At 51.2% G+C, this 57,671-nt stretch carries 50 protein-coding genes (1 of these 50 only partly in view); 24 read left to right on the forward strand and 26 right to left on the reverse strand.

What is annotated here, in order from left to right:
* The first annotated feature begins 205 nt into the window (after nt 1-205).
* From BUE76_RS05800 to BUE76_RS05810, 3 genes are all read left to right on the forward strand, one after another.
* Nucleotides 206-1,297 carry an anhydro-N-acetylmuramic acid kinase gene (locus BUE76_RS05800; RefSeq protein WP_073040942.1) on the forward strand — a complete coding sequence of 364 codons (1,092 nt, stop codon included), beginning with the start codon at nt 206-208 and terminating at the stop codon, nt 1,295-1,297.
* 68 nt (nt 1,298-1,365) lie between these two features.
* Nucleotides 1,366-4,638 (forward strand): amidohydrolase family protein, encoded by a 3,273-nt coding sequence (locus BUE76_RS05805; RefSeq protein WP_073040940.1) that lies wholly within the window; start codon nt 1,366-1,368, stop codon nt 4,636-4,638.
* A gap of 396 nt (nt 4,639-5,034) precedes the next feature.
* On the forward strand, nt 5,035-5,583 hold the full coding sequence (locus BUE76_RS05810; protein ID WP_073040938.1) for a YceI family protein: 549 nt from the start codon (nt 5,035-5,037) through the stop codon (nt 5,581-5,583).
* A 329-nt stretch (nt 5,584-5,912) separates the two neighbouring features.
* Here BUE76_RS05810 and ade read toward each other — a convergent pair whose 3' ends face one another.
* Entirely contained in the window at nt 5,913-7,556 is a 1,644-nt protein-coding gene (gene ade, locus BUE76_RS05815; RefSeq protein ID WP_073040937.1) for an adenine deaminase, read from the reverse strand.
* A 204-nt stretch (nt 7,557-7,760) separates the two neighbouring features.
* Here ade and BUE76_RS05820 point away from each other — a divergent pair, with 204 nt between their 5' ends.
* From BUE76_RS05820 to BUE76_RS05845, 6 genes are all read left to right on the forward strand, one after another.
* Entirely contained in the window at nt 7,761-10,877 is a 3,117-nt protein-coding gene (locus BUE76_RS05820; RefSeq protein ID WP_073040935.1) for a WD40/YVTN/BNR-like repeat-containing protein, read from the forward strand.
* A gap of 281 nt (nt 10,878-11,158) precedes the next feature.
* On the forward strand, nt 11,159-11,857 hold the full coding sequence (locus BUE76_RS05825; protein ID WP_073040933.1) for a LytR/AlgR family response regulator transcription factor: 699 nt from the start codon (nt 11,159-11,161) through the stop codon (nt 11,855-11,857).
* A gap of 279 nt (nt 11,858-12,136) precedes the next feature.
* A complete protein-coding gene (locus tag BUE76_RS05830) occupies nt 12,137-12,325 on the forward strand; it encodes a hypothetical protein (protein ID WP_073040932.1) in 189 nt (62 codons plus the stop codon).
* Between the two features lie 158 nt (nt 12,326-12,483).
* Nucleotides 12,484-14,691 (forward strand): ATP-binding protein, encoded by a 2,208-nt coding sequence (locus BUE76_RS05835; protein ID WP_073040929.1) that lies wholly within the window; start codon nt 12,484-12,486, stop codon nt 14,689-14,691.
* Between the two features lie 577 nt (nt 14,692-15,268).
* The gene (gene trmD / locus BUE76_RS05840) at nt 15,269-15,952 is read left to right on the forward strand and encodes a tRNA (guanosine(37)-N1)-methyltransferase TrmD (protein WP_073040927.1); all 684 of its coding nucleotides are present in this window, start codon (nt 15,269-15,271) and stop codon (nt 15,950-15,952) included.
* Between the two features lie 182 nt (nt 15,953-16,134).
* Nucleotides 16,135-18,798 carry an ATP-binding protein gene (locus BUE76_RS05845; RefSeq protein WP_073040925.1) on the forward strand — a complete coding sequence of 888 codons (2,664 nt, stop codon included), beginning with the start codon at nt 16,135-16,137 and terminating at the stop codon, nt 18,796-18,798.
* A 168-nt stretch (nt 18,799-18,966) separates the two neighbouring features.
* Here the strand turns inward: BUE76_RS05845 and BUE76_RS05850 are convergent, their stop codons facing one another.
* The 8 genes from BUE76_RS05850 to BUE76_RS05885 form a co-directional block, all read right to left on the reverse strand.
* On the reverse strand, nt 18,967-19,545 hold the full coding sequence (locus tag BUE76_RS05850) for an NAD(P)H-dependent oxidoreductase (protein WP_073041024.1): 579 nt from the start codon (nt 19,543-19,545) through the stop codon (nt 18,967-18,969).
* A gap of 234 nt (nt 19,546-19,779) precedes the next feature.
* A complete protein-coding gene (locus tag BUE76_RS05855) occupies nt 19,780-20,217 on the reverse strand; it encodes a VOC family protein (RefSeq protein ID WP_073040923.1) in 438 nt (145 codons plus the stop codon).
* 78 nt (nt 20,218-20,295) lie between these two features.
* Nucleotides 20,296-20,742, reverse strand: coding sequence for a DinB family protein (locus BUE76_RS05860; RefSeq protein ID WP_073040921.1), 447 nt, complete (start codon nt 20,740-20,742; stop codon nt 20,296-20,298).
* A gap of 189 nt (nt 20,743-20,931) precedes the next feature.
* On the reverse strand, nt 20,932-21,420 hold the full coding sequence (locus BUE76_RS05865) for a helix-hairpin-helix domain-containing protein (RefSeq protein ID WP_083596388.1): 489 nt from the start codon (nt 21,418-21,420) through the stop codon (nt 20,932-20,934).
* The gene (locus BUE76_RS05870; protein ID WP_073040919.1) at nt 21,410-21,787 is read right to left on the reverse strand and encodes a VOC family protein; all 378 of its coding nucleotides are present in this window, start codon (nt 21,785-21,787) and stop codon (nt 21,410-21,412) included. The genes BUE76_RS05865 and BUE76_RS05870 overlap by 11 nt, the downstream gene beginning before the upstream one ends.
* A gap of 174 nt (nt 21,788-21,961) precedes the next feature.
* Nucleotides 21,962-22,414 (reverse strand): DUF5990 family protein, encoded by a 453-nt coding sequence (locus BUE76_RS05875; protein ID WP_073040917.1) that lies wholly within the window; start codon nt 22,412-22,414, stop codon nt 21,962-21,964.
* 170 nt (nt 22,415-22,584) lie between these two features.
* Nucleotides 22,585-23,184, reverse strand: coding sequence for a hypothetical protein (locus BUE76_RS05880; protein ID WP_073040915.1), 600 nt, complete (start codon nt 23,182-23,184; stop codon nt 22,585-22,587).
* Between the two features lie 196 nt (nt 23,185-23,380).
* Nucleotides 23,381-23,911, reverse strand: coding sequence for a c-type cytochrome (locus BUE76_RS05885; protein ID WP_073040913.1), 531 nt, complete (start codon nt 23,909-23,911; stop codon nt 23,381-23,383).
* Nucleotides 23,912-24,055: 144 nt separating this feature from the next.
* Between BUE76_RS05885 and ric the strand changes: the two genes are divergently transcribed.
* The 3 genes from ric to BUE76_RS05900 all read left to right on the forward strand — a co-directional run bounded on the left by ric (nt 24,056) and on the right by BUE76_RS05900 (nt 27,050).
* Nucleotides 24,056-25,039, forward strand: coding sequence for an iron-sulfur cluster repair di-iron protein (ric, locus tag BUE76_RS05890; protein ID WP_073040908.1), 984 nt, complete (start codon nt 24,056-24,058; stop codon nt 25,037-25,039).
* Between the two features lie 521 nt (nt 25,040-25,560).
* A complete protein-coding gene (locus tag BUE76_RS05895; protein WP_073040906.1) occupies nt 25,561-25,992 on the forward strand; it encodes an RrF2 family transcriptional regulator in 432 nt (143 codons plus the stop codon).
* Nucleotides 25,989-27,050: a hypothetical protein gene (locus BUE76_RS05900; RefSeq protein WP_073040904.1), complete on the forward strand. Its 1,062-nt coding sequence runs from the start codon at nt 25,989-25,991 to the stop codon at nt 27,048-27,050. The genes BUE76_RS05895 and BUE76_RS05900 overlap by 4 nt, the downstream gene beginning before the upstream one ends.
* A 547-nt stretch (nt 27,051-27,597) precedes the next feature.
* Here BUE76_RS05900 and BUE76_RS05905 read toward each other — a convergent pair.
* The 4 genes from BUE76_RS05905 to BUE76_RS05920 all read right to left on the reverse strand — a co-directional run bounded on the left by BUE76_RS05905 (nt 27,598) and on the right by BUE76_RS05920 (nt 32,586).
* Nucleotides 27,598-27,900 (reverse strand): metal-sulfur cluster assembly factor, encoded by a 303-nt coding sequence (locus BUE76_RS05905; protein WP_073040902.1) that lies wholly within the window; start codon nt 27,898-27,900, stop codon nt 27,598-27,600.
* A 44-nt stretch (nt 27,901-27,944) separates the two neighbouring features.
* The gene (locus BUE76_RS05910; RefSeq protein ID WP_073040900.1) at nt 27,945-29,486 is read right to left on the reverse strand and encodes a PepSY domain-containing protein; all 1,542 of its coding nucleotides are present in this window, start codon (nt 29,484-29,486) and stop codon (nt 27,945-27,947) included.
* 215 nt (nt 29,487-29,701) lie between these two features.
* On the reverse strand, nt 29,702-32,014 hold the full coding sequence (locus tag BUE76_RS05915; RefSeq protein ID WP_073040898.1) for a TonB-dependent receptor: 2,313 nt from the start codon (nt 32,012-32,014) through the stop codon (nt 29,702-29,704).
* Between the two features lie 80 nt (nt 32,015-32,094).
* Entirely contained in the window at nt 32,095-32,586 is a 492-nt protein-coding gene (locus tag BUE76_RS05920) for a hypothetical protein (RefSeq protein ID WP_073040896.1), read from the reverse strand.
* A 176-nt stretch (nt 32,587-32,762) separates the two neighbouring features.
* Here BUE76_RS05920 and BUE76_RS05925 point away from each other — a divergent pair, with 176 nt between their 5' ends.
* The 4 genes from BUE76_RS05925 to BUE76_RS05940 all read left to right on the forward strand — a co-directional run bounded on the left by BUE76_RS05925 (nt 32,763) and on the right by BUE76_RS05940 (nt 36,676).
* Nucleotides 32,763-33,923, forward strand: coding sequence for a hypothetical protein (locus tag BUE76_RS05925; protein ID WP_143157223.1), 1,161 nt, complete (start codon nt 32,763-32,765; stop codon nt 33,921-33,923).
* Between the two features lie 280 nt (nt 33,924-34,203).
* Nucleotides 34,204-34,587, forward strand: a complete 384-nt coding sequence (locus BUE76_RS05930; protein ID WP_143157222.1) for a response regulator — start codon at nt 34,204-34,206, stop codon at nt 34,585-34,587.
* A 5-nt stretch (nt 34,588-34,592) separates the two neighbouring features.
* The gene (locus tag BUE76_RS05935) at nt 34,593-35,900 is read left to right on the forward strand and encodes a GAF domain-containing sensor histidine kinase (RefSeq protein WP_073041021.1); all 1,308 of its coding nucleotides are present in this window, start codon (nt 34,593-34,595) and stop codon (nt 35,898-35,900) included.
* 146 nt (nt 35,901-36,046) lie between these two features.
* A complete protein-coding gene (locus BUE76_RS05940; protein WP_245798314.1) occupies nt 36,047-36,676 on the forward strand; it encodes a GNAT family N-acetyltransferase in 630 nt (209 codons plus the stop codon).
* A 97-nt stretch (nt 36,677-36,773) separates the two neighbouring features.
* Here BUE76_RS05940 and BUE76_RS05945 read toward each other — a convergent pair whose 3' ends face one another.
* The 7 genes from BUE76_RS05945 to BUE76_RS05975 all read right to left on the reverse strand — a co-directional run bounded on the left by BUE76_RS05945 (nt 36,774) and on the right by BUE76_RS05975 (nt 44,608).
* Nucleotides 36,774-37,541, reverse strand: coding sequence for an ABC transporter permease subunit (locus BUE76_RS05945; protein ID WP_073040888.1), 768 nt, complete (start codon nt 37,539-37,541; stop codon nt 36,774-36,776).
* The gene (locus BUE76_RS05950; protein ID WP_073040886.1) at nt 37,534-38,301 is read right to left on the reverse strand and encodes an ABC transporter ATP-binding protein; all 768 of its coding nucleotides are present in this window, start codon (nt 38,299-38,301) and stop codon (nt 37,534-37,536) included. The genes BUE76_RS05945 and BUE76_RS05950 overlap by 8 nt, the downstream gene beginning before the upstream one ends.
* 88 nt (nt 38,302-38,389) lie before the next feature.
* The gene (locus BUE76_RS05955) at nt 38,390-39,622 is read right to left on the reverse strand and encodes a nitrous oxide reductase family maturation protein NosD (RefSeq protein WP_073040884.1); all 1,233 of its coding nucleotides are present in this window, start codon (nt 39,620-39,622) and stop codon (nt 38,390-38,392) included.
* 314 nt (nt 39,623-39,936) lie between these two features.
* A complete protein-coding gene (locus BUE76_RS05960) occupies nt 39,937-40,968 on the reverse strand; it encodes a nitrous oxide reductase accessory protein NosL (protein ID WP_073040882.1) in 1,032 nt (343 codons plus the stop codon).
* Nucleotides 40,969-41,204: 236 nt separating this feature from the next.
* Nucleotides 41,205-41,771, reverse strand: coding sequence for a fasciclin domain-containing protein (locus tag BUE76_RS05965; RefSeq protein ID WP_073040880.1), 567 nt, complete (start codon nt 41,769-41,771; stop codon nt 41,205-41,207).
* A gap of 201 nt (nt 41,772-41,972) precedes the next feature.
* Entirely contained in the window at nt 41,973-43,976 is a 2,004-nt protein-coding gene (gene nosZ / locus BUE76_RS05970) for a Sec-dependent nitrous-oxide reductase (protein WP_073040878.1), read from the reverse strand.
* Nucleotides 43,977-44,128: 152 nt separating this feature from the next.
* Nucleotides 44,129-44,608, reverse strand: coding sequence for a c-type cytochrome (locus BUE76_RS05975; protein ID WP_073040876.1), 480 nt, complete (start codon nt 44,606-44,608; stop codon nt 44,129-44,131).
* Nucleotides 44,609-44,768: 160 nt separating this feature from the next.
* On the opposite strand from BUE76_RS05975, the gene BUE76_RS05980 reads away from it, so the two are divergent.
* From BUE76_RS05980 to hemN, 5 genes are all read left to right on the forward strand, one after another.
* A complete protein-coding gene (locus BUE76_RS05980; RefSeq protein WP_073040874.1) occupies nt 44,769-45,242 on the forward strand; it encodes an RrF2 family transcriptional regulator in 474 nt (157 codons plus the stop codon).
* Nucleotides 45,242-45,991: a DUF542 domain-containing protein gene (locus BUE76_RS05985; protein WP_073040872.1), complete on the forward strand. Its 750-nt coding sequence runs from the start codon at nt 45,242-45,244 to the stop codon at nt 45,989-45,991. Before BUE76_RS05980 ends, BUE76_RS05985 begins: the two co-directional genes overlap by 1 nt.
* 244 nt (nt 45,992-46,235) lie before the next feature.
* On the forward strand, nt 46,236-47,819 hold the full coding sequence (locus BUE76_RS05990; RefSeq protein ID WP_245798313.1) for a sensor histidine kinase: 1,584 nt from the start codon (nt 46,236-46,238) through the stop codon (nt 47,817-47,819).
* Nucleotides 47,794-48,855 (forward strand): response regulator, encoded by a 1,062-nt coding sequence (locus tag BUE76_RS05995; protein ID WP_073040870.1) that lies wholly within the window; start codon nt 47,794-47,796, stop codon nt 48,853-48,855. The genes BUE76_RS05990 and BUE76_RS05995 overlap by 26 nt, the downstream gene beginning before the upstream one ends.
* Before the next feature lie 151 nt (nt 48,856-49,006).
* The gene (gene hemN, locus BUE76_RS06000) at nt 49,007-50,365 is read left to right on the forward strand and encodes an oxygen-independent coproporphyrinogen III oxidase (protein WP_245798312.1); all 1,359 of its coding nucleotides are present in this window, start codon (nt 49,007-49,009) and stop codon (nt 50,363-50,365) included.
* A gap of 227 nt (nt 50,366-50,592) precedes the next feature.
* Here hemN and BUE76_RS06005 read toward each other — a convergent pair whose 3' ends face one another.
* The gene (locus BUE76_RS06005; RefSeq protein WP_073040866.1) at nt 50,593-50,991 is read right to left on the reverse strand and encodes an RNA-binding S4 domain-containing protein; all 399 of its coding nucleotides are present in this window, start codon (nt 50,989-50,991) and stop codon (nt 50,593-50,595) included.
* Nucleotides 50,992-51,251: 260 nt separating this feature from the next.
* Here BUE76_RS06005 and BUE76_RS06010 point away from each other — a divergent pair, with 260 nt between their 5' ends.
* Nucleotides 51,252-51,599, forward strand: coding sequence for a hypothetical protein (locus BUE76_RS06010; protein WP_073040864.1), 348 nt, complete (start codon nt 51,252-51,254; stop codon nt 51,597-51,599).
* A gap of 68 nt (nt 51,600-51,667) precedes the next feature.
* Here BUE76_RS06010 and BUE76_RS06015 read toward each other — a convergent pair whose 3' ends face one another.
* Complete coding sequence (locus BUE76_RS06015; RefSeq protein WP_073040862.1) at nt 51,668-53,035, reverse strand: dipeptidase; 1,368 nt, start codon at nt 53,033-53,035, stop codon at nt 51,668-51,670.
* A gap of 82 nt (nt 53,036-53,117) precedes the next feature.
* The gene (dinB, locus tag BUE76_RS06020; RefSeq protein WP_073040859.1) at nt 53,118-54,284 is read right to left on the reverse strand and encodes a DNA polymerase IV; all 1,167 of its coding nucleotides are present in this window, start codon (nt 54,282-54,284) and stop codon (nt 53,118-53,120) included.
* Between the two features lie 317 nt (nt 54,285-54,601).
* Between dinB and BUE76_RS06025 the strand changes: the two genes are divergently transcribed.
* Together BUE76_RS06025 and BUE76_RS06030 are read left to right on the forward strand one after the other, a co-directional pair.
* The gene (locus BUE76_RS06025) at nt 54,602-55,186 is read left to right on the forward strand and encodes a Crp/Fnr family transcriptional regulator (protein WP_073040857.1); all 585 of its coding nucleotides are present in this window, start codon (nt 54,602-54,604) and stop codon (nt 55,184-55,186) included.
* Between the two features lie 212 nt (nt 55,187-55,398).
* A complete protein-coding gene (locus tag BUE76_RS06030) occupies nt 55,399-56,007 on the forward strand; it encodes a DinB family protein (protein WP_073040855.1) in 609 nt (202 codons plus the stop codon).
* Between the two features lie 32 nt (nt 56,008-56,039).
* On the opposite strand, the gene rimM is transcribed toward BUE76_RS06030, so the two are convergent.
* The 3 genes from rimM to ffh form a co-directional block, all read right to left on the reverse strand.
* Nucleotides 56,040-56,558: a ribosome maturation factor RimM gene (rimM, locus tag BUE76_RS06035; RefSeq protein WP_073040853.1), complete on the reverse strand. Its 519-nt coding sequence runs from the start codon at nt 56,556-56,558 to the stop codon at nt 56,040-56,042.
* Between the two features lie 156 nt (nt 56,559-56,714).
* A complete protein-coding gene (rpsP, locus tag BUE76_RS25335; protein WP_073040851.1) occupies nt 56,715-57,170 on the reverse strand; it encodes a 30S ribosomal protein S16 in 456 nt (151 codons plus the stop codon).
* 338 nt (nt 57,171-57,508) lie between these two features.
* A protein-coding gene (gene ffh / locus BUE76_RS06045; protein ID WP_073040849.1) for a signal recognition particle protein crosses the window boundary here: on the reverse strand, nt 57,509-57,671 show its 3' portion. Its footprint extends 1,163 nt past the window's final position; only the last 163 of its 1,326 coding nucleotides appear in the window; its start codon lies beyond the right edge, outside the window; its stop codon occupies nt 57,509-57,511.

Below are 57,671 nucleotides of genomic sequence, written 5' to 3' on the forward strand. Positions count from 1 at the left end.
TGTGTTTACAGGTACTCCGGGGAAGGCAGGGGATCCCAGCATGCGCCGGGATGACAAAACCTGAGGACACTGCCCCCTAACTTATTCCGGCATTCCCGCTGGTAAAGACGTGGCCCACCGCAGGACAACTTGCCCAACGCAGTTTGCTTTTTCACTCCCCTTACTTCCCTCTTCCATTTCCCCCATCCTTACCTACTTTCGCGCCATGATGTACCGCGTGATCGGCCTGATGAGCGGCTCCTCGCTCGACGGGCTGGATATTGTTTTTACCGAACTGCATGTCAACGGCAACAAGTGGAGCTTTGAGATCATTGCTGCCGACACCTACCCCTATGATGCTGCCTGGACGCAAAAGCTGCAGGGTGCTACGGCGCTGAGTGCACTGGACTACCAACTGCTCCATACTGCCTACGGGCATTACCTGGGTGAGCAGGTGAACCAGTTTATTGAAGCCCATAACCTGCATTATAAAGTGGCGTTGGTGGCATCGCATGGCCATACCACTTTTCACGTTCCGGCACAGCGCATGACTGCGCAGTTGGGTGATGGCGCCGCCATCGCGGCCGTTACCGGCCTGCCCGTGGTAAGTGACCTGCGTGCACTGGATATCGCCTTTGGCGGACAGGGTGCACCCATTGTTCCCATGGGTGAAAAGCTCCTGTTCCCTGACTACGACCTCCTGCTGAACCTGGGTGGTATTGCCAACCTGAGTGTAAAAGCCAATAGCAGTTATACCGCGTTTGATATTTGCGCAGCCAACCGCGTACTCAATATGCTGGCTGCAAAAGAAGGTAAAGCTTATGATGAAGGCGGTGCTTTGGCTGCTACCGGTGTGGTCAATTCAAATTTGCTGTCGCAACTCAATGCCCTCGATTACTACACACAGCCTGCGCCCAAATCGCTGGCCAATAGCTTTGGTACCGATACCGTTTTTCCTATTGTTGCATCGTCAGGCCTGTCTGCACCAGATGCCCTGCGCACCTATGTTGCACATATCGTCCATCAAATAGCAACGGCAGTGGCCAACGCCCAACTCCAAACCCCCAATCCCAAACTCCTCATCACCGGCGGTGGTGCCTTCAACAGCTTCCTGGTGCAGCAGCTTACCGAAGCCCTTGCTCCTGCAGGTGTGGAAGTGGTGGTGCCCGATGCATCAGTAGCCAACTTCAAGGAAGCCCTGATCATGGCCCTGCTGGGTGTGCTACGCTGGCGGCAGGAAGCTACCGTACTGTCCTCCGTTACCGGGGCCAGCCGCGATTCTATTGGCGGCGCGGTATGGATCGGGCAGGAAGCCTGAGTTTTTCAACACCTAACAGGTCTCCGAGACCTGTTAGGTGTACCCACATAAAAAACACAAACCCCAATATGAAGCAAGCCCTCCGGCACCTGCTGGCAGCCACACTCGCCGCAGCCTGCCTGCCTGCACTGGCGCAGGAAAAGAAATGGGATGTTGCCAATCCCGAAGGCACCACTTACAAGAACGTATCTTTTACTACCACCGAAGGCACCTGGATGAACCTCGATGTGTCGCCCGACGGCAAAACCATCGTGTTCGACCTGTTGGGTGATATCTATACCATGCCTGCCACAGGCGGCAAGGCCACAGTGCTGCGCAGCGGTATTCCCATGGAAGTGCAGCCCCGCTTTTCGCCCGATGGCAAACAGATATTGTTTACCTCCGATGCCGGTGGCGGCGACAATATCTGGGTGATGGACCGCGACGGCCGCAACCCCCGCCAGATTACAAAAGAAACCTTCCGACTGCTGAACAACGCAGCTTGGATGCCCGATGGCAAATACATTGTTGCTCGCAAGCACTTTACATCGGGCCGCTCACTGGGTGCCGGCGAAATATGGATGTACCATGTGAGCGGTGGTGGCGGCCTTCAACTCACCACCCGCAAAAACGACCAGCAGGATGTAAACGAACCCACCGTGTCGCCCGATGGCCGCTATGTGTATTTCAGCGAAGACATGTACCCCGGTGGTTTTTTCCAGTACAACAAAGACCCTAACAACGAAATTTTTGTCATCAAACGCCTCGACCGTGAAACCGGTAAGATCATCGAAGTGACCGGTGGCAATGGTGGTGCCTGCCGCCCGCAGCTTTCCAATGATGGCAAGACCCTGGCCTTTATCCGCCGGGTGCGCACCAAGTCGGTGCTGTACCTGCGCAACCTGCAAACCGGGGAGGAGTGGCCCGTATGGGATGGGCTGTCAAAAGACCAGCAGGAAGCCTGGACCATCTTTGGTTCTTTTGCCGGTTTTGATTTTACCCCCGACGACCAGCATATCATCATCTGGAGCAATGGAAAGATCAACAGGGTGGATACCCGCAAACCCAATACCGTTGCGGATATCCCATTTACCGCCGATGTCAATATCAAGATCGCCGATGCGGTACGTTTCCAGCAAAACATCAACCCTGCCCAGTTCAACGCACAGGTGATCCGTGGTGCCCGCACTTCACCCGATGGCAAGACCCTCGTGTTCAATGCCGTAGGGTATTTGTGGAAAAAAGCCCTGCCCGATGGCAAACCCGAACGCATCACGGGTGGTACCGATTTCGAGTTTGAGCCTGCCTTTAGTGCCGATGGCAAAAGCATTGTGTACACCACCTGGAACGATGCCGATGCAGGTGCTATTTACACAGTAGGATTGGCAAATGGTGCTAAGCCCCGCAAGCTGACCACTGCCAAAGGCATCTATCGCCAGCCACAATTAAGCCCAGATGGAAAGCTGCTGGTGTTCCGCATGGAAGGCGGCAGCGATGTGCTGGGTCCCGCTTACACTTCCGAGCCGGGCATTTATACCATGCCACTTGCCGGCGGCACACCACAATTGGTAACGGAGCGCGGTGATGCGGCTGTGTTCAATAAAAAAGGCGATCGTATTTACTATATCCTGGGTGGGGGCATGAACCGAACCTTTGCCTCGGCCAAGCTGGATGGATCCGATGAAAAGATCCACCTGAAGAGCACCTATGGCAGCCAGTTTATGGTGTCGCCCGATGAAAGCTGGGTGGCCTTTATAGACCTGCACAATGTGTACATCGCCACCTTCCCCATCACCGGTAAAACCGTTGACCTGGGTGCTTCCACAGCCGATTTCCCGGTAAAGAAAGTAAGCCGCGATGCGGGTATCAACCTCCACTGGAGTGGCGATGGCAACAGGCTGCATTATACCCTCGGCGACCAGTATTACAGCATTGCCTTGGAAGACCGCTTTTCCTTTGTGGCCGGCAAGCCCGATTCCGCATTTGTGGTGCCGGAAAAAGGGGTAGCCATCGGCCTGCAGGTAAGTGCTGACAAGCCTAAGGGCATTACTGCATTTACCCATGCCCGCATCATTACCATGAGCGGCAACGAAGTGCTGGAAGATGCCACCCTTGTAGTGGAAGACAATACCATCAAAGCCATTGGCAAAACCGGTGCGGTAAGCATCCCTGCAGGTGCCGTTGTGATAGATGCCACCGGCAAAACCATCATGCCCGGTATGATCGACGCACATGCGCATGGCAACCATTTCCGCACCGGTATTACCCCGCAGAAACACTGGCCTTACTATACCAACCTGGCCTATGGTGTTACCACCATGCACGACCCTTCGGCCAATAGCGAGATGGTGTTTGCACAAAGCGAATTGGTGAAGGCCGGTAAGATGGTAGGTCCCCGTGTGTTCAGCACCGGTACCATCCTCTATGGCGCGGACGGCGATTTCAAGGCACCGATCAACAGCCTGGAGGATGCGCGCAGTGCCCTGCGCCGCAGCCAGAGCTGGGGCGCCTTTTCGGTGAAAAGCTATAACCAGCCCCGCCGTGACCAGCGCCAGCAGATCATCAAGGCAGCCCGCGAATTGGGGATGGAAGTGGTGCCCGAAGGCGGCTCTTTCTACTTCCACAACCTGAGCCAGATTATGGATGGCCATACTACCATCGAGCACAACCTGCCCATTGCCACCATGTACAACGATGTGCTGCAATTGTGGAAGGCTGCCGGTACGGCTTACACGCCTACCCTGATCGTGGGCTATGGTGCCGTAAGTGGCGAGTACTACTGGTACCAGCATACCAATGTGTGGGAAAACGAAAAGCTGCTGCGCTTTACACCCCGCAGCATCATCGATACCCGCAGCCGGCACCGCACCATGCTGCCCGAAGAAGAGTACGAGCAGGGCTTTATGCAGGTATCGCGTACCATTAAAAAGCTGAATGATAACGGCGTGACCGTGAATATGGGAGCGCATGGACAAATACAGGGCATCGGTGCACACTGGGAAACCTGGATGTTGCAGCAGGGTGGCATGACCAACCTGGAAGCCCTGAAAACCGCTACCATCAATCCAGCCAAATCCCTTGGTTTTGACAAGTGGATCGGTTCGCTGGAAGTGGGCAAACTGGCCGACCTGGTGGTGATGGATCAGAACCCATTGGAAAATATCCGTAATACCGAAAGCATCCGCTATACCATGGTGAACGGCCGCCTGTACGATGCCGCTACCATGAACGAGGAAGGCGTGCGCAAAGCCGAACGGCCCAAGTTCTATTGGGAGTTGGGTAAAAATGCAGGCGCCTTCAACTGGCACGACAACGTAGTGTCGGAGGAAGAAACGCAGCATTGCGGTTGCGGCAGACACTAGGAGCAGTAGGAAGTCGGGAGTTGAAAGTTCAAAGTCAAAGTATCAGTAAAGTGATGGTGTGACTTTCAATTTTGAACAGAAAGCGACTTTTAGTTTTTGCTGTTGCACTAGGCACTAAACAACATCAAGGTTTGTCATGCAGACGCATGCAGGCATCTCCTGCCTTCGTCGGGGCACCTGAGAGTACAAAGGGATGCCGATCTCGTCTTAGTCTAGACGGCATGACTGATACACAAAACAACAAGGCGCTCTTCGGGACGCCTTGTTGTTTTGATCCATCAAATGGCAATGCCACTGGAACCAATCCGTTAACCTTTGTTAAAACTTTAGCTGCATACCTGCTACTTGGTACGGTATGTCCGAACTTTCCACTGTTGTACCATCAATCATTCCATTATGAAACGCTTGTTGTTCCTGTCCCTGTTTATCATTGGCTTTTTTGCATTTACCCATGCACAGGATGCTACCATCAACAGCGTAAAGGCAAAGACTACTTTTTTTTCTGTAGCACCGTTGGAAGATATCAGCGCTGTTACCAATGAGGCTACTTCATCCATCAATAAAAACACCGGACAGATCACAGTACGCATTCCCATCAAAAGCTTCGATTTCCCGGATGAACTGATGGAAGAACATTTCAACGACAATTACCTGGAGAGTGATAAGTTCCCTATGGCCACCTTTACAGGTAAGATCACCAATCCGGTTGACTGGAAACGTTTGGGTAAGATTGATGTAACAGCCGATGGCGTTCTGAACATCCACGGTGTGAACCAGCAACGCACTATTGCCGGCTCACTCATTGTTGGCAATAACGGGGTGCAACTGGATTCAAAATTCAAAGTGAAACTGGCTGATTTCAATATCAAAATTCCGAAACTGGTATTTCAAAAGATTGCAGAGTCGATTGATGTTACCTGCCAGTTTGTGTATGAGGCGAAATAGGCAAGGTTGCCGGTTGCTGAATGTCCGTTTGCCGGTATCCTAATAACCAGGGATCTTCATCAAAATAATTCAGTTGTAAACGTCATTGCGAAGCGCCGGTAGTGTTTGGTGTTACGCAGCCGTTCGAGGCGCTGAAGCAATCCCCGGCAATTACAGGTTTTCCACTTGGCCAGTTTGGTGTACTAGGGCGGCAGGAGATTGCTTCGGCGCGCAAGTTTCCTTGCAATTGCAATTACTATTGCGCCTTGCAATGACGCTCCAGATTGGGATATAGCGTACTGAAGTGAGTGCGCCCATCATGGCGCATAATGAACACTATAGTCGGTACATTACATCAACCGAAATCCATTCCCATCAAACAACCCCTTATCACTCAGCTTCAGGTGCGGGATTACCAACAACGCCATAAAAGATAAAGTCATAAAAGGTGCGGCAAGCGGTGTGTCCAGCGCCTTGGCTGCTGCATCCAGTGCGATATATTTTTCTGCTACCACATAGGCATCGTCATTGCTCATTAGTCCTGCAACGGGCAAGCCCAATGCCTGTACACCAGTAGCATTTGCAACAGCCAGTCCGCCTTCTTTTTCAATCACTGCATTTACCACTGCGCAGATACTGGCATCATCTACACCTACGGCAACAATATTGTGCGAGTCGTGCGCAACTGAGGAAGCCAGTGCGCCCCTTTTCAAACCAAAGTTGCGGATGAAGGCAACGGCAACCGGTGCATCCTGGTAACGGTTCACCACTAAAATTTTCAGAATATCATTAGCTACATCAGGAAGCAAAGTATCACCCTCCAATGTTGCCGGCAATTTAAGCTTGTTGGTGATCAACTGGCCTTCGAGTGCTTCAATAACAGCAATGGTATTGGTTGCTGAATCATACCAAGCAGCATCTTTCGTGATGCGGAATTGTTCCGGTGTTTTGGGCGTGCATTTAAAATTGTTGATAGTAGTCACACCCGCTGTACGCGCAATAAGTGACACGCCGTTTTCGGCTACCAACTTACCGCGAATATAGGTTTGCAATACTTCAAAATCTTCCAGGTTGCGCACCACAATCAAATCGGCCGCATCGCCTTTGCGGAGCAAACCAACTTCCAAACCATAATGCAACACGGGGTTGATACAGGCTGCCTGCAGCACGTTGAAGAGCGGTATGCCTTTGGCGATGGCACGGGCACAAAGCTGGTTGATATGACCCGCCAGCAGGCTGTCGGGGTGCTTGTCGTCGCTGCAAAACATGATGTCGTTGGGGTAGTCGTACAGCAGCGGAATCAGGGCTTCAAAGTTGCGGGCGGCGCTTCCTTCGCGGATCAGCACCTTCATACCGTACTCCAGCTTTTCGCGGGCTTCGGCTTCAGTAAAACATTCATGGTCGGTGCTGGGGCCAGCGGCGATATAGCGGCGGGCGTCTTCACCACGCAGGCCGGGTGCATGGCCGTCAATGGGCTTACCATGTTCTTTTGCAGCAGCCATTTTTGCCAGCATATCGGCATCACCTGCCAGCACACCGGGAAAGTTCATCACCTCGCTCAGGTATTTGATTTCAGGCCTTGCCATCAGGGATGCCACATCCTGGGCATCCACCACGGCGCCTGCCGTTTCAAAGGTGGTAGCCGGTACGCAGCTGGGGGCGCCGAAGTTGAAATGAAAGGGTACGGTGCTGCCGTTTTCAATCATGTATTCCACACCGGCCATGCCGCACACGTTGGCAATTTCGTGCGGGTCGCTCACCGTGGCCACGGTACCGTGCACCACGGCCATGCGGGCAAACTCGGAAGGCACCAGCAGGGAGCTTTCAATGTGTACATGCGCATCCACAAAGCCGGGCAGGAGATAGGGTAGTGCCGGGTCGGGCTCACCGGATAGTTCGATGGCAGTGATGATGCCGTCCTCAATGGTGATGGTGCCCAGCCTTGTAGTTTGCTCAAAAATGTTGACGATGTTGCCGGTAACCTGTGTGCGCATGCCGTTTCAATTTGCTGCAAACATAGGCAGGTTAGTTTTGCTTCCTGTATATCCGGGAGTAAGGGTGCAAAAGCCTACAACGGTTTTCTAAAACAATAAATCTGGTTGCATCGCAGCAGCGGGCCAACAGCCAACAGCTAAAGCCAATAACCAATGCTCCGCCATTGCCGCTTCTGTTGTACATTCCATCCCTATTTATCGCACATGAGAAAATTACTCCTGCTCTTAGCCATGAGCGGCAGCCTCCTTGCAGGGGCGCAAAAGAAGGCGCCGGTGCCTGCCGCTTCTGAACCTTTGTATACCAGCCTGAAGTACCGGCTTGTGGGCCCTTTCCGTGGTGGCCGCAGTGCTGCGGTGGCGGGCAGCTATACCGATAAAAACACCTTTTACTTTGGTGCCACCGGTGGCGGTGTGTGGAAGACCACCGATGCCGGCACTACCTGGAAGAATATTTCCGACAAATACTTTGGCAGCAGCATCGGTGCGGTAGCTGTGGCGCCTTCCGACGAGGCCGTGCTGTATGTAGGCGAGGGCGAGAACACCATGCGTGGCAATGTGAGCGAAGGTTTGGGCGGTGTATGGCGCTCGGCCGATGGGGGGCGCACCTGGAAGAATGTGGGTTTGAAAGATGGCCGCCACATCATCCGCCTGGTGGTGCACCCCCGCGATCCCAACACCGTGTGGGCTGGCGTGATGGGCCATCTTTTTGGACCCAACGAAGAGCGCGGTGTGTACAAAACAACTGACGGCGGCAAAACCTGGAAGCGCACCCTGTATGTAAACAACCAAACCGGTGTGAGCGACCTGGTGATGGAACCCGGCAACCCCGATGTGTGGTATGCCGGTACCTGGCGCCTCATCCGCACGCCCTACAGTCTGGAGAGCGGCGGTGAAGGCAGCGGCCTCTGGAAAAGCACCGATGGCGGCGAAAGCTGGAAGAATATCACTGCCAGCAAGGGCCTTCCCAAAGGCGTGTGGGGCATTGTAGGGGTAGCCGTGGCGCCATCCAACCCCGATAAGGTGTATGCGCTGGTAGAAAATGCGGCCGGGGGCCTCTTTGCCTCTGCCGACGGCGGCGAAACCTGGAATCTTGCTTCCGCCGACAACAATATCCGGCAGCGGGCCTGGTACTATACCAAGGTGTACGTGGATCCTAAAAACGAAAACCTGGTGTATGCACCCAATGTAGGCTTTATGCGCAGCAGGGATGGGGGCAAAACCTTTCAGAACATCAATACGCCGCATTCCGACCACCACGACCTGTGGATTGACCCCAAAGATGGCAGCCGCATGATCGTTGCCGATGACGGTGGTGCGCAGGTATCCTTTAATGGCGGCGACAGCTGGAGCACCATGATGAACCAGCCCACCTCCCAGCTCTATCGCCTCAGCACCGACAATGCCTTTCCGTACCGCATACTGGCAGCGCAGCAGGACAACAGCACTCTGCGCATCCGCCACCGCAGCCTTGGCCGCGCCATTACCGAAAGCGACTGGGAGGAAACCGCCGGTGCGGAGAGTGGCTATGTGGTAGCAGATCCCACCAACCCCGACATCGTGTATGGCGGTAACTATGGCGGCTATCTTTCGCGGCTGGATCACAAAACCGGCGAGAACCGCGCTGTAAGCGTATGGCCCGACAACCCCATGGGTGCCGGTGCCGATGTGCTGAAGTACCGTTTCCAGTGGAACTTCCCCATCTTCTTTTCGCCGCACAATCCAAAGAAGTTGTATGCCGCAGGCAACCACTTGTTTGCTTCGGAAAACGAGGGCCAGAGCTGGACGGAGCTGTCGCCCGACCTCACCACCAACGACAAGAGCAAGCAGGGCCCCAGCGGTGGCCCCATCACCAAGGACAATACCTCGGTGGAATACTACAGTACCGTTTTTACGGCATTGGAGTCAGCCCAGGAAAAAGACTTGTTGTGGACCGGCAGCGACGATGGCCTGATACATGTAAGCCGCGATGGCGGTAAAAGCTGGAACAATGTAACACCCGCAGGTGTGCCCAAGTGGATGATGTGGAACAGCCTGGAGACGGACCCTTTTAAGAAAGGCGCACTCTATGCCGTGGGTACCCGTTACAAGCTGGATGACTACACGCCTTATATCTACAAAACTGAGGATTACGGCAAAACCTGGAAGCTCCTCACCAATGGCATCGACAAGATGCATTTTACCCGCGTGATGCGTGCCGATCCCAAACGTGCCGGGCTGTTGTATGCCGGTACCGAGTTTGGCATGTATATATCTTACAATGACGGTGCTTCCTGGCAGCCCTTCCAGTTGAACCTGCCGGTTACACCCATCACCGACCTGCACATCAAGGAAAACGACCTGATCGTGGCTACACAAGGCCGCGCCATCTGGATACTCGACGACCTCGGCGTGTTGCAGCAAATAGACCCTGTTGTTTCCGCTAAAAACCTGCATGTATTTGCCCCCAAGGAAACCTACCGCGTGGCGGCACCGCTTTTTGCCCAGAATTTCGGCACCCCTGTGGCTGCCGGTACCAACCCACCCGCAGGTGCCGCCTTCCGTTTTTACCTGAAAGAAGCCCCCGACTCGCTGAAAGTGTCGATGAGTATTTTGGACAAGGAGGGCAAGCTGGTAAAGACCTACAGCACCGATGCTAAGGAAGCTGCCAACAAACTGGATGTTCGCAAAGGCATGAACACCGCAGCCTGGAACCTGCGCTACCCCGAGGCCGACCGCATCGAAGGCATGATCCTGTGGAATGGCGTGCCTGGAGCCATCGTGGCGCCGCCTGGCAACTATACCGCCCGCTTTCGTGCCGGTAAGGATTCTGCCGATGTGCCTTTTGTGGTAAAGGCCGATCCCAACTACAAAACCACGCAGGCCGAGTACGACGATCAGTTCCGCTTCCTGTGGGCCGCAAGGGAAAAGTTCAACGCCACGCAAAAAGCCATCAAGGATATCCGCACCCTGCGCAGCCAGATGGCCGAGTTTACAGGCCGTGCCGCAAAGGACAGTGCCGCTAAGCCCGTGAAAGTGCTGGCCGACAGCCTTTCAAAACAACTGACCGCCATTGAAGAAACCTTGTACCAAACCAAGGCAAAAAGCGGACAGGATGTACTCAATTATCCCATCCGCCTGAACGACAAACTGGCCGGGGTATTTGATGTGGCCAACAGCGGCAATTTTGCGCCCAGCAAGCAGGTACGTGATGTGTATACCGACCTTGCCCGCCAGATAGACGCTGAACTGGCCAAACTGGAAGCCATCAGGAAAAACGGCCTGCCGGAGTTGAATAAAAGAATCCGGGAGGCGCAGGTGCCACTCATCGGCACCACAGATTAGTTTAATTTGAAATGATTTGTATGAGTCTTTAGCCTCGGTTTTGCTTATTTTGAAGTGATTAGTAGGTTACTGGAATGCAACGAACCAGCCAAGTTTCTGGAAAATTGGAAAATACAGTGAGCTATTCAGCAACAGACGGATAACCTTGGCTCGTTTTTCCTTTTGAAAAGTCAGCCCTTCTGTATGCCTGGAAGCTTTGTGGCCTGTGGGTCATACAAATCATTTCAAATCATACAAATCTGCGGTTCCTTATATTTGTTTGAAACACCCTTACGCACAACATGAAGTGTTTGATTATTGACGATAACAAGATGGCCCGCATGGCCATGAGGCAGCTGGTGAGCCAGGTGCAGAGCCTGGAGTTGGTGGCGGAGTGCAGCGATGCCATTGAAGCGTATAACCAGTTGACCCGTGAACCCATCGACCTGCTGCTGCTGGACATTGAAATGCCGGACATGACCGGTATTGAACTGACCAAGAAGCTGGGCCCCAATAACCGTCCCCTCATCATTTTTACCACTGCAAAAACCGATTATGCCGTGGAGGCCTTCGAGCTCAATGTGGTGGATTACCTGGTGAAACCCGTTACCCTTGCCCGCTTTCTGCAGGCACTGGAAAGGGCCAAGGAGGCAACGGAGAGCAAGCGCCAGGATGTTAAGATCGAGGCCCAGGAGTTTGTATTTGTAAAGGACAACGGTGTGCTTAAAAAGCTGAACGTGGACGATATCCTTTTCCTGGAAGCCATGGGCGACTATGTAAAAGTGCATACCGGCCAGAAGTTTCACGTGCTCCACTCCACGCTCAAGGCCATTGAAGAAAAGCTGCCTGCCGCCAAGTTCCTGCGGGTGCACCGCAGCTATATCGTGGCACTCAACAAGATCGACTATATCCAGGACGGCTCCATCTATATTGGCAAAGCTTCCGTGCCCCTGGCCGAAACCTATAAGGTAATGCTGAACAAGCGGCTCAACATGCTATGAGCCTTCGCCAACACGTTATTTTGAACAATAGCCCCTGTCCGAAAGGCAGGGGCTATTTGTTTGTAAATGATTTTTATGGTCATATGTGCATGTGAGCTAATGCGTTGCGCCTCCTGCCGAAACAGGTGTTTTGAGGTTATCCTGCCCACCGTAGCAAAACACCCCTTCACCGAAGCAATACTTTGCTTAAGCTAATATGCCCCATAATGGAAAATTGACTTTTTACTTTTGTGTGGTATCGCCCGGTGCTTATTAGCAAAAGGCAGGGCGGTTAAAAAAATGTCGAAAAAGCGGGTTATATTATTTTTTGCCTCCATCGTTTTGCTCATCATCTCGGAGTACCTGCTACTCAACGGGTTGATGGTAAACGGCAGCGCATTTTTGCTGGTTGGCAGTTCCGCAGGTCTCCTCACCAGCGTATTCTTTATCATTCGTTTTTTCAACGAGTGGCGCAACTCGCTTAAATAACTGCTGCCCGGTTCGTATTTATACGCTATAAGCCCATGCATTCAGTCGTAGGGTTACGATTGTGCAGGTTGATAATTCCTAAATTTTTCTATATGTGTTCTTATTCAGCCTATTAAAGCGGCGGAGGGCTTGTTTTTTGTACTTTAGTACGGACGAAGATGAAGAAAGGGCCCTTAATAACCATCGCTTTAGTAGGCTTCCTGTTGGGTGTTGTACTCATTGTTTTTCTCCAGGTAGTATCGGGGAACAATATCAACCGGCTGATACAGGGAAATAATAAACTGCTTACCGAGCTGCAGATCCAGCGCGACCTGCATGCCATCGAATCCGGTATGCTCGGCTTTGAAAGTGATATCCGTGGCGCCGTTATATCGGGCAACAACCGGTTTTTACCGCAAATAGAAGCGGAAATAGTCAGCACCGGCAAAAATGTGGAAACCCTCTCCCGCAGTTTGCACACAGCCAACAGCAATGACGAGGTAAAGGAGCTGAACCAGCTGGTATCCGAAAAGATCCGTTTCAGCCGCCGCATACTACAGGCTTACCGCACGGGCGGCAAAACCGAAGCCGAAGCCATCATCAACACATTCAGGGGTAAGGAACTGCGCGACAGCATCATGCTGGTGCTCGATCACATGCACCAGTCGCACCGTGCCGAAACGGCAACCATAACCAGGCAGTTTGAAAGAAGTGGACAGCAGGCACGCACCTGGGGTTTTGTGCTGGCAGTAATTGCCTGCAGCCTGGTGGTGATCGCCTTCTGGTACATTGTAAACCAAAGCCAGCAGCAGCAGCGCATCATCCGTTCGCTCAACGAGTCGGAACGCAAGATCAAGGAAGCCGCGCAGATGAAAGAACAATTTATGGCCAATATGAGCCATGAAATACGTACCCCCATGAATGCCATCATCGGGTTTACCAACCTGCTGCGGCGCACCCAGCTGGAGCCTACCCAGCGGGAGTATGTACAAAACATCCATTCTGCCGGCGACAACCTGCTGGCCCTGATCAACGATATCCTGGACCTCAGTAAGATAGAAGCGGGCATGATGCAGCTGGAGGAAACCCGTTTTTCCATCCGCAGCCTTACGGCTTCGGTGGGCGCCATGTTTGCCGAAAAAGTGGCGGAAAAAAGGCTGGAATACGCCAGCCATGTGGCCGCTGATGTGCCCGACATCCTCAGCGGTGATGCCGTGCGGCTTACGCAGGTGCTGGTAAACCTGATAGGCAATGCCGTGAAGTTTACGCCCGGCGGTATCATTGAGCTGCGGGTAGAACGCCGTTATGAAACGCCCACAATGGTGGGTTTGCGCATACTGGTAACCGATACCGGCATAGGTATTGAAACCGAAAAACTCCATTCCATCTTCGACCGTTTTCAGCAGGCCGAAGCGGATACCACCCGGCGCTATGGCGGTACGGGCCTTGGCCTGAGCATTGTGCGGCAACTGGTGGAGCTGCAGGGTGGCAGCATCGACGTGCAAAGCCAGGAAGGGCAGGGTTCGGTATTTACCGTCAATATCGATTACCGCATCCCCGACCTGTCGGAGGTGAGCTCGGCATCGGTGATGCAGGAAGTGGCCGTTATTGAACCCGGCTCCATACAGGTGCTGGTGGCCGAAGACAATAACATGAACCAGCAACTGATCCGTCACCTGATGCGCAACTGGGGCTTTGGCTGCACCATCGTTGCCAATGGTGCGGAAGCAGTGGCCGAACTGAAAAAAAAGAGCTACCTGCTGGTGCTGATGGATATACAAATGCCCGAGATGGATGGCTATATAACGACATCGGTCATACGAAACGAGCTGAAGCTGGATATTCCCATCATTGCCATGACGGCGCATGCCATGATGGGCGAGAAGGAAAAATGCCTGCAACTGGGTATGAACGATTACCTGAGCAAACCCATCCGCGAAAATGATCTGTATAACCTGATAGCGCAGTATGCGCAGCTGCAGGTGCGCAGTGAAGCGGAGCAGGGCAGGGCCTTTGCCGGCAATAACCACCTGGAGTACGTGAACCTCGAATACCTGCACCAGCTTTCGGGCAACGATCCGAAGTTTGAACGAGAGATGATGGAGCAGTTTATGATACAGGCCAGGGCCGAACTGACCGCGCTTGATGCAGCCTTTGCCGGCGCCGACCTGCTACAGGTGAGAAGTATTGCCCATAGCCTGAAGAGCACCATGGGTTATATGGGTCTTACCGACCTGGTAGGGCCCGATTTGTCGGCTATTGAAAAGGCAGGTAAAGAAGGCGATGTGGCAGCCATACCGGCACCCTTAAGCAGGGTGCGGGAGCTGGCAGATAAAACGCTTATAGAAGTTTCCGAACTATTACTACAAGGTGAAAAGGGAGACTAAAATATCTTTGAAGTCGTGAGGGGGGCTGGTATCCGCAAGGGGTATCTTCACCGAGAAAAAAACCCCTTTCACCGAAACAAAACAATACAGGCAAAATGCCCGTATTACTTTTACTCTGTCAACGGAACGAAACGAACACCGGCTGACAAACAACAAAAGATTCTTCTGAACTACAGATAAACGACTTGGTTTCGTATGGTTAAGGGTGAAGCCCTGCTATTCTTGGCAGGGCAATTTTTTTACCCACCATCGAGCAATCCACACCTCTTTGCTGCCCGTTAACATGGAAGCAATGTCCTAATCAATGACGCATCCTGTTTCTACAGGATGCTTTTCTTCCAGAGAGCAAAAAGCCAATAAGTTAATGTGCTAATGTGATAATTAGCTAATGTGCTAAAAAGGCAGTTGGTCAATATTTGAGAACCTACCACGCTTAACTATTTCTATCTCTCAGTTTTCCAATCCCTAATCCCCAATACCCCAATCACCAATCACCAATCACCAATCACCAATCACTAATCACCGATCACTAATACCCAATACCCAATTCCCAACCCCCGCGCCCTAACTTTGCGCCATGCGCATAGATATCATCAGTGTAGTACCCGAGCTGCTGGAAAGCCCCCTGCAACATTCCATTATGAAACGTGCCCAAACCAAGGGACTGCTGGAAGTACAGGTGCACCACCTGCGGCAATGGGCGGTAAATGAGTATGGACAGGTGGATGACTACCAGTATGGCGGCGGAGCCGGAATGGTGATGATGTGCGAACCCCTGGCAAAGGCCCTCGACCAGCTGATGGCCGAACGCAGGTACGATGAGATCATTTACCTCACGCCCGATGGCGCCACCCTCAGCCAGGGCATGGCCAACAGCCTGTCGCTGAAGGAAAACCTGATCATGATCTGCGGTCACTACAAAGGCATTGACGACCGCATCCGCCAGCACTATATCACCAAAGAGATTTCCATCGGCGACTATGTGCTCAGCGGTGGCGAACTGGCTGCCGCCGTGCTGGTAGATGCCATCGGCCGCCTGCTGCCCGGTGTACTCAACGACGAAACTTCGGCGCTGTTCGACTCTTTCCAGGACAACCTGCTGGCGCCGCCTGTATACACCCGTCCCGCCGACTTCAGGGGCTGGAAGGTGCCCGATGTGCTGCTGAGCGGCGACCCCAAAAAAGTAGAAGACTGGCGCTACGAACAAGCGCTTAGGCGTACCCGTGAGCGCCGCCCCGACCTGCTGCAGGATGAAGGGTAGGAGCAACTGAGGCAGCGGTTGGCTATTGGTTTTTTAGCTGTTGGCCTGTGTACTGGCTTTGCTTTCATTACCTACAGCAGGCACTTCGTTGTTTGTTGTGCATGGTCTATCATTCGCGGTCGCTCTATCTTTCCGCATTCCGCCACAATTTTGCAGACAAGTTCTAACTTGCCTGTATCGCTATGACCTCACACGAAGCCCTGAATCCTACGACGCTGGCCACCCTGCTGGACCAACTACCTGATGCCGTACTATGGTTGCAGGTTATTACGCATCCACATGGCCATATTGAAGACCTGGAACTGCTTTTTGCAAACCAATCGGCACAGGAGCTGCTGGGAGTTTCCAAAGCGGAATTGCCCGGCTTGCATTTGCTGCGCGACCGGTTGCCGCTGGAGCCCTCAGGCGCCCTGTTGCAGTATGGTGCTGCAGCTTTAGCCGAAAACAAAACCATCGCAGCGCAATTGCAATACGCGGGCACGCCCTGCAGCATACTGGTAAAACCGTACGCGGGAGGCCTGTTGTGCAGCATGCGTACGGTGCCGGTACCAACGGAGCAGGCTGCCGGGGATATGAGCCAGCTTCGTTCCCTGAAGTGGATGATCGACCATTCGCCCATTGGCATGGTGCTGTACGAGGCGCAACGTGATGATGCCGGCGCAATCTCCGATTTTGTAGTAAAGCTGTACAACCGCCGCAGCAACGAGCTGGTGGGTATCAGTGAAGCGCAACGAAAGTCCTATACTTTCCGGCAGGTGCTGGAACTACTGGGTATCGGCCATGTTTTTCAATACTATGTTGAGATCGTGGAAACCGGCGCCCTGCTACAGGTAGAGCAGTTCATTCCTGCCAGCAACAAGTGGCTGTTTATTTCCACCCTCAAACTGGAAGACGGCTTCCTGGTGATGCATACCGACATCTCCGAACTCAAGCGCTCGCAGCAGGCCCTGCAGGATCAAAGCAATTACCTGAACAGTATCCTCAACGCATCGCTCAATGCCGTGGTGGTGATGGAGGCCGTGCAGGATGAAGAGGGAGGAATCATTGATTTTGTTTACCGCCAGGTAAATACCAGCTTCCTGAATTTTGTGCGCAAAACGGAAGCCGAAGTGCTGCACCAGCGCATGCTGAGCACCTTTCCAAGTACCGCAAGCTCGGGCATCTTCGATGTGTACCGCGACGTAGTGGAAACCGGCTCGTCCAGCCACGTGGAACTGCCTTATACCACGCCCGATAAAGAATACTGGCTCGACCTGCGGATAGCGCCCCTGGAGTCCAACCGCATCGTGGGCACTTTTACCGATATCACGCCCCGCAAGGAAGCCTTCCGCCAGATGGAGCGCCAGAAGAAACTGCTGGATAATATCCTCCGCTTTTCCTCCAATGGCATTGCGGTAAGCGAAATCATCCGCGATGCCAGCGGTAAGGTGGTGGATGGCCGCACCCTGCTGGCCAACGAGGCGGCATCGAAGTTCACGGGCCTTCCGTTGGATATTTACCTTTCCAAAACGGCCACCGAGCTGGACCCCAATATCATCGATTCGGAGTACTACAAGGCTTGCATACATACGCTCGATACCGGGCAGCCCATACTTACCCAGTACTTCCTGGAAAGTGCAGGCAAGTGGCTGGAGCTTTCCGTTTCGCGGATGGACCAGGACCGGCTGATCCACATTTTTACCGATGTTACTTCTATCAAGGAAGCCCAATTGCGGCTGGAGCAAACGGCGGGCGAACTGGAGGCGGTGTTCAATGCCGCACAGGCGGGCATGTTCACCTTTGCACCCCATTTCGATGATGCCGGGGAACTGGTAGATTTCCGGTTCGTAATGGTCAATCCATCCATATCGTCCTATGTACAGCGAAACCCCGAGGAGCTGAAAGGCTGTCTGGGCAGCGAATGGTTTCCCGGCTACCTCACCAACGGCGTTTTTGATATGTACAAGACTGCTTACCTATCCGGCCAGCCCGATCGCCGCGAGGTACACTACCACGTGGATGGACACGACAGCTACCTGGATCTGCAATGCGTGCAGGTGGGCAACCACCTGCTGGTGTCGTTTACCGACCATACCCCGCTGCGCAAGGTGCAGGCACAGTTGGAGAAAACCGTAGAAGACCTGCAGCGGATGAATGCCAACCTGGAGCAGTTTGCCTACACGGCTTCGCACGATCTGAAGGAACCCATCCGGAAGATCAACTTCTTTTCGGAGCGCCTGCGCGAACGCCTGGATGGCCGACTGAGCAACGAGGAAGGCGACCTGCTCAACCGCATGGAAAAAGCCTGCGAGCGGATGAATACCCTGATCGACGACCTGCTGGAGTATTCGCGCATCAGCAGGGGCGCTTTCCAGTTGGAAAAAGTAGCCCTCGACGATACCCTGCGCACGGTGATGGAAAACCTGGAACTGCAAATCCAGGAAAGCGGTGCACAGGTAGATGCAGCTGCGCTGCCCGAACTGAACGGCCACCGCGAGCAGTTGCAACAGCTGTTTCAAAACCTGCTGGAAAATGCCCTCAAATACCGGCACCCCGACCGCAAGCCCCAACTAACCATCAGGGTGGTGCAAATGAACGGCAACGATGCGGCACTTGCGGGAAGTGGCGCCAACCCTGCCCGGCAGTATCACCTGCTTTCTTTTGCGGACAATGGCATTGGCTTCGAAGCTGCCGATGCGGAACGCATCTTCCAGGTATTTACCCGCCTCCATGGCCGTTCGGAGTATGCCGGTACCGGCGTGGGCCTCTCCATTGCCCGCAAGGTGGCCGAAAATCACAACGGCTTTATCTGGGCCGAGGGCAGGGAAGGAGCAGGGGCCGTGTTTTGGGTGGGGTTGCCGGTGTGAGGGAGGCTATGGACGATAGACGATAGACGATAGACGATGGACGATGGGAGAAGGGACGAAGGACAACAGACGACAGACCACATTCAAAAAGGTCCTTTTCGTTCGTCGTCCGTCGTCCTCGTCGTCAGTGGTTTACCAAGGTCTATCGCCCATCATCCATCGTCCCCCTCACCTGAACGATGCCCCTTCCTGCCGCACTTTCTCCAGCCAGCCTTTCCGAAATCCTTCACTCGAATCCCTGATGGGTGCGATATAGGTAAGCTTAACCGGGTGCACACCACAAAACGCCAAAGTGCCTTTTTTGAACTGGTTGATGGCCGGCCGGTGCATGAACAGGTAATTGTACCAGCCGGGTGTATCGGCGGTGATAATGATATGGCCGGTCTTTCCCTTCAGCAGTTTTTTGGGTAAGGGCTTGTTGGGGATGTATTCGAAGGTGATGCCGGGCAAAAAAGTACGGTCGATAAAGCCCTTCATAACAGCGGGATAACCATACCACCACATTGGGAAAACCCACACCAGGTGGTCGGCCCATTTAATCTGTTCGATGGCTTGCAGCAGGTCGGGTTCCAGCGCTGTTCTTTTACGGTAGCCGTGTTGCAGGTTGGGGTTGAACTGCAGCGAAGCAATATCTATTTGCTGCAGGGTGGCGCCGGTGGTGGCCAGTCCTTCGGCATAGGCGCGGGCAAGTGCGTAGTTATAACTTTCAGGGTCGGGGTGACCATTTATCAGCAGTACTTTCTTCATGGTGGCGCTTTGTGCAAAAGAGCGCCATTTCATTTTCTGGAAACATGATCATTGTCTGTTGCAGCAACAATTTTTTGGGGGTGCAGCCAGGTGGTCGCTGGCTGTTGCAAGAAGTGCAAGTGATAGCAATCCATAACCCTACTTCCCCGCTGGTTATGGACTGCTATCCAATAAAAAAGCATAGCCGATTGAAGCGCCTATGCTTTTGTAGAAAAGTAAGATTTTCCGGTTTGCCTATACCTTCCCGTTATATGCGGGGTCGTGGTCCACCATCCATTCAATACCGTACTTGTCGCGGAACATGCCGAAATAAGAACCCCAGGGGCTGTCGCTGATGGGGACTTCCACGCTGCCGCCTGCCGAAAGCCCGTTGAACAGCCTGTCGGCTTCTTCGCGGCTTGCTGCACTGATGGATATCTTGGACCTGTTCTCCATCTCATTTACCCGGCCCATATTTTCCGGCACATCGTTGCCCATCAAAATATTGCCGCCAATGGGCAGGGCAATATGCATGATCTTTTCTGCTTCGGCTGCTGATGCCTGGTACCCGGAGCTTGCCAGGTCTTTAAAGCGTACGATCCTGGCGAAGGTTCCGCCAAATACGGACTGGTAGAAGTTGAATGCTTCTTCGGCATTGCCGTTAAAATTGATGTGGGGGTTGATGAGTGGCATGGGGGAGGTTTATAAAGATTAAATTTTGGTTTTAAGTTACGCAGCTTTGATTATAAAAATCAGGTGTTGTGTGCTGTTTTACCTGTCAATCAGTCTTCTGTGATAATTGATTTGCCCTAAGTGATAGGTCAGGTGGGTGGTTAAATGCACCAACAAAAACTCGGTAGTTGTCATTTGGTCAAATACTAAAATTGGATACACTTGCATCAAAGAATTTTCATCCAGGTTTTCAAGCGATTGGTTAACCACTTCAATAGTATCATCGATCTTTTGGAGCAATTCTTTTTTGGGAACGCCTTTTAGCGAAAACTCTGCATCCCGGTTTCTAACATAGTTGGTGTTTCCAAGCTCCTTGCCTATATACGTATTCAGGTTGCCGATTAAATGCAGGCATAAATTCCCGGCAGCATTGGCAAGGGAGCCTTCAACCTTCCATAGGTTTTCTTCATTGCTATATTGTTCAATTTCATTTTTCAACCTGTTTAGATCTCTGCTAAACAGCGTTTTTAAAGTGTCAACCAACATCTGCCTTATATGATAATGTTCCTTTAAATACGGTATTTGGTTGTTGAAGTAACACAACGGTTTGGCTATTGCCGAAGGCCGGGATTTTTAGCTCAAAAGTTCAATCAAAGAACGAATGTTGAACCTTGTACAAATGTCCAGTCGAAGTTATTCAGCCTCGCTTTGGGCAATACCTTGTTAATGGCTGCTTTATTTGTCTTTCCGTTCATGTTCTAATGTTTCAAACCACGCTTTTTGAGGTCTGCTTGTTGGATAACCATATTTAGTGCGAAACTTTTTTCGTTCTTCGGTAAAGTCCCACCACGTTTTTTTTATGTCGTTTGTGTTTGCATAATGTACGACTAATCTAAATTGGTCTTCAACGCACGGGTCTGTCCAAAAACCTTTTTTTAGTTCGTATTCGTCTGTCAGTTTTGCTCCGTCTTTGTTTTTTAGTTCGTTTAGCGAATAGTAACCTAAAAACACAAGGTCTTCGGCGAATTTTATTCCAACTGACGGGACGGTTTGAAATTCTGCTAACGCATAAATTTCTTTTGCTCGTTCGGGTGTAGCGGCAAGAAAAACTTCCAATTCGTCAGTTGCAAAGTCGAGGACGTTTGCAATTTTGATTTTGTTCTTTCTCAAACTTGCTTTTTCGATGGCTGTCAGCGGAAGTTTTATGCTTGTCTTACTTTTCATCTTCAGCAAAAGTCAGCAAATAGCCGTTATTATCTACAATAGAAAATTCAGTCGCACCGTAAAATGTTTTTTCAAGTCCTTTAACCACTTCTACTTTGTCTTTAATGTGGTCAAAGAATTTTCTGATTTCAGTTGTTTGAATATACAAAAGCAATGAGCCTCCGTTTTGTCTTGAAATCATTGGCAAGTCGTTGCCCAAACTTTCAAAGGTTTGGAACATAAACGTTACGTTTCCACAAGTCATCATAGCCCAAACAAGGTCGCCTTGTTCGGGAACTGTCGTAATAACGTTGAAGCCTAATTGTTTGTAGAAGTCGATTGTCTGTTTAATGTCAGTTACAAAAATGTTTGGTGATATTGTGTTCATATTTTTTCTTGTTTTATCTTTTTACGAGGTGTTTGTCTAAGGTTGCCACTAATGTTCCGGGTATTGCCGTCAGGCAGGGTCTTGGCATTTCTGAAGCTCATAAAAGATTTACAGTTTACAAGTTGCCCGTCAGCACAATAGCGTTCAGCCAGCCCTGCTTGCGGCAATACCACGTCATGTGCCTATACAGTCGGAAAGATTATGTTTCGACCATCCACCAAAAGCCTTCACAGTTGCAAATACAGGCTTTCCCTCCGCAGTGCTGCCAGGAACAAAGCAAGACCAGCAAGCTGCATCTTCTTCTGAAACAGCGGTTGAAAAGTCATCTTCAGCAATAGGAACTTTTAGCCTGCCACTCCACGGTGCCGCATTCTGTCCCGCGTAACTGCCGATGGTGATGTAAATGAATCGACTTCCTGCAAGACCTTGAACGTAAGGACCGCTCATAGATATACCCTGGCTCGCTGATTGCTTTATCTGAACGGCAAACTCAAAGTTCAAATCTTTGCCTGCTCCAGGTTGCGGCTGCAATGTGTCGTAGTCGGATCCTTTGCCCTTTTGTAAGCCATACAGTACACCCTCAACTGGGTTTTGAAGAACTATTTTCAGTTTGATCTCTTTTAACATAGAGCAGCGTCGGTGATTAATCTTTGGCAAATAACGTTCAAGAGCTTTGCGAAGGTTGGGCATTCATTGTTTGTCTGCTTAGCCCTTGCACAAAAGCCGATTAGCGGTTCAAAGTCTAAATTTACTTCGTTAGCCCAACTTTTGCAAAGCTGATGTTGTACGCCGTTTAGTCACTCTACCATCTGACCAACTTTTGCTTCCAGTGTTGATCTCATGTCCTCCAGAATGCTCATATCTGCCTCAGTGCATATGTTGCATCGGGTCTTAATACTTCTAAAATACTCGTTAAGGTCTTTTTGGTAGTCCGTTCCCGAGGCATAAAACTCAAATGCTATGCTTTCCTGTGTTGAGGCCTTCTCTTGGTTGTCTAGGGTTTTATAGTTATCCAAGAACTCTTTAGGGTGGGATGAAAAGTAGTCCTTAATGTATCCACAAATAGCTTCACTGAGAGCACCGTCACTTTTCACAACCATAGCCTTGTAGACCCGAAATGCGAAGTTCCTCGTGTTGGGGTTTTCGGATTGGAGACTGTCCAACCAAGCAAAGGTCTGTTCGTTGTCAGTTGGTTTGACCTTGCCGCTAATGATCTCCTCGCCATACTGCTTTGAAGTAAAACCTACATCATTATGCCTGGACGAAGTTGTCGGAGTTGTATCAGTATAGGTTTCTACTTGCGGTATTGCATGGCTATCCTTTTCTGATTTTTTGTCCGGTGTCTCAATGCAGCCAGAAACAAGCAGCAGTACTAGTATGTAGTTTGGAGTCTTCATAATATGGCGTACAATACTAAGATATACGCAATAATAGATTTGCCGCTTTTTTCTAACCTTTTGATTGCCACAACTTAACTATTGCGGATATTCTATTGTTGCTTGCGCAAAGCCGCAGTAGCCCATTTTGTCAATAACAAAAAACGCCCCTGGAAAGGGGCGTTGTACATTGAAACGAAAACCAACGATTAAGCAATTACACTTGCTCCTGTTCCATGCGGCGGCGCAGAGCTTTTACCTGTACCAGGAAAAGCAGGGAGCCAACCAGCAGCACCAGCAAACCAGCATAGGTCAGGAGCAATCCATAATTGCCGGAAGAAAAACCGATATAGTCTACCTGTGCCGGAGTGTCGGTAGGCGCTGCGGCTGTGGGTGCAGCGGCGGCCTTTGTTTCCTCCTGTATGTAGGCTACAATATTTTTGATGTTGTCGGCGCTCAGGTCTTTATGGTCCGGCATCGATATCTTGAACTGTTCGTAAATGGCAACCGCTTCTTTGTCGCCCTTTTTGATCATGGATTGTGAACCCTGTACAAAGTTTACGATCCAATCCATAGAATGGCGCTGGTCTACACCGCCCAGTGCGGGGCCTACCAACTGCTTGGAAACACTGTGGCAGCCGGCACAGCGACTGGTGAAGATGGTTTTGCCTTCTGCTGCCGGGGGCGCGGCCCAGGTTTGCAGGGCTGTTACAAGGGTAAGCGCCAGGACAAGTATCCTTGATTTCATCGTTGTTGTTTTTGTTTGTTGCTGTTGCAAATGTCACCTCCGTGTCATTGCCCCAACCTTACATAAAACAAGTTGCAGGATGATTTTAATCAGGCAGGCAAGTAGAAGTATGCGGATACTTTTATTCCCTGAAAACAATACCACATGCCTGTACTGGAAACCCCCTTCGATAGCGAAATCTTGATCCTGAATGTAACGGTGCTGGAACCCCGCATGAAGCATCCCACCATCTTTCAGCAGTTTGATGCCCTTGCACAAGGCGATGCCTTCCGCATCCTCAATGACCACGATCCCAAACCCTTGTATTACCAGATGATTGCCGAAAGGGGCAATATCTTTTCCTGGCAATACCTGGAGCAGGGGCCGCAACGCTGGATCGTTGAAATAAAAAAGCATGCGCCCGGCGAAACCGTTGGCGAGCTAGCCGCAAAGGATGTGCGCAAAGCCGAAGTGTTTAAAAAGTACGGTATCGATTTTTGCTGTGGCGGTAAAAAGTCGCTGGCACAGGCCTGCGCCGAGGCAGGCGTAAGCGAAGCCGAAGTAGCTGCCGCTCTCGAAAATGCCGGGAAAGAAAGGAGCGTTGCCGACACTGCTGCTTTCAACCGCTGGGATGCCGATTTTTTGGCCGACTATATCTACAACCAGCACCACAACTACTATTACGAAGAAGGCCCCGTGCTGAATGAACTTGTAGACAAAGTAACCGCACGCCATAGCGATCATGCACCCGAGCTGAAGCAGGTGCAATTGATCTGGCGCCAGCTCTCCGCCGAACTCAATACGCATTTCCTGAAAGAAGAACGAATTGTATTTCCCTTTATCAAGGCGCTGGTGAAGGCAAGGAAAACCGGCGACCTAAATGAGTTGCAGGCTTATCCTTCCATACAGGAACCCATACAGGTGATGGAGTCGGATCATGAAGCTGCGGGCGACCTGCTGGCAGCCCTGCGTAAGCTCACCAATGGCTTTACCCCGCCTCAGGGTGCCTGCAATTCTTTCCAGTTACTGTACCAAAAACTGGCCGACCTGGAAGCCGATCTGCACCAGCACATTCACCTCGAAAACAATATTCTTTTTCCCAAAGGCCTGCAACTGGAACGCGACCTGCGTACCGCATTGACTGCCTAACTGCTTTGTGTTTGTTTCCTTGTGCTTATTCCGGGTGTGCTTGTTGCACCCGGAATTATTGTTTGCTGGGCAAGGTGGTGGGTAGGATTAATGATTATTTGATTATTGATAATTGGCCTGCTGGCAATCAAACAACAAAATGAAATGTATGAAGGGCGTATTGAGTGAACAATGCTTTGTTACAACAGTTTCCATCCATTGAAAAGGAGCACATGCTTTAACTGTGATGACGCCACCTGTGGTACGTCATTGCGAGGCGCCTGCAAACTTTTAGTAGCCATGGCATCCTGCGGCGCTGAAGCAATCCCCTGCACCACCGGTTTCTTTCATGTGCAGGTTTAGTGTCTTACAGCGGCAGGAGATTGCTTCGGCGCGCCAGTTTGCTGCAGGCACAAGCAGTTGATGCGCCTTCGCAATGACGCTTCACTCAAGATAAGGTTTGCAGTGTTTTTTTGCATCTGTCGTCCGTCATCTATCGTCCATCGTCTGTTCTCTGTCTTCTTCTAAACCCAAACAGCTCTATGTTATCCCTTTCTGCTCAATATGCCTTACGTGCCATGGTGCTGTTGATGAATGCTGCTCCGGAAGCCAGGCGCATGGGCATCCGCGAAATTGCACATGCCGTTGACGCCAACGAACATACCACGGGAAAGATCCTGCAGCAGCTGGTAAAGGCAGGCCTGATCCTTTCGGTAAAAGGACCGAACGGTGGCTTTTATATTCCTGCCGATGCTGCGCCCATCACCTTAATTGCCGTGGTTGCCGTATTTGACGGCACCGGCTTTTTCTTTAAGTGCGGACTGGGTTTGAAGGAATGCTCCGAAGCAAAACCATGTCCCATACATTTTACCTACAAGGCCGCAAGAGAAGCCCTGTATCAACAATTTTCAAACCTCACCATTCAAGCGCTTGCCCGCGATCTTTCGCTGGGTAAAGCTTTCCTGAAACGATGAACAAAGCATTACTGGTATTGCCGCTTGTACTGTTGTCGCTGCTGCTGGCCATCTGGAGCGGCTGGTTGCGGCTGGGCTGGGCTTTACCGCTTGGTATGGCAGCGGCGCAGCATGGCGCACTGATGGTAGGCTCCTTCCTGGGTACCATGATCTTCGTGGAGCGCGCCGTTACCTTCAAACAAAAGTGGGTGTTGCTGCTGCCATTTATCAATGGGTTAAGCGTGCTATGCTTTGCCCTGGGACAAACAGCTGTTGCCCTGTGGTGTTTGCTGTTGGGTGCGGCAGGCTTTGTGGTGATGTGCTGTTATTTTGTTTACCGCTATGGCGAGCTGTACTACTATGTTTTCCTGGCGGGTGCTTTTGCATTGCTGGGCGCTCAGGTGATTGTGTATAAAACGCATTTCTATCCCAATGCCATTCCGTGGTACATGGCTTTCCTGCTCTTTACCATTGTTGCCGAAAGGCTTGAGTTGAGCCGTTTCCAGAACATCACGCCTTTCATGCGCAATAGCCTGCTGGCTGCATTGGGCCTGGTGTTGTTGTCGCTGTTTATGCCCTTCCATTTTTATGGGCACTTGGTATTTGCAGCTGCAATGGCAACCGTTGCAGCCTGGTTGCTGCGGTACGATATGGCCTGGAAATCCTTGCGCATCAGGGGGCAGCACCGCTACTCGGCGCAACTGCTGATAACGGGTTATGTGTGGTTGTTGCCTACCGCGCTGTTGCTGGTGTGGCCCGCAGGCAATCCTTTTTTGTACGATGCGGCCCTGCATAGCTTCTTCATCGGCTTTGTGTTTTCCATGATCTTTTCGCATGCACCCATCATCCTGCCTGCGGTGCTGCGCTTGCCGGTGCAGTTGTTCCGGCCTTTCCTGTATGTGCTTTTTGTATTGCTACAGTTGTCGCTGTTACTTCGGGTGGTTGGCGACCTGCTCTTGTTGCCCTTGCTGCGGCAGTGGGGCGGCTTGCTGAATGGGATGGTGATCCTGGCTTTCTTTGTTTCGGTGGGCGTTATTGTACGGAAGGAGTTGGCGAAAAGAAAGTTGGTATTGCGTTAGGAGTGTAGGTGTATCGCAAAGGGCGCGAAGAAGTCGCAAAGGATCGCAAAGATTTTCTTCGCGTTGCGCTGCGTTTTCTTTGCGTCTTTTGCGATACCTATACTAAAGCACTTTCAAGAGGCTGTCCTATGTTGTTTCAAAAGTTTCAGCAGTTTTGGTTGTTTCGGTACAACTTGATGGAGGTTGGGGATAAACTGCCCACAGGGGCGCCGTCATTGCGAAGCGCCAGTTGGATTCGCCGTTACGCAACAGATAGCGGCGCTGAAGCAATCCCCACCACATACAGGTTTTAAAGCGTGCAGCTTTTGGAGTCTTACAGCGGCTGGGGATTGCTTCAGCGCCGCTGAACGCACCTATTGCAAGCCACTGCTGGCGCTTCGCAATGACGAGACCTATAGGGTTGCTGTTGACAGACGGTGCACCGAGTGCATGGTCCTGAAGGAATCAAACCAAATTGTTACCAGGATTGCGTCTCAATGGTTTCAGATGTTTCAAAGGTTCCAACGTTTCAGTACAACTGAATGGCTGCATGGTATACAAACATTTGCTACAAAGCATATCCTAAAATGCTCCTGGCCTCCCCGCTCATCATGCTTTTGTTCCAGCGAGGTTCATAGGTTACATGCACCTGCACATCCTGCACACCTGGCACGCCCCTCACTGCCGTTTGCACCAGCTCCGGTATAAAAGCAGCTGCAGGACAGGTAGCAGTTGTAAGCGTCATTACGAGTTGTACCACATCGCCAGAAATTTGTACACTATAAATCAGTCCCAGGTCGTAAATGTTCACCGGTATTTCCGGGTCATATACTGTTTTGAGTGCGTCGATTATTTGGGGTTCTATAATCATTGTTTTTAGGGTTGATTTTTTGCTGTTATAAAGCTGCTTATTTTTCAGCGCTGCCTTTTACGCCGGGCGTAGATCATCATTCCTGTACAGGCTACCAGCAGCAATCCCAGCGTGGATGCAATGAGCAACCCATTGCGCATATTGCTACCAACATTCCTTCCTAATACCTGCTCCCAATAGTGATGCATGTGCAGGTTGGAAAAAATAAAACGTTCGGCACGGCTTGCAGCATTGCTAACAGCAGCCAGCGTGCCGGTGCTTGTTTCTACAAAGTAACTGTTGTTGGCATCAAAGCCCACTTCCACCACCGGCAATCTTTTGTTCATCATGCTGTAATCGTTGTTAAAACTATTGAGGCAGCGGCTATGTTTGATGCTGTGGTGCGATTGCCGGCTGAAGGTACAGGCGAGGTAACAGCCATAGCGGGTGTCGCCGTCTGGCAGCAGTTGCAGGTCGGTGGTGCGGTAGTATTGCTTTTGTTGTTGTTGCCGGTGGGTTAAGGTGGCCTGCCAGTAGGTTGCATTTTCCATGCGTACAAGGGATACATCATTCAATGTATTTCCATGAGGTAGTGCTGCCATCAATGCTTTCAGGTCAAGCGCTGCAGCTGCAACAGGAAAGCGGTTGATGGCTTTATATTCCTGCTTAGCGCTGGCAGGAGTTAGTTTTTGAAAGCTATGCCAGGCGCCGCTAAAAGCATATAGTAAGGTGGTTAGCATAAACACATTGCCCATCACGCGGTGTGCGGTTTTTGCCGCAGGCCTGCCTTTGCTGCTTTTCTTTTTGCTGGTGATGTTGTACACATAAAAGCCCAGCACACCGGAAGCAAAACAAAGAAGGGAAAAGCCACCCAACCATATGCTTTTCATCTTGCCCATGCCGTTCAAAAAACTCCAGCTATGCGTAATACTGAAGAACTGGGTAAACCAGGCTTTGCGCTGGTCAATAGCAAGCACAAGGCGGTCTGCCGGCGTTTCGATATACAGGCGGATGCTGTCTGCACGGTCAAAGGTTACGCGGTACACAGGCAGTATTTTGTTGCTGGCTTTATACTCGCTGTCGAAATGCGTGAGCAGCTGTACCGATTTAATTCTGGCCTTGCCCAATGGCTGTTGCGCAGTGCCAAAGGAGGCTGGCAGTATGGAAGCCGCTGCTGCATGGTGGTGGCCACCCTGTTTAGTGCCGCCTTTCAGCTTGGCATACAAAAACTGATGCGCAAGGTATGCGGCATAGTTGCGGTCGCCGTTGAGCAGGGTCGTGCCCGAAGCGCAGTTGATATAGGTTGGCGTATCTATACCGGGTTGCTGTACCTGGTAGTAAAACACTTCGTACAGTTTGACGATGCGGAAATTGTGAATGTACTGAATGCCGTTTTGCTGCAGTGCCTGTTGCAGCGGTAATGATATTCTTGTTGTATCAATAGCTGTTGGTGGCAGGCTTTGGTTACGCACCTGTGGCTTGCTGCTGTTGATAACCGGGTGCAGTAAACCACTGATGGTCCAGAGCAGTATGGGCAATGCAACAATAAGGCTTGTAATTCGGTGCCAGCGGTAGGCGTTGCGGCGGAAGTATGGGAATGAAGGCATGGGAGAGAAGTTGGAAGTCAGTAAAGTCAGTAAAGTCGGGAAAGACGGAAGAGACAGGAAAGAAAGTCAGGAAAGTCAGTAAAGACGGAAAAGTCGGGAATGACCATTCATGAAATATGAATTTGTTTTTCGTATCAGTAAAGCTTTTGGCTGGTGGCAGAGTCGTCTTTTCTGACTTTCCGGACGCTACTGTCTTTCCCGTCTTTTCCGTCTCTCTACTTTCCTATCCTACAGCTCACACCTATTACAAAGTTCCTCGGGTCGGCAGGCGTATAGTTATAGCCACTGCTGCTTTTGGAGGTATTGTACGAGTAGTAAGCGTTGGTGATATTCATGGCATTGACCCAATATTCAAAGCCTTTGTGCTGGTAGCCGGCGCGAAGGTTCAGCACCTGGTAGCCTTTGTATTTTTCTGTGTTGAGCGGATCCATAAAGTAGCTGCCGATGCACTGCCACTCGGCACCGAGGCGCAGGCCTTTTATGGAAGCGGGGCGATGCCATAGTTCGGCATTGTGCATCCAGCGGGGAGCGCCGTTCATTTCCTTTCCGCTGTAGTTGTTGCCTTTTTCCACAAAGCGATCAAAATGGTGTTCGCTGTAGGCTGCACTGAAGCGATAGCTGAGACCTTTGCCCACACTGCCGGTGATACCCAGTTCAACACCTTTATGACTGGTGCGGCCGGCGTTGCGGTTTTCGGTAGTGCCATCATCGAGGCGTACCGATATGATTTCGTTGGTGCCTTCCAGCTGGTACAGGCTAAAATCGGTGTTCAGTTTGCCCTTAATGATCTCGGCCCAGCCGCCTACTTCGTAGTTGTAAAAAGTAGCAGGTTTGATCTGGGGCACTTTTACGCCGCGGTACAATTCGGTGACCTGTGGTGGTACAAAACCCTGGCTATAGTTGGCATAAAAACCGGTACGGCCCGAAAAGTTGTAGGTAAAACCGAGCTTGGGACTGAGTGCACTGAAATGATTGATGGTATCTGGAGCGCCGCTGAATGATGATGGTGTCAGGTAGTTGTTGAAGCGGTACACAAACTGGTCGTAGCGCAGCGAAGCCACTACCCGCAGTTTGGCAACGGGGTTGAACTCAAAATTGGCAAAAGCAGCGTAGTTGTTGATGCCGGTGCGGTAGTTGGTCAGCACGCTGTCGGGTGCCGTGAAGTTGGTGTATTTGCCCGAAGCGGTATCGCGGTTGATGCGGATATAGTTTGCTTTATAAGAAGTGGGGCTGAGGTCGATGCTGGCGCCGCCAACCAGGTCGGCGTTTTTCCAGGTAAGGTGCTGGCGGTGCTGGCCAATAAAGGCATAGCTGTTGAAGGCACTGCGGTTGATTTCGCCATGCGCAACATTCTTTTTCCCAGTCCACATGCCGTTCACTAACCTGCGGTAATCGTTACGGATGCTGTAAGCAGGGTTTTGCTCAATGGCATTATTACGGTACACCAGCGATGCGGTGGTTGTTGCGGCGCTATTCCAGTGGTGGGTTAGGGTAGAACGGTAGCGCAGCGCATCCACGTTGCGATAGGTAAAAGTTTGCAGGCTTTTGAAGGAGCGGCGTGCAAAGGCCAGGCTGTCGGCAGCGCCGGTCATATCGCTTTGGTAACGCATCCAGGTAGCGCTGTTCACCAGCGAGGTGCGTTCCGAAATGCGGTAGTCGGCACGGGCGGTAAGCGTAGCCTTGCTGAAGTCGCTGTACTCGATAAAGCCATTGCTTTTGGCGGCATAATAGCCATTGAGTGCAAAGCCCCAGCGGCCCCTGCTGGCACTGCTTTGCAGGTCGGCGCGGCGATAACCAATGTTATTTCCCTGCGCCGATAATTTTAAGAAAGACTGCGCGGTAGGTGCTGCAGTGATTACGTTTATCACACCGCCAATGGCCTCGCTGCCATACACCGAAGAGGAAGGGCCTTTGATGACCTCCATGGTTTTTACGGCAGCCATATTCAGCTCCAGCAGGGCGTTGTGGTTAAACAGGCCCGTGGTGCGGATGGGTATGCCGTCTTCGAGGTACAGAAAAAGACTCTTGGTGGTCATGGGCTGGCGGATGCTCATCTGGTGTTGCTCGTTGCCCAGGTTTACCATATTTACACCGCTCACTTTATTGAGTAGCTGGTCGATGGAGATGGCTTTTGTTTCCTGCAGCATGCGGTTATTGATGGCCGCTATTGCCACCGGCGCTTCGCTGCGGCGCACCGCCTGCCTGCTTGCCGATACCACCACTTCCTGGAGCGATGCAGTAATGGGGGAGAGGCGGATAAAAGGTTGCGCCGAGTCGACGGTTATTTCGGTGCTGTTATAACCAATAAAAGAAACGGTGGCCTTGCTGCAACCTGCGGGGCAGGATAGGGAGAAGGCGCCACGGGCATCGCTGCTGGTGGTACGGCCGGGTACCTGTATGGATGCACCCTGTATGGGCTCGCCGGTTTGGCTGTTTATAATGCGGGCGGAAAGAATCTGTTGGGCAAAAGAAGTTTGTGCCAGCAGGCTGCACAAAAGCAGGGCCTGCAGCCGGATGTTGCGGAACATGGCTGTTGCTTTTTGAAAAAAAAAGAAATGGGGGAACAGGGGCTTGCATGCAAGCCTACGCAGGGTTGCGTATAAAACAATCAGCCTTGAAGGGGTGGGTGAAAAATGCCGGTGGCAGGAGCAGTATAATCCCGCACCAGGTAGCGGGTATTTGCCTTTGGCAAAAGGGCCATTACCGGCTCCATTTTATCGCCGGTGTTTTCGGGGGTAAACAGTACATCGGCGGCATCAGCTTTCTGGTTGCTGCCTGCCTGGCTGCCGCTTTGTTTTTCTTCGGCTGCCAGCTTTTTCATCAGCTGGCATTTGCCTTTACACTTCAGTTGGGGCCGGGCTTTGTTTTCACACAGCACCCTTGCAATGTATTCCTGGTTTACCCTGTACTCGAGCAGGATCAGCCACTTGCCAAAAGACTGCAAGGCCACGAGTACAACCATTATGAAAACCAGGATGCGTTTCATTTCGGATACAAATGTCTGTTGTTTCGTACCTGCTTTAAGTTTTGTTTGCTCATCAAACCACCTGATGTTTATCAGTCCGCCTTTTGATGCCGGCAACAAGATAGCTCTTTGCATTGGCGGAGCTTTGCTATATGTTGCTGACGAAACGAAAACCACATAACACCACCAGGTGGCAACACCATGCTGCGCCTGCTAACAGGGCCACAAATATAGCAGCCCGGCTTGTACGCTGGTCACTTTTTAATTTGCTGGGCGTTGCAGCGCTGGGCGTGCTTATGCGGGCCATACCATTGCTTCCTCTTTTCCCGCTGGCTTATAAAAACGTATTGCACGGCCATTCGCATTTTGCTTTTGGCGGCTGGGTCATGCCCATCCTGTTGGCACTGATTCTGAAAAGTTTTCCGCAGCTTGCCACACAGGTTGCTTACCCTCACTGGCGCAATATCAGCGTGTTGTTGCTGGCTTCGGCGTATGGCATGGTGCTGGCTTTCCCGCTGCAGGGTTATGCGCCCATGGCTATCTTTTTTGCAACGCTTTCCATTGTTGCCGGTTATTACCTGGCATGGGTGGTTTGGCGTGCGGTTCGCCAACTACCCCCTGGTACCGGGCTCCGTTTTGTAAGTGCCGGCCTGTTTTATCTTACCCTTGCTTCCATAGGTCCTTTTATCACGGGGCCGCTCACAGCCATGGGCCTGCAGTATACTCCCTTTTACTACAATGCTATTTATGGTTACCTGCATTTTACCTACAACGGCTGGTTTACGTTTGCCGTGCTGGGACTGCTGTACCAATACCTGGAATCCAATGGCGGAAGTAAGTACGGAGTGCTGGTGTACCCGTTGATGCATGCGGCCTGTGTGCCCACCTATCTGCTGTCGGTATTATGGAACAAGCCTGCGCCGGTGTTTTATGTAATTGGCGGGCTGGGTGCGCTGCTGCAGGTGGCGGCCACCGGGTTGCTGCTGGCAGATGTTTTGCCACTGCAGTGGGCTGCTCGTAAAGGCCGCTGGCTGCTGGTGCTTTCTTTATTGGCCTTTGTGTTGAAACAGGTATTGCAATTGGCTTCAGCCTTTCCAACCGTTGCCGAAATGGCTGCTGCCAACAGGAGCTTTGTCATTTCCTACCTGCACCTGGTGTTGTTGGGATTTGTTTCGCTTTTTATGCTGTGGGCCATGCAGCGCAAAGGATTACTCCGCTTGGAAAAAGAAAGCCGTAAGGGCTTATATGTATTTCTGGTGGGCTTTACCACAACAGAACTGTTGCTGGTGGCTGCGGGCTTTCATTTCATAGTACCCTGTTTCGTTGCTGCTTTGCTGTTTGCAGCAGCACTCATGTTGGGTGGATTGTTGTGGATGACTGGCCCGTTGTTGCAGGTGCTGGCATGGGCAGGGACTCCTTTGCACCGGGTATTTGTAAGATACATTGCTGCACCGGGCCAAATACGAACTTGAAATAAGGGTATGTATGTAGGTTAGCGTGGTGAAATCTGTTATCGCCGGATCAAATTTTACTACACCCGGTATTATTGGTTTAGCTTTGTCTTGCCAAACAACTGCTTCCCTTCCATACTTCTTTACTGCCTGCTTTTTTCAAAAGCAGTAGTGCTTAGCAGTTGGTTTGTATTGCCCCATCCAGGACTTCACCCTTACCCTTACCTGTAACAATCATGCATTTGCGTGCCTTAATAAGTGCAGTGTGATAAACAATTCAAATGCGGCTCACAACAGTTACGTGCTTGTAGCCGAAAACGATTCGGACGACCAGGTGCTGATGCAACTGGCCTTTGCCGAGCAGGAGCAGCAGGTAACGGTGCGCTATGTGGATAGCGGCTCCGAAGTGTTGCACCTGCTGGCAGTGGAGCCGGAAAAACCCTGCCTGCTGATCGTGGATTACAACATGCCCGGTTTGAACGGCCTTGAATTGCTGCAGCAACTTGCGATAATACCGGGCATGGAAGCGATTCCAAAAGTAATGTACAGCAGTTCGGCCAACGAACGCTTCAGGCAACACTGTATGGCTGCCGGTGCTGTAGCTTATGTGGAGAAAGGGATAGGACTAGAAACGATCATCGATAACATCAGGCACATGCTGCGTTTTTGTGCCCAACAATGCTAATGGCCATGGAAAATACTTTTGGCGTTCCCATCATTCCCCACAACGACCTGCAAAGGGTTACGGCCCTGCGCCGCTACAATATCCTTGATTCAGCGCCGGAGCAGTCCTTTACCAATATTGTACAACTGGCCAGCGAATTTTTCAATGTGCCCATTGCATTGATTTCACTGGTAGATACCACGCGTGTGCATTTCAAAGCCAATGTTGGTTTGGGCAATATGCTTTACGAAGACCGTGGTAAAAGCCTTTGCTCGCTGGCGGTACTCAACGACAAAGCAACGGTATTTGAAAATGCGCTGGAGGAACCCAACCTTGTGTATCATCCACTGGTTACCGGATCGTTCGGGCTGCGCTTTTATGCAGGTGCGCCGCTCATCTCCAGCGATGGGTTCAACATCGGCACCTTATGCATTATTGACAAGCAGCCGCGCAGTTTCGGCCCGAAACAAGCCAGGCAGCTGGAGCAGTTTGCGGCCATTGCCATGAACGATATTGAACTGCGCCTGGCGGCACGCAATAAAACAAAGGAACTGGAAGCAAAAGTGGCTGAGCGTACCAATGCGCTTACCATGGCCAACGAAGACCTGAAGCGTTCCAATGAGGAACTGGAGCAGTTTGCCTACGTGGCTTCACACGACCTGCAAGAGCCGCTGCGGCGCATCATGACCTTTTCAAGGCTGCTCAACGACCGGTATGCCGACAGTGTGCCTTCCGAGGCCTTATCGCACCTTAATGTAATAGACACGGCTGCAGGCCGCATGTCGATCATGGTACGCGATGTGCTGAACTATGCCCGGGTAAACAGGGATGCACATAGCATCAGGCTGGTTGACCTCAACGAAGTGATGGCCATGGTGCGTAAAAATTTGGAGACCACCATCGCCGGATCTGCTGCCGTTATCGAATGCGGGGAACTGCCTGCCGTTAAGGGTAATACCACCCAGTTGCAACAGGTGTTTACCAACCTGCTCACCAACGCCCTGAAATTTCAGGTGCAGGATGCGGTACCACATATACACATACATACCCAAATGGTGGCAGGCCCTTCGTTGCCCGCCTATGTAGACCTGCCTACCGACAAGAGCTATTGTTGCATCAAGGTGCGCGATAACGGTATTGGTTTCAATCCCGAGCATTCTGTCCGCATCTTCCAGTTGTTTCAAAGACTGCACAGCAATAGCAAGTACCAGGGCACGGGCATCGGCCTGGCACTGTGTAAAAAGATCCTGAAACATCATGGCGGAGATATCCTTGCTTTTTCACAACTGGGTAAAGGCGCCGAATTCCAGATGTGGTTGCCCATGGCGGTTTAATCAATAAAGTATCAATAGTGAAAAGGCTGGTGGCAACGCCAGTCTTTTTGCATGCAGGAACAAAAAGGCATAAGCTCTTTTTTGTGTGCAAAATATGTTGGGATATGCCATGCCTTTGTTTTGCCGCATGCTGTTCATCAACCGCCATGTACTACATTCATGAAAAAGAAAGAGGCATGTCCTTCACCCATACCAACCAGGATATTGTTTTGGAAAATGAACGCGTACTGTTGCGGTCTTTAGAAGCAGCAGATGTACAACACCTGCTTCCATTTTCCTTGTATGAACCCGAACTGTGGCTGTATTCTCTCACCACAGCGGCCAGCGAAAGCAACCTGAGACAATACATTACCACAGCCCTGGAGGCAAGGGCTGCTGGCAGGGAGCTTCCGTTTATTGTTTTTGACAAGAAGCAAAACCGTTATGCAGGTGCTACCCGTTTCTACGATATACAACTGGCGCAGCAAAACACCCAGCTGGGTTATACCTGGTATGGAAAAGCCTTCCAGGGAACAGGGCTGAACAGGCATTGTAAATTCCTGCTCCTGCAATTTGCATTTGAAACCATGGGCATGATGCGGGTAGAGTTCAGGGCCGATGCACGCAATGCCCGCAGCATTGCAGCCATGAAGGCTATTGGTTGTGTGCCCGAAGGGGTGTTGCGCAGCAATGGCTTCCGTGCCGATGGCAGCAGGAGGGACAGCATGATATTGAGTATTTTAAAAGGCGAATGGGAAGCGGGTGTAAAGGAGTTGTTGCTTGGTAAATTGCAATAGTTAAAGCCATAAGATAGTTGACGAAAACCTTGTTTTCAAAAAGCTATTTTCATTTCGATATGTAGGTCTTCCTAAGGGTGTTTGCTTGTCGGACAAACTAAAGATCTTTTTTATTAAAACTTCTTACTGCCAGCCATAGCGGAATGGTTGCCCACAACAGCAATATACCCAGCGAATAAAGGGCTCCGAACGAAGAGCCAAAGAAGTCTTTGTAAGTGGCGCCGGTGTATCCCATCAACGCGCTGACATCCATTTTCAGCATCAGGAAAATGCGGCCCAGGTCAACGGGGTTGAGCGAGGAAAGGGCAAGGGTCAGTTGCTCCAGCGGGTAGTCGGAAAAGGCAAAAAGAATGGTGAGCACCAGCCCATCGTAAATAAGGGCAAAATAAAACCACAACATCAGCGCCACGCCGATGCCTCTTGCTTTGTCTCTTGCCAGCACGGATGCATAAAAGGCAAGCGAGGTAAAGATGAACGTGAGAGCGGTACCAGTGGTTATCAGCGCAAGGCCTACTTCGTCTAGATTGAATAAGAGTACCGGTACACCTACACCAACTAAAAAAGAAGCTGATAAAGATGCCGCCGTACCCAGGTACTCGCTCATGAGGATGCGTGTGCGGCTCACGGGTTGTGAGAGCATCAGTTCAATAAATTCATAGGAGTTGTAGTAGTGAATAGTGGCAAACACCATGCTCACCAGCGGCACTACAATCAGCACAATGTTGAGCAAGCTCATTAAGGCCTTGCTCGGGTTGTCTTCCATCTGGAAAAGCGTTACCGAAATGGTGAGCAGGAAGAGGGTATAGGCAAGGATTACTTTGCTGCGCACAATATCGTGCAGCACATACCGGGATAGCTTAAGCATAATGCACCTCCATATTTTTTATAATCGCGCCTGGTGTTGGTTGCAGCTGGGTATACCCGCTTTTCATTACTGCGGCAATGGCCCGGCCCAGCCGGCTTTCGCCGGTTAGCTCTTTTAGTTCTTCAATGGGTTGATACAAGCGCAGTCTGCCGTCCTGTAAATACATCACATCGGTGGTCAGTTCATCGAGGTCGCTGAGGATATGGCTGGTGATGAGAATGAGCTTGCCTTTTTCTTTCTCTGCCATGATCTTGTCCTTGAGGATTTCGGTTGCCAAAGGATCAAGACCGGCTGTGGGTTCGTCCAAAATCAATACATCGGGGTCGAACAAAAAGGCCAGCACCGCGCTTACTTTTTGGCGGGTACCGCCGGATAGTGAACGCATGTTTTTACCCAATAGCGCCTGCATGTTGTAGGATTCCAGCAACTCCTCATCCAGCCTTGCACCTGCATTGTTGCGGATGTTCTTGATCATGTCAATCACCTGCCCGATGGTCATGTTGTCGGGGTAGCGGCCTATTTGGGGCATATAGCCAATCTGGTCGCGGTACTGGTACTGGTTGCTGATGGCCTGGCCGCTGAACCTGATCGTGCCACCATCGGGCTGTACAATACCCAGGATGGATTTGATCAGGGTTGTTTTGCCCGAGCCGTTGGGCCCGATCAGCGATACTACCTGCCCCTTGTGAAACGATGCGGAAACATCATCGAGCGCATAGAGCTTTTTGAATTTCTTGGTGATATGTTCGACGGAGATCATGAGTGAGGAGTTATGAGTGATGAGTATATGGTTGCAGGTTTCAAGTTTTAGGTTACTGGTTACTTGCAACCTGAAACCTGCAACTTGTTTAGAGCTTCAGCGCTTTCAAAAGCGGCTGGTCGTCTTTGAGGTTTTCGGGTGTGAGACTGGGCAAAGCCTTTTCTGCTTTATCGAGCAGTGCTACCATAAATGAGCGCAACAACATCAATGTGTTGGGATTGGACTCAATGATAGTGGAGTACATGCTCACCGGGTGATAAGGCACATCACCACGGCCATCCTTGTTGCGGTCGTAGCCTTCGTATTTGTCCCAATAATTGTTGTTAAACGTATTGAGCACCACCGAGCCGTTGGTGCCTATGTCGAAAGTGTTGCCCTGGAAATTGTTGTTGGTAAAACTGTTGTCCATACTGCTGGCGGCCACCTTGGCGGCCCAGCCGTTTTCCTCGAACCTGTTGTTGCTGGCGGCAATACGGCTGGTGCTTTCCATTTGTATGCCTACCGTGTTTTTGTAAAAGCGGTTGCCTTCTATTTTGCTGTCGCTTATTTCTTTTAACAACAAGCCATAAGCTGCAGGACCCCAGTTGTTGAGAAAGCGGTTGCGGTGCATCATCACTTTTTTCGAATACATCACCGCTACACCTGCGCCGTTGTTGATAAAAGTGTTGCCGAAGTACTGGTCGTCGTTGGAAAACATAAAGTGGAGACCATAACGGATATTGCCTTCGCTGTAATTATTGCGCACCAGCGAATGGGTTACAAATTCGAAATAGATGCCATCGCGGTGAGCATGTACCTCGTTCTTTTCCACCAGCATATTGTTGCACTTCCACAGGTGGATGCCGTTGCCGGTGGTTTGTTCGGTTTTGGTAAGGCCAAACAGATAATTGTTGCGGATGGTGCAGTTGCTGGCATTGGCCATGTGAATGCCAAAGTAGGCACGGTAAATCTTGTTGCCTTCAATCACCACGTTGGTGGCGTCTACCACCTTGATGGCGGCATAATCGTTCATGGCCGAATAGCCGGAGTTGGTGAGCTGAAAGCCCTTGATGGTGATCCTGTTTCCGCTGACGGTGAAGATCTCGTATTTGTCGGCGCCGTGCAGCAGGGGCATGTTTTCACCCAGCAGGGTGATGGGTTTGGTAACAAGGATATTGTTTACATAATAAGTACCCTTTTTAACCAGCACGGTGTCGCCTGGCTTAGCGGCTGCTATGGCATTGCGTATGGTGGCAAATGGCTGGCCTTTGCCCACGGTGAGGGTGTGTGCATGTGCCTGCAAACACAAGAGGGAAAGGAGTATACAAGAAAGCCGTTTCATGTGGGTCAACAGGTTTTCGCTTTATACTGCAAGCACGCAAATAAAACAGCCGGAAAGTCTGACTTAGATTAGGAGAAAGGGTGAAGATTATTAGGCAGTGAGCAGATTGGTATGATATGGAGGACCACGGACCACAGACGACGGACGACGATGTTTAGACCATGGATGATTGACGATGGACGATGGAGTACAGTATAATAGTGATCCATATTTCATGGTCTATCTTCCATCGTCCATCATCTATGGCCCTTCTCAATTGCCAAAACCCCGAACCATCACAGCCCGGGGTTGCACAAAAGCAAAAAGCAGTTGGTTTATAGGTCGGTCCAGGTGGTGATGGTGGCGCCTGCTTCTCTGGCTGCGGCTTCGGCAGCTGCCTTGTCGGCAAAGCCTGCTGCATTGCTGTTCATGGGGCTTTGCAGGGTGCCGCCCTTTACAAATAACGCTTTGTTGACGTCAATGAATTCGTTGTTGTTGCGGAAGTTGGTGGTGAGTGTCTGGGCGATATCGCTTGTTGGAACTTCGCCGCTTTTCAGGAATCCTTTCATGCAGTGCAGGTCATCGAATTTGTACACCTTACCTTTTTGTGTAATCACTTCACCGCCATACTGAGCGGTCATGATGGTCATCTTACAATAGTGGCAGCCATCTTTACCAATAGCAAAGTTTTGAGGACCGCCCTGGCAGCTGGAAACAGCAAGCGCCAGCAGCAATACAGCTGCATGGGCCTTTACAGATTTGAGGGTTGTGGGGATGGTGGACATATGCTTGGTTGTACGGCCTTTTAGCCATGCAGCCACCAAGATCGCAATAAAGAGCACACCGGCAGCCACAATCACCCAGCCACCTGCAGCAGGGTAAGAATACGCATCAAAATTGAGCAGTTGCTTATGGCCGATGAGAGGCGGCTGGTAGGCCATTCCGGGTACCTGTATGGCTGCTGTGGGATCGAGGTTGTGGCCATAGTCGTAGCCCCACTGGTAGAAGTCCACCATGGCTGCAACACCACCTGCCAACAGCAATACCACGTAGGCCAGCAAAGCTTTTACCCTGCCAATGGCTGCCACGGCAAGTCCCAACACAATAAAGCCCCCCACTACGTACACCAGGAAGCTGAACTCGGGAAACATTTCTGCTTTTATGTGTTTCATGCCAATGTAGTGGTTAAGGCCATTGATAATCTCTACCTGCCCGGTGATCTGGTACAGCCATATTTGCATGGACAAGCCTTCGGGATATTGCGGCGCAGCCAGGTCGATGTTCCAGATGGGGAGGAAATAGGTGGCAATCAGCAACAGCGATGCGGCTGCGATAAGGATGCGGGATAAGGGATTGAGCTTGTTCATGACCGGTAGGTTTTTAAAAACTCCGGGGCGCAAACACCCTGGAAAAGGAGTACAATGAATAAAGATGGGAAAGACAGAAGAGACAGGAAAGACGGGAAAGTCAGTAAAGTCCGGAAAGACGTTTCCGTAATTACAATATGCTCTTCATTAGCCGGGAGCCTCCTCTAAACCTTTAAGACTCCATATGCTGTCGCAAACGTCTTTACTGTCTTTCCCGTCTTTCCTGACTTTCCCGACTATTTCGGCAACAACACGCCATCAATTACATGGATGATGCCATTGGAGGCTTTCACAGTAGCTACGATGGTAGCGGTGCCGTTGATGATGGTTTTGCCGTCTTTTTTGCTGATGGTGATATTGCCGCCATTTACCTGGTTGAAGGTTTGGCCGTCCTGCAGCAAGCTTTCCGAAAGCATACCCACATACACGTGGTATTGCAGGATGTTTTGCAGGTCGGCTTTCTTGTCGGCTTGCATCAGTGCTTCCAGGGTTTCCTTGGGCACTTTATCAAAAGCTGCATTGGTGGGCGCAAATACGGTAAAAGGGCCTGCATTGCTCAAAGCATCTACCAGTCCGGCCTGCTTAACGGCGGCTACCAGGGTGGTGAAATCTTTATTGGAAGCGGCTACTTTTACTACATCCTTCGCCGACTCATCATCCTGGACGGCGCTTTGACCCGCGGCATTAGTTGAAGCTGCTGTTGCAGTTGGGTCGGTAGTGGCGGGCTCCCCGGAGCGGGCGCCACAGGCAGTGATGCTGGCGGCAAGGATGCCGGCTACAGCAAAGTGGAAAATACGTTTCATGTGGGGTTGAGTTGGAGTTGGGAGAGAAGTTGGAAGAGACAGAGAAGACAGTAAAGACGGGAAAGACAGTAAAGACAGTAAAGAAGGGAGAGATAGTAGAAACAGTAAAGATTATAGCGACTGCAAACCGTAAACGTTTTTAAAATTGTATTGGTTTTACTTTTCTGTCTTTTCCGTCTTTACTGTCTCTCCCGTCTGCTATCATTTTTTCGCAGCTACATCAGCAGCAGGCTTGTTGGTGCCAGTGCTGAAGTGGAGTGCTACATTGCTGTTGGCGGGCGATACGCGTACATATCCTTGCATCTCCTGGTGCAGTGCCGAGCAGAAGTCGGTGCAATAGATAGGGAAGATGCCGGTACGGTCGGGGGTCCACTTCAGGGTCTGGGTTTCGCCGGGCATGATCAGGATCTCGGCGTTGTTGGCGCCTTTTACGGCAAAGCCGTGGGGTACGTCCCAGTCCTGCTCTACGTTGGTTACGTGGAAGTACACCACATCGCCCAGTTTCACGCCTTCAATATTGTCGGGGGTAAAGTGGCTGCGCACAGCGGTCATCATCACGTGTACCTCGTTGCCTTTGCGCTCTACCTTGGCCATATTGTCGCCTTTGGCGGCATAGGGGTGCTGGTTCTCTTCAATCTTGTAAATTTTCTTGCTGTTCTTTTCCACCAGTGCGGCAGGAATGGCCTCTGCGTAGTGCGGCTCACCCACGGTGGGGAAGTCGAGCAGGAGTTTCATCTTGTCGCCGCTGATGTCGAAGAGTTGTGCACTCTGGGTCAGCTCGGGGCCAGTGGGCAGGTAACGGTCCTTGGTGATCTTGTTGTAGGCAATCATGTATTTGCCATGCGGCTTGGCAGTAGGTCCGCCGGGGATGCTCAGGTGACCAATGGAATAGTAGGTGGGCACACGGTCCAGTACTTTCAGGCTCTTGATATCCCACTTCACGATCTCCGACGATACGAAGAATGAAGTGTAGGCATTGCCTTTACCGTCAAACTCGGTGTGCAAAGGTCCGAGGCCGGGTTTCTGTACTTCGCCATGGAGTACGGCGTCGTATTTTAAAACGGGGATGCCGTCGTAGTTGCCATCGTAGTTTTTGCTGGCGATGGCCTGCTGGATTTTAGCAAAAGAGAAAACAGGAATGGTTGCGGCCAGCTTGCCCGAACCAATGATGTATTCACCGGAAGGATCGGTGTCGGTGCCATGCGGGCTCTTGGGGCAGGGCATCATGTATACCATATCAGGGCAGTCCTTGGGATCCAGGGTCAGCACCTCGTTGATGATGGTAGAAGTTGCGGTGTGGTTCTTTTCATCCAGCACGTTGTGGGCGTATTTCACAGCGGCTTTCTTGCCTTTGCCGGAGCGTGCATACGCCTGCGCTTTCTTCCAGTTTACAGCCATGATAAAGTCCTTGTCCTTGGCCGAAGCGTTTACTTCAAGCAGGGTGTTGGCTTTTTCGGAGTTGTAGCAGCTAAAGAAGAACCAGTCTTTGCTGGCACCTTTGCCGGCACGTGCCAGGTCGAAGTTGATACCGGGCAGCAGCAACTGGAAATCGATATTCATGCGGCCGGTGGTTTTATCCACGCCAATAAAGGATACCGTGCCTTTGAAATTGTCCTTGTAGGTGTTGATGGGCACATCGGTATTGCCGTTGTCCAAGGGTACCGAAAAGCGGGTGCCGGCAACAACGTACTCGGTGTTTTCGGTAATGAAAGGCGAGGAGTGGTTGCCTGCGCTGTTGGGGATCTCGATGATCTCCTCTGTTTTGAAGGTGCTCAGGCTGACGCGTGCAATACGGGGTGTGTTGTTGGCATTGCCAAAAGCCCAGCGGCCATCGTGCTCACCCTTGGTAGTGGAGAGTGCAATATGGTGCAGGTCGTCCCAAGGCACAAAGCCATGCGAGGTGTTGAGCATGGGCTTGGTCTCTTCGGAGAAGCCCCAGCCGTTTTCGGGGTGCTGCGAGAATACGGGAACGATGCGGAACATGCGGCCCGACGGGATGCCGTACACGCTCATCTGGCCGTTGAAGCCACCGGAAACGATGTTGTAAAACTCATCGTGTTTGCCGGGTGCTACATATACTTTGGCGGCAGCGTCGTTGCTGGCGGCACTTACGCCACCTGCCTTCGACTTGCAGCTTTGTAAACCGCCGGCCAGTACCGCCGCAGAGGCAGCCGTGAGCAGGAGGTTGGTGGAGGATAATTTCATGGAGGTATATTTTGTGTGAGTGGTGAGTAGTGATTGGTGATTAGGCATTGGGTATTGGGAATTAGGTATTGGGTATTGGACAATAGTGCATCGTTTCAATCACTAATCACCATTCACTAATCACCAATACCTAATTCCCAATACCATCTTCCTCATTTCACCCCATCATTGCTGCGCATGAATTCCAGCAGCTGGCGGGCTTCTTCGGCAGATATGTTTTGGTTGGGCATTTGCACCAGGTGTTCTTCCAGCAGCTTTTGTGCATCGGGGTCTTTGGCAATCATCACCTCGGGTTTGGTGGTCATGGCCACGATCCAGCCGGGTGAGCGGCGCTGCGTAACGCCTTTCCAACCCGGGCCTACCAGTTTTTCATCAGTAAGCTTGTGGCAACTCTGGCACTTCATTTCATAGATGGTCTTGCCTTTGTCCGCCAGGCTGGCATCAAGTGAGGCGGGCACCGTTACTGCTTCAAACAGTTTTTCGTCGGATGTGGCAGGTGCTTCGGTGGTGGCAGCGGCGGGCTCACTTGCTTCGGCAGCCGGAGCAGCATTGTTTTCACCACAGGAGCAGAGTGTGATGGAACCCGCCAGCAGCAGCAAACCTGTACCCTTGGATAAGCTTATGCGATTCATATTGGAAAGTTTTGAATAAAAGACATCGTTGTCCTTTATGGTCCAAAAGTATCAGCGCCCCGGCCTGCCCAGCTGTGAGGGTGGTCATTGTAAACGATGACTTTTATCAGTTAGGCGGAAATGCCTGTAGAATACATTTGACCTCTAGCTTTGGAGTGCTATGATCTTTTCTAAAACATTCGGTTATGCCTTGCGGGGTATCCTTTACATCGCGTTGATGCAGGATGAAAAACGTTTTGTGCAGATTGAAGAGATGGCCCAAAAACTGGGTGTGCCGAGGCATTTCCTGGGTAAGATCATGAAGCGCCTGGTAAAAGAAGGCATGCTGCTATCGGTAAAAGGTCCTTATGGCGGGTATACGCTGTCGGATGCTACCCTGCAGATGCCGCTGTTGCGCCTGGAAGATCTGACGGATGGACTGGGTACGTTCAACAACTGCGTGTTGCGCTTGCGTGCCTGCAATGCCACCAATCCCTGCCCTTTGCATTTCCAGATGGAACGCATCAAGGGCGACCTGCGACGGGTAATGGAAACCACCACCATTGCCGACCTGTTGCATAAAGACAAAAAAGAGTTCATCAACAGTATTGCCACCTATGAATTTGATGGCAGTATGTTGGAAAACGAAAATTAATGACAGGAGAAAATATTCAGGCAATACCAACGGTATCGGAACTGGTGCGGCGCAACTACCGCGCTGCGGATGTGCTGCGCAAATGGGGCATCAACTATTGTTGCAGCGGCAACGTATCGCTTGCCGAAGCCTGTGCCCTTAAAGGTATTGATGAAGCGGCTGTGCAACAGGACCTCAATGCTGCCGGGCGGCAGATATGCCTGCCTGCAGGTTTGCAGTACCAGGATTGGCCGGTTGAATTCCTGATTGATTATATCGTGCATGTACACCATGCTTACCTCAAGCAGGTACTTCCGGCACTGCACCAGCAATTGAATGGTTTTGTAAAAGGCCACACCAAAAAATATCCTTACCTGCAGGAGGTGGGCGATGTGTTCAACGACCTGAAAACCGAGTTGGAAGAACACAATGCCAAAGAGGAAGAACGCATTTTTCCTTACCTCCGGCAAATAGCCAGCACCTACAAGCGCCGCGAAACTTATGGCTCCCTGTTTGTGCGCACTTTAGGCAAACCCCTCGACAAGATGGTGGCCATAGACCATAACCGCATTGCCGCCCTGCTCGACCAGTTGCGCAGTGTAACCAACCAATACCATTTTGCCGAAGGAGCCTGTACCAACCACCAGGTGCTGTACCACAAACTGAAGGAGCTGGACAACGACCTGGTGCAGCACAAGCACCTGGAAAATAATATCCTGTACCCGCGGGTGCTGCAAATGGAGCAGGAGTTGTTGCAACCGGTGTCCTAGATCGTGGCTGGTTTTTTATCGTGAGGAAAGCGCATTGGTATATAACACGCTGCATCTGGTTCTTACCAGGTTTTTACAACAGGGCTAAGGTGCTCCTGTTATGGCGCCGCGACCCTCAGTATTTCGAAATAAGATAAGTTTGCTTCCTGGTAACAACCATCAAACCCCATTGTCGATACCAGGCACACCCAAGATGGAAAAATCCAACAGCCCTACCCCGGAACCAAAGACAGATTACAGGGGCATGCCCCAACTGACACGTAGCCAGGCATCGTGGTATGCGGTTGCGGTATTTGCCGTCACCGTTGTGCTGAGCTACTTTTTACCGGGTTATACCATTACCCTCAGCGGTCTGCTGGTGGTGATTTTTCTTTCGGTATTTGTACCTACCCGGAGTTCTACCCTGATTGCTGCCGGTACCAGCCTGGCGGTGATCCTGGGGTTTATGGCACTCAACCTGCGGGGTATACCCCTCACGCAGGTGTGGATGGAGTTTTACTTTATGTTGTTGCTGGTAGTGTTTACTACCCTGATTGTTTTATATATCAAATCCCTGATCCGGCATATGCAGTTCGACAAGAGCCACATGACCTCCCTGTTTGAAAACGCCACTGAAGGCATCATTCTCACCGACGACCGGGGAGTGATCATCCTCGCCAACCCGGCGGCCCTGAAAATGTTTGCCTACGCAGCGCCCGAGCTCATTGGTAAACCCGTGGAGGTGCTCTTGCCCAAGCGCTATCGTGCCGGCCACGGACAGCTGCGCGAAGGGTTTTACAAAGACCCGCAGAACCGCTCCATGGGTTCGGGCCGCGACCTTTTTGGACAGCGCCAGGATGGTACGGCTTTCCCCGTGGAGGTGAGCCTCAGCGCCTATAAGCAGCGCAATGTGCAGTACGTGATTGCTTTTATCGTAGACATCACCCACCGCAAGGAAATAGAGCAAAGCATGCTGCAACAACAGCAGCAGCTGGAAAAAGTAACTAATGATATCCGCCGCCTCAATGCCGAACTGGAAGCGAAGGTGGAAGAGCGGACTATTATTTTAAAAGAAGCTCTCCAGCGCCTGGAGCAAAGCCAGGCCGAACTGAGCGAGGCTTTGGATAAAGAAAAACAACTCAGCGAGATCAAGAGCCGCTTTGTGTCGATGGCTTCGCACGAGTTTCGCACACCGCTGGCAGCCGTGTTATCGTCGGCGTCATTGCTGGCAAAGTATACCACCTCCGAGCAGCAGACCAACCGCGACAAGCACATCAACCGTATTAAAGATTCGGTAAAACACCTGAACGACCTGCTGGAAGATTTCCTCTCTTTGGGCAAGCTGGATGAAGGAAAAATAACGGCCCAATTTGCGCCTTTTGCACTGCAGGAAACCGTGGGCGATACGGTGGAGGATATGAAAGGCCTGTTGAAAGAAGGCCAGCAGATTGCCTATCACCATGAAGGCAGCGACCTGGTGGTAAGCGACAAGAAGTTTTTGAAGAATATCCTGATCAACCTGGTGAGCAATGCCATCAAGTTTTCGGATGCGCATACTACCATCGAAGTACACAGCAGGGTAAATGGTACCACTGCTACCATTGCGGTTACGGATAAGGGCATCGGTATTTCGGAAGAAGACCAGAAGCACCTGTTCTCTACTTTTTTCCGCGGCAAGAACGCCCTTAATATCCAAGGCACCGGACTGGGGCTGCACATCGTAAAGCGTTATGCCGATATGTTGCATGGAACCCTACATTTGCACAGTACCCTTAATGTGGGCACTACCATTACGCTTGATTTTCCCATAAATGATATAGGCCATGGCAAAGACGATTCTGGTAATTGACGACAACAACGATCTGAGAGAAAATACCGCTGAAATACTAGAACTGGCGGGCTACCGGACCCTTACGGCCGAAAACGGCAAAAGGGGCGTAGACGTGGCGGTAAGAGAAAAGCCATCGCTGATTGTGTGCGATATCATGATGCCCGAACTGGATGGTTATGGCGTGCTGCACCTGCTGCGCAAAAACGAAGACACCGCCAACATTCCCTTTATCTTTTTGACGGCCAAAACCGAGCGGAGTGATTTTCGCAAGGGCATGGAAATGGGCGCCGACGATTATGTGACCAAGCCTTTCGAAGACATCGAGCTGCTCAATGCCATTGAAGTGCGCCTGAAGAAAAGCGAAGTGCTGGAACAGAAATACGCACCCACAGCGCAGGGCCTGTCGCAGTTTGTACGCGACATCAAGGATACGGGCCTGATGCAGCACCTCTCGGAGCAGTATGCCGTGGAGCAGTACAGCAAAAAACAAAACCTGTATGCCGAAAGCAAGCGGCCCCGCTACCTGTATTACCTGGTGGCTGGCAAGGTAAAAGCCTACAAAACCCACGAAGACGGCAAGGAATACATCACGGACCTGTACAGCGCCGGCGATTTTGTGGGCTACAGTGCCCTTATTGAAGACAAGAACTACGACGATACCGCGGTGATTGTGGAAGACGCCGAGATCATGCAGATTCCCCGCGAGGATTTCCTTACCATGATCCACAGCGATGTGAACATTGCCGCCAAGTTTATCCGCATCATCACCCAAAACGTAAAGGAAAAAGAAGAGCGCCTGCTTAGCCTCGCTTATTCTTCGCTGCGCAAAAGGGTAGCCAAAGCGCTGGTGGACCTGAACCAAAAGTTCAACGCCGATGGCGGCGCTACCCATGCCATCGAAATCAGCCGCGAAGAAATAGCCCAGTACGTAGGCACCGCCACCGAATCGCTGATCCGCACCCTGTCGGATTTCAAATCAGAAAAACTGATCGACATCCGCAATGGCAAGATCGTGGTGAGCGATGCGCAGAAGTTGAAGAACTTATTGTACTAAGATGAGTAATGAGTGATGAATGATGAGTAGCTACTCACTCATCACTGATCACTCATCACTCATCTCCTGACCACAATCCTCCCAAAAGATAACCTGCGTCACCCGGCGCAGCATGCACCTATGGTAGTTTTGCTTCATGCTACCCGAGGAAGTGAACCCCCTATTGATTCGCAAATACAACCAGCCGGTGCCGCGCTACACCTCTTATCCCACCGTGCCGGTATGGCACGAGCAGTTGGATGCAGCGGAATGGCAGCAGGCTTTCCGTCAACGTTTTGACGAGCAGAACCACACCTCGGGCATTTCGCTGTACATACACCTGCCTTTTTGCGAATCGCTGTGCACCTATTGCGGATGCAACAAAAAGATCACGACCAACCACAAGGTTGAAGACGAGTACCTGGAGGTGATTGAAAAGGAATGGAAGCGTTACCGGAAGCTGATGAAGCAAACACCGGTGATCCGCGAAATACACCTGGGTGGCGGCACGCCTACTTTCTTTGCGCCGCGCAACCTGCAACGCCTGATCAGGGGCATTCTGAAGGACAGCATCGTGCATCCCAGCCACGAGTTCAGCATCGAAGGGCATCCCAACAATACTACCGAGGCGCACCTGAAAGCTTTGTATGAGCTGGGCTTCCGCCGTATCTCTTATGGTGTGCAGGACAACGATCCAGATGTGCAGCGCGTCATCAACCGCATCCAGCCATTTGAAAATGTACTGAAGGCTACGGAAATGGCACGTGCCATTGGCTTTACCTCGGTAAACTTTGACCTGATATATGGGCTTCCCCTGCAAACCATCGAAAGCATAGAACGCACCATTGCGCAAACCATCACCCTGCGCCCGGATCGCATCGCTTTTTACAGCTATGCCCATGTACCCTGGACCAGCAAGGCCCAGCGCCTGTTTGACGAGAGCCACCTGCCACCTGCCGAACTGAAAGTGCAGCTATACCTGAAAGGCAAGCAAATGCTTACCGAAGCTGGCTATACTGATATTGGCATGGATCATTTTGCGCTGCCCACCGACGAGTTGTACAAGTGCTGGGAGCGGGGTAAACTGCACCGCAACTTTATGGGTTATACTACCCAGCAAACCGGGCTGCTGCTTGGGTTGGGTGTGTCGAGCATTTCGGACATTGGAACGGCATACGCACAGAACGAAAAGACCCTGCACAATTATTACGAAGACATCAACAGCGGCGGTCTGGCTATCAAGAAAGGCTATATGCTTTCCGAGGAAGACGCTTCGTTCCGTAAATACATCCTGGATATTGCCTGCCGTGGCTCTACCACTTTTAAGGAAAAAGACCTTGTCTTGCTGGAGCAGTACAGCTTTCCAAAGTTGAAAGCCCTTGCCGCCGACGAGTTGGTAGAATGGGACCTGGAGGGTATTCGCCTCACGCCGCAGGGCCGGCAGTTTATCCGAAACGTAGCCAGCGCTTTCGACCTGTATATTCAACGGCAGGCAGCCAGCGAAAAGCCGATGTTCAGTAAGGCAATCTAAACGTGCTGTTGGCTATTGGCTTTTAGCTGTTGGTAAAACAACTGCATGTATTGCAGGATGGCTTTGAACTTATGTGTTGTGTTTAAATGATAAAACCCCGGAGGTGTCTACCTGCCGGGGTTTGTTATTTACAAGCTGCAAGTATTTAGCTTCAAGCTGCAAGTATTTCCCAACTGAAACAAAGTGCTAGGCAACAGCCACCACACTCATTACTCATCACTGATCACTCATTCCTCTTCCTCTTCTCCCATAAACCCATCGATCTCCCTTCTTTGCTTCTTGGTGGGGCGGCCGATCTTGCTGCGGCGTTTACCGGTATGGAAAGTGGCGGCTTCAAATTTCATCTTGTCGCCTTCTTCTTCAGGGGTGATATCCAAATAGTATTTGATGGCTTCGCTGTATGCCTGCCGGCTGGCCAGCAGGCCGGTAACCTTGATCACCCATTTGCGGGCTTCGGTCTTCACTTCGTATTCATCGCCGATACTTACCGTTTTGGCTGCCTTTACATTGGTGCCCAGTAGTTTTACCTTGCCCGTGTCGCATGCGGCGGCTGCCAGCGTACGGGTTTTGAATATGCGGATGGCCCAGAGGTATTTGTCCAGGCGGAGTTTTTCTTTATCTGCCATGGGCCAAAGGTAGTTAAGGGTTTGGGGTTTGGCGTTGGGGGGTTGGTTAAAACATGCGGCCGATTTTTCTTGCTGCTGTTTTCAATTAAGGTGTGACTGTGATTAGGATACCGGCAACAGGAAGCGGTGATATCAGGTGTTGTCGGCTTATTACTGGATTCTCCCCGCGTCCCCTGCTGCTCCGCATCTTCCGCGTGAAACCCCAACACAGCACAATATTTCCCTTTATTGTCTATTTTCAACACACCAAAAACAACATCATGAAACTGCTGCTCCTTGCCATTGCTGCTTGCTTCAGTGCCTCACTACAGGCGCAGGAAATTAATATCGGGGACAAATCCAAGTTGCTGGAAAGGGCCATGCAGTTCAAGATAGCAGGTAAGGATACGGTGAAACGCGAGGCCTTCAACCTGGTGATCCAAACACCCGGCAGCCGGGTGCGCATCCTGCCGCAGGACGGCATGCCCTGCATTGTTCCGGATACCAGCGATATAGCAGCCATGCCCAACGCTTTTAAAAAGACACCTGAAAAGGACCCGTTGCCCGGCCGCATACCCAATGCCTGGAAAGAGCCCAAGCCCCTGCCCGACTTCAAAGGTTCCAAATAAAAACGCCCACCCGGTAGGGTAGGCGCTATTATAAGATCTTCCATCTCTTTAATAGATGGAAGATTGGTTTATGCTTCCGCAAAATACTGGTGGAAATAAGGAATGGTTTCAATACCCTTATAGTAGTTCTCCAGGTTAAACTTCTCGTTGGGCGAGTGCAGGTTGTCGCTGTCGAGGCCAAAGCCCATGAACACGATCTTCACACCCAGTTCTTTTTCCAGAATAGCGCAGATGGGAATAGAACCACCGCCACGTACGGGGATGGGTTCTTTACCAAATGTTTCCTTCACTGCTTTGGCTGCAGCCTGGTAACCCTTGCTGTCGAGCGGGGTCATATAGGCTTCACCGCCGTGGAGGTTATAAGCATTTACCTGAACCGATGCAGGCGCAATTTTACGGAAATGCTCCAGCAGCATCTGCGTGATCTTTTCCGACGACTGGTTGGGCACCAGTCGGGCAGAGATCTTGGCATAAGCCTTTGAAGGCAGTACCGTTTTGGCCCCTTCGCCGGTATAGCCGCTCCACATGCCGTTTACTTCCAGGGTAGGACGGATGCCGGTATGTTCGTTGGTGGTATACCCTTTTTCGCCCCACAGTTCCTGTACGCCCAAGTCGGCGGCATATTCTTGTGCATCAAAAGGTGCACGGGCCATCAGCTCGCGTTCTTCGGGTGTGGCTTCCACTACGTCGTCGTAAAAACCAGGAATGGTAATATGGTTGTTCTCGTCGTGGCAGGAAGCGATCATTTTAGCCAGGATGGTAGCGGGGTTGGCAACGGCGCCACCATACACACCGCTATGCAGGTCGCGGTTGGGACCGGTCACTTCTACCTGTATGTAGGCCAGGCCGCGTACACCCACATCAATGGAAGGATTTTCCATCGAAATCATGGAAGTATCGGAAATCAGGATCACATCGCACTTCAGGAGGTCCCTGTTATCGGCTACAAACTGCTCCAGGTTGGGGGAGCCCACTTCTTCTTCGCCTTCGATGAGGAACTTGATATTGGTGGTTTGGGTGCCGGTTTGCACCATGGTTTCAAATGCCTTTACGTGCATGTAAAACTGGCCCTTGTCGTCGGCCGAGCCGCGGGCATACACTTTACCATCCTTGATCACGGGCTCAAAGGGGCCGCTGTGCCACAGCTCCAGCGGGTCGGCGGGCTGCACATCGTAGTGGCCATATACCAGCACGGTAGGTTTCAACGGGTCGATGATCTTTTCGCCATATACCACGGGGTAGCCATTGGTAGGCATCACCTCCACGCGGTCGGCGCCGGCTTCGCGGAGACGTTGGGCCACCGCATCGGCGCAGCGTTGCATATCGCCAGCGTTTTCGGTATTGGCGGAAATGGAAGGAATGCGGAGGAGTTCCAGCATTTCGTTGAGGAAACGGTCTTTGTTCTGCTCCTGATAACTTTTCCAGGCCTGTTGCATAAGCTATATCGTTAATGGTAAAATAAGCGGGCTAAAGATAGACCTATAAGGTTTTAAAAACCTTATAGGTCTTTACGACCTGTTAGGTGTTCCCCGGCTTTTTCCGCATAGCACCCGCCTTGGTGATCATCGCGGAGCCAAACATGTTTTTCAACTGGTCTACCGTTTTGTACAATTCCAGTTTTTCCTCCGACCGGTCAAACAAATTCATTTGGAGCGTCATGGGTATGAGGTGCGAAAAGCGCACACCCAACAGGCGCACCTTTTCACCCGGACGGTATAATTTGCCAAAAAGGTCTTTTACTTTTTCAAACAACACGTTATCCAGCGCAGTGTAGTCAATCACTTCCTGTTTGGACACGGTAGAAAAATCAGAGTACCGGACTTTCACCGTTACACAACCCGTCAGCTTTTCTTCCTGCCGCAGGTCGTACGCACATTCCTCGGTTTGCTTGAGCAACTGGGTGTGCAGGAATTTCAGGTCATTGCTGTCTTCCGAAAACGTGTCTTCGTGCGACAGTGATTTTTGTTCGCTGTAAGCCTCCACCGGGTTGTCATCGATACCATGTGCTTTTTCCCACAGGCGTTTGCCCCACTTGCCAAAGGCTCTTTCCAATACCTCAATGGGTGTATGGGCCAGCTGCTGAATGGTATGAATACCCATTTGTTTGAGCTGCACTTCTGTTTGTTTGCCCACCATGGGAATCTTGTCTACCGTCATGGGCCAGAGGAATGCCGTTTCCTTGCCATGCGGTATTTCGAGGAAGCCATTGGGCTTGGCCTCGGTAGTGGCCATCTTGCTTACCAGCTTGGAAGAAGACAGGCCATAGGAGATGGGCAGGCCCGTTTCGCGCATCACCTTTTCGCGCAACTGGCGGGTGTACTCACTGGCGCCAAAGAAGCGGTCCATGCCACTGAGGTCGCAGTAAAATTCATCGATGGAGGCTTTTTCAAATTGGGGCACCGCCTCGCTGATGATGCCGGTAACAATGCGCGAATAATGGCTGTAATCGGCATGGCTGCCGCGGATAAAGATGGCTTCAGGGCAAAGGCGCTTTGCTGTTATGGAAGGCATGGCACTGTGAATACCAAACTTGCGGGCCTCGTAAGAGCAGGCCGCTACAATGCCGCGCTGACCGTCGCCACCAACGATGAGGGGCTTGCCTTTCAATGAAGAGTTTTTCAGTACTTCTACCGACACAAAAAAAGCATCGAGGTCGAAATGGGCGATATGACGGGAAGCGGTGATGGGTGAAGGTTTAGAAGGGCAAAGGTAGGTGGGTTAGGGGTTGTGAGTTTGGCGTTAGGTGTTTTTGGTTTTTGGTTTTTGGTTTTTGGTTTTTGGTTTTTGGTTTTTGGTAAAACTTTCTAAGATACGGTGGAATGGTGCTTACTGTTAGGGGCGGTGGCTGGTGGGCGGTTGATTCTCGTAGTGCTATAGTGTTTATACTGGAAAGGAAAACGTAGCAAAAAACTAACCTGTATCAGGATGATAAATGGAGCTACCGTGGTTAGGTGTGAAAGCGAAGTGCCGCTGCTGTTAAATCGGTAAGTTTAACCACCAATATGAACCCGCACCAACAACTGCAGCAGTTCCTTTTGCCCATTCACGCATTGAAGAGCGAAGAGATGGAGGCTTTCCTGGCCGTTTGGGAGCCTTATACCTGCAAGCGCAAGCAGGTGCTCACCCAAAGTGGCGAAACGGAACGATACCTGTATTTTGTACTGGAAGGTGTGCAGCGTTGCTATTGCCTTACACCGGCCGGCGCTGAGGCTACCATTGTGTTTACCTATCCTTATTCCTTTTCGGGTGTTGCCGATTCCTTTCTTACCCAAACACCTTCGGGCTATGTGCTGGAAACGCTTACTGCGAGTAGCTTTTTGCGCACCAGCTACACACAACTGGAGCAATTGTTACACCATTATCCCAATATACAAACCCTACTACTGAAGGCTACTGCTTTTGTACTCAAAGGCGTTTTGGAGCGGCAGGTTGAACTACAGTATTATAGTGCAGAAGATAAGTTCCGCACCCTGCTGCGCCGGAGCCCCCATGTGCTTAATCTCATACCGCATAAATACCTGGCTTCTTACCTGGGTATCGACCCGGCAACTTTCAGCAAGTTGCTGGGGTCGGTACGAATCGGGTAATGAGGGTAAGCAGGGTAGTGGAAAGTGATTGGTGCGTAGTGATTGGTGATTGGGAATTCAGGATTGAATGAGCAGGAGGAAAACCCAAAACTATTTCCCTGGTTCCGGATTCATTTTGAATACCCAATACCCAATCCCTTTTTCTTAAATCTTGATTAAGGCAAAGATTTTGCAAAACACCTCCTGCTAGTTTTGTTTCAAAACATCCAGGTATGAAAAAGTTTAAAGCCGAGGACCTGATCAATAGTTTGCAGCAGGATGTGCGCCAGCTGATTTTGGGTGCAGAGCACTTCCGGGGTATTGACCCGGTAAAGCTCAATTACCCGCCCGCCGAAGGTTCGTGGACCGTGTTGCAGGCGCTGGAGCACCTCAATTTGTACAACCGCTATTACCTGCCTGAAATTGAAAGAAAGGTGGCCATTATTCCTAAAGAATGGAACGCCTGGTTTGTGCCCGGTATGCTGGGCGATTATTTTACCCGCATGATGCAGCCTGCCAATGTGCTGGAGGTGAAAAACAAGATGAAAACCCCCAAAGGCTACCGGCCCGAACTGGTGCTGAACGCCGATGCTGTGTTGCAGGAGTTTATCACCCACCAGCACAAGTTGCTGAAGTTGCTGGAAATTGCCCGTAAGCGCAATATGAACGAAATAAAAATTGCCACATCCCTGAGCAAACTGCTCAAACTAAAGCTGGGCGACACTTTCCGGTTCCTGATTGCCCATGAGCAAAGGCATATGGTGCAGGCCCGCAATGCACTGAAGGCGCTGGGGTTGCCTACCGGCCAGTTTCCGGTAGTGGTAGCTCCTGCCGGTGTGTAAAAGGGTGGTTAAGGCAAAACGGGGTGTTTGCCTTAACCTAAATAGATTTCCAGCAAGCCTTCGGGTAGCTCCACGTACACCTTGCGGTCCTTGTGGTCTATATTCAGCAGGGTGCTTTCGTTAAGGGGAATATAGGCTTCCTTGCCTGCAACTTCTATGCGGCACAACACCTGGTGGGGTTGCTCTATCACTTCGATGATGAGGCCCAGTTCCTTTTCTTCCTCAATAAGGGTATAGCCCAGCAGGTTGATGGGAGCTGTTTTTGCCGAGAACTTGCGGAAGTCGGGTTCGGGCAGCCAAACTTCTTTTTGCGCCAGCTTTACCGCAGCCTCGCGGGTATTGATATCCTGTATTTTCAGGTAAATTTCTTCTTCGCTCTTGATGCGGGCGCCCTCAACAAAATAGGGGATGAAGGAACTTTTGCGTTCTTCAATGAAAATGGCCGCCAAGCCTTTGAGCGCTGTTTTTTTTCCCAGGCTATGTTTCAGTACCAACTCGCCGGTGAGGCCAAAAGCGGAAACGAGCTTGCCTATCTTAAAATATTCAGTCATTCGATTTGCGATTTTAGATTACGGATTTCGGAGCACTTCCTTTGTCGGCAAATAGGCGCTGGTGAGTGGCTGCCCAAATCCGATATCCTATCTCTGAAATAAAAAAAGGTGGCTGCCCGGGGGCAAACCACCTTAATTCGTTGCAGGTCCGGATGATTATCCTTCAGCACCTTCTTCGCTGGCGGGACGCGCTGCGGGGCGCTCCTGACGGCGGTAAGGCGGATTTCTGCGGGCTCTTCTTTCCTGCTGGGCAGCCTGCTGGCGCTTTTGAATCTGGGCTTCGTGTTCGCCATGCCATGCCTGGAATTTCTCCATAGCAGTAGCATCATCAAACAGACCCAGTTTCACACCGCGCAGGAGGTGTTTCAGATACAGCACGCCTTTGTACGACAGGATTTTACGAACAGTATCGGTAGGCTGAGCACCTTTGTGCAGCCATTCCAACGACTTCTGACGGTCGAGCTGGATAGTAGCAGGGGTAGTCAGGGGGTTGTAAGTACCGAGTTTCTGGATGAATTTACCATCGCGGGGGCTGCGGGCATCTGCCACAACAATGAAATAGAACGGGCGCTTCTTCGACCCGTGTCTTTGCAGTCGGATTTTAACTGGCATCTTAAATAGACATTTAAATGCGTTAAAGAAAAAAGGTTAACGCGGCAAAAGTACGGCCGTCAGCCAACATAGACAACTTACTGGCAAATTTTAAGAACCTTTATCCGCATTCGTTTGCGGATTAGAGAAAACAGAAGGGAAATGCTGCTGGGACCCCTTTTTTTAGATGATTTCTAAGCAATTAAGAAGCTGCCTGGGTTCAAAGTGTATTCAAACCCGGCCTTATCTTCAAATCTTGGGTTGTGCCAGCAGCTAAAACAAATCCGCCACCTCTTGGAGAGATGGCGGATCAAAAAGGCAATTTCGACCTAAGTTCTCCATCAGGGAGCCCGTGGGTATTACCTCCGCATGCCCGGCATCATCTTGCCGCCCATGGGCATTTTGTTCATCATCTTCATCATCTCGCGCATCTGCTCAAACTGCTTCATAAAGGCGTTTACTTCCGAGATGTCCTTGCCCGAACCTTTGGCAATACGCTTACGGCGGCTGCTGTCAATTACA

Source organism: Cnuella takakiae, assembly GCF_001953305.1.
Lineage (GTDB): Bacteria > Bacteroidota > Bacteroidia > Chitinophagales > Chitinophagaceae > Flavisolibacter > Flavisolibacter takakiae.

Bases quoted from the DNA above. Each gene is read 5' to 3' on its own strand.
- BUE76_RS05800 (WP_073040942.1), top strand. From the start codon at position 206: ATGATGTACCGCGTGATCGGCCTGATGAGCGGCTCCTCGCTCGACGGG.
- BUE76_RS05805 (WP_073040940.1), top strand. From the start codon at position 1,366: ATGAAGCAAGCCCTCCGGCACCTGCTGGCAGCCACACTCGCCGCAGCC.
- BUE76_RS05810 (WP_073040938.1), top strand. From the start codon at position 5,035: ATGAAACGCTTGTTGTTCCTGTCCCTGTTTATCATTGGCTTTTTTGCA.
- ade (WP_073040937.1), bottom strand. From the start codon at position 7,556: ATGCGCACACAGGTTACCGGCAACATCGTCAACATTTTTGAGCAAACT.
- BUE76_RS05820 (WP_073040935.1), top strand. From the start codon at position 7,761: ATGAGAAAATTACTCCTGCTCTTAGCCATGAGCGGCAGCCTCCTTGCA.
- BUE76_RS05825 (WP_073040933.1), top strand. From the start codon at position 11,159: ATGAAGTGTTTGATTATTGACGATAACAAGATGGCCCGCATGGCCATG.
- BUE76_RS05830 (WP_073040932.1), top strand. From the start codon at position 12,137: ATGTCGAAAAAGCGGGTTATATTATTTTTTGCCTCCATCGTTTTGCTC.
- BUE76_RS05835 (WP_073040929.1), top strand. From the start codon at position 12,484: ATGAAGAAAGGGCCCTTAATAACCATCGCTTTAGTAGGCTTCCTGTTG.
- trmD (WP_073040927.1), top strand. From the start codon at position 15,269: ATGCGCATAGATATCATCAGTGTAGTACCCGAGCTGCTGGAAAGCCCC.
- BUE76_RS05845 (WP_073040925.1), top strand. From the start codon at position 16,135: ATGACCTCACACGAAGCCCTGAATCCTACGACGCTGGCCACCCTGCTG.
- BUE76_RS05850 (WP_073041024.1), bottom strand. From the start codon at position 19,545: ATGAAGAAAGTACTGCTGATAAATGGTCACCCCGACCCTGAAAGTTAT.
- BUE76_RS05855 (WP_073040923.1), bottom strand. From the start codon at position 20,217: ATGCCACTCATCAACCCCCACATCAATTTTAACGGCAATGCCGAAGAA.
- BUE76_RS05860 (WP_073040921.1), bottom strand. From the start codon at position 20,742: ATGTTGGTTGACACTTTAAAAACGCTGTTTAGCAGAGATCTAAACAGG.
- BUE76_RS05865 (WP_083596388.1), bottom strand. From the start codon at position 21,420: ATGAAAAGTAAGACAAGCATAAAACTTCCGCTGACAGCCATCGAAAAA.
- BUE76_RS05870 (WP_073040919.1), bottom strand. From the start codon at position 21,787: ATGAACACAATATCACCAAACATTTTTGTAACTGACATTAAACAGACA.
- BUE76_RS05875 (WP_073040917.1), bottom strand. From the start codon at position 22,414: ATGTTAAAAGAGATCAAACTGAAAATAGTTCTTCAAAACCCAGTTGAG.
- BUE76_RS05880 (WP_073040915.1), bottom strand. From the start codon at position 23,184: ATGAAGACTCCAAACTACATACTAGTACTGCTGCTTGTTTCTGGCTGC.
- BUE76_RS05885 (WP_073040913.1), bottom strand. From the start codon at position 23,911: ATGAAATCAAGGATACTTGTCCTGGCGCTTACCCTTGTAACAGCCCTG.
- ric (WP_073040908.1), top strand. From the start codon at position 24,056: ATGCCTGTACTGGAAACCCCCTTCGATAGCGAAATCTTGATCCTGAAT.
- BUE76_RS05895 (WP_073040906.1), top strand. From the start codon at position 25,561: ATGTTATCCCTTTCTGCTCAATATGCCTTACGTGCCATGGTGCTGTTG.
- BUE76_RS05900 (WP_073040904.1), top strand. From the start codon at position 25,989: ATGAACAAAGCATTACTGGTATTGCCGCTTGTACTGTTGTCGCTGCTG.
- BUE76_RS05905 (WP_073040902.1), bottom strand. From the start codon at position 27,900: ATGATTATAGAACCCCAAATAATCGACGCACTCAAAACAGTATATGAC.
- BUE76_RS05910 (WP_073040900.1), bottom strand. From the start codon at position 29,486: ATGCCTTCATTCCCATACTTCCGCCGCAACGCCTACCGCTGGCACCGA.
- BUE76_RS05915 (WP_073040898.1), bottom strand. From the start codon at position 32,014: ATGTTCCGCAACATCCGGCTGCAGGCCCTGCTTTTGTGCAGCCTGCTG.
- BUE76_RS05920 (WP_073040896.1), bottom strand. From the start codon at position 32,586: ATGCAAAGAGCTATCTTGTTGCCGGCATCAAAAGGCGGACTGATAAAC.
- BUE76_RS05935 (WP_073041021.1), top strand. From the start codon at position 34,593: ATGGAAAATACTTTTGGCGTTCCCATCATTCCCCACAACGACCTGCAA.
- BUE76_RS05940 (WP_245798314.1), top strand. From the start codon at position 36,047: ATGTACTACATTCATGAAAAAGAAAGAGGCATGTCCTTCACCCATACC.
- BUE76_RS05945 (WP_073040888.1), bottom strand. From the start codon at position 37,541: ATGCTTAAGCTATCCCGGTATGTGCTGCACGATATTGTGCGCAGCAAA.
- BUE76_RS05950 (WP_073040886.1), bottom strand. From the start codon at position 38,301: ATGATCTCCGTCGAACATATCACCAAGAAATTCAAAAAGCTCTATGCG.
- BUE76_RS05955 (WP_073040884.1), bottom strand. From the start codon at position 39,622: ATGAAACGGCTTTCTTGTATACTCCTTTCCCTCTTGTGTTTGCAGGCA.
- BUE76_RS05960 (WP_073040882.1), bottom strand. From the start codon at position 40,968: ATGAACAAGCTCAATCCCTTATCCCGCATCCTTATCGCAGCCGCATCG.
- BUE76_RS05965 (WP_073040880.1), bottom strand. From the start codon at position 41,771: ATGAAACGTATTTTCCACTTTGCTGTAGCCGGCATCCTTGCCGCCAGC.
- nosZ (WP_073040878.1), bottom strand. From the start codon at position 43,976: ATGAAATTATCCTCCACCAACCTCCTGCTCACGGCTGCCTCTGCGGCG.
- BUE76_RS05975 (WP_073040876.1), bottom strand. From the start codon at position 44,608: ATGAATCGCATAAGCTTATCCAAGGGTACAGGTTTGCTGCTGCTGGCG.
- BUE76_RS05980 (WP_073040874.1), top strand. From the start codon at position 44,769: ATGATCTTTTCTAAAACATTCGGTTATGCCTTGCGGGGTATCCTTTAC.
- BUE76_RS05985 (WP_073040872.1), top strand. From the start codon at position 45,242: ATGACAGGAGAAAATATTCAGGCAATACCAACGGTATCGGAACTGGTG.
- BUE76_RS05990 (WP_245798313.1), top strand. From the start codon at position 46,236: ATGCCCCAACTGACACGTAGCCAGGCATCGTGGTATGCGGTTGCGGTA.
- BUE76_RS05995 (WP_073040870.1), top strand. From the start codon at position 47,794: ATGGCAAAGACGATTCTGGTAATTGACGACAACAACGATCTGAGAGAA.
- BUE76_RS06005 (WP_073040866.1), bottom strand. From the start codon at position 50,991: ATGGCAGATAAAGAAAAACTCCGCCTGGACAAATACCTCTGGGCCATC.
- BUE76_RS06010 (WP_073040864.1), top strand. From the start codon at position 51,252: ATGAAACTGCTGCTCCTTGCCATTGCTGCTTGCTTCAGTGCCTCACTA.
- BUE76_RS06015 (WP_073040862.1), bottom strand. From the start codon at position 53,035: ATGCAACAGGCCTGGAAAAGTTATCAGGAGCAGAACAAAGACCGTTTC.
- BUE76_RS06025 (WP_073040857.1), top strand. From the start codon at position 54,602: ATGAACCCGCACCAACAACTGCAGCAGTTCCTTTTGCCCATTCACGCA.
- BUE76_RS06030 (WP_073040855.1), top strand. From the start codon at position 55,399: ATGAAAAAGTTTAAAGCCGAGGACCTGATCAATAGTTTGCAGCAGGAT.
- rimM (WP_073040853.1), bottom strand. From the start codon at position 56,558: ATGACTGAATATTTTAAGATAGGCAAGCTCGTTTCCGCTTTTGGCCTC.
- rpsP (WP_073040851.1), bottom strand. From the start codon at position 57,170: ATGCCAGTTAAAATCCGACTGCAAAGACACGGGTCGAAGAAGCGCCCG.